Annotated in this window: 53 protein-coding genes (1 of these 53 running past the window's edge); 24 read left to right on the forward strand and 29 right to left on the reverse strand. The window is 71.2% G+C overall.

Annotated features, from left to right (window positions below; translation table 11 throughout):
- Nucleotides 1–220 precede the first annotated feature (220 nt).
- The gene (locus ABD331_RS47080) at nt 221–2,008 is read left to right on the forward strand and encodes a bifunctional metallophosphatase/5'-nucleotidase (RefSeq protein WP_344490856.1); all 1,788 of its coding nucleotides are present in this window, start codon (nt 221–223) and stop codon (nt 2,006–2,008) included.
- Here the strand turns inward: ABD331_RS47080 and ABD331_RS47085 are convergent.
- Nucleotides 2,005–2,352: a nucleoside triphosphate pyrophosphohydrolase family protein gene (locus tag ABD331_RS47085; RefSeq protein ID WP_344490859.1), complete on the reverse strand. Its 348-nt coding sequence runs from the start codon at nt 2,350–2,352 to the stop codon at nt 2,005–2,007. The genes ABD331_RS47080 and ABD331_RS47085 overlap by 4 nt on opposite strands.
- 23 nt (nt 2,353–2,375) lie before the next feature.
- Nucleotides 2,376–3,755: a sensor histidine kinase gene (locus ABD331_RS47090; RefSeq protein WP_344490862.1), complete on the reverse strand. Its 1,380-nt coding sequence runs from the start codon at nt 3,753–3,755 to the stop codon at nt 2,376–2,378.
- 162 nt (nt 3,756–3,917) lie between these two features.
- Between ABD331_RS47090 and ABD331_RS47095 the strand changes: the two genes are divergently transcribed.
- Nucleotides 3,918–4,898, forward strand: a complete 981-nt coding sequence (locus tag ABD331_RS47095) for an NAD-dependent epimerase/dehydratase family protein (RefSeq protein ID WP_344490865.1) — start codon at nt 3,918–3,920, stop codon at nt 4,896–4,898.
- Here ABD331_RS47095 and ABD331_RS47100 read toward each other — a convergent pair.
- Complete coding sequence (locus tag ABD331_RS47100) at nt 4,852–6,300, reverse strand: MFS transporter (protein ID WP_344491218.1); 1,449 nt, start codon at nt 6,298–6,300, stop codon at nt 4,852–4,854. The genes ABD331_RS47095 and ABD331_RS47100 overlap by 47 nt on opposite strands.
- 90 nt (nt 6,301–6,390) lie before the next feature.
- Between ABD331_RS47100 and ABD331_RS47105 the strand changes: the two genes are divergently transcribed.
- Both ABD331_RS47105 and ABD331_RS47110 read left to right on the forward strand, forming a co-directional pair.
- Entirely contained in the window at nt 6,391–7,845 is a 1,455-nt protein-coding gene (locus tag ABD331_RS47105) for a purine-cytosine permease family protein (protein WP_344490868.1), read from the forward strand.
- Nucleotides 7,838–8,296 carry a hypothetical protein gene (locus ABD331_RS47110; RefSeq protein ID WP_344490872.1) on the forward strand — a complete coding sequence of 153 codons (459 nt, stop codon included), beginning with the start codon at nt 7,838–7,840 and terminating at the stop codon, nt 8,294–8,296. The genes ABD331_RS47105 and ABD331_RS47110 overlap by 8 nt, the downstream gene beginning before the upstream one ends.
- A 4-nt stretch (nt 8,297–8,300) precedes the next feature.
- On the opposite strand, the gene ABD331_RS47115 is transcribed toward ABD331_RS47110, so the two are convergent.
- The gene (locus ABD331_RS47115) at nt 8,301–10,100 is read right to left on the reverse strand and encodes an alkyl/aryl-sulfatase (RefSeq protein WP_344490875.1); all 1,800 of its coding nucleotides are present in this window, start codon (nt 10,098–10,100) and stop codon (nt 8,301–8,303) included.
- A gap of 130 nt (nt 10,101–10,230) precedes the next feature.
- On the opposite strand from ABD331_RS47115, the gene ABD331_RS47120 reads away from it, so the two are divergent.
- Nucleotides 10,231–10,857, forward strand: coding sequence for an HAD family hydrolase (locus ABD331_RS47120; RefSeq protein WP_344490879.1), 627 nt, complete (start codon nt 10,231–10,233; stop codon nt 10,855–10,857).
- A gap of 104 nt (nt 10,858–10,961) precedes the next feature.
- Nucleotides 10,962–11,900, forward strand: a complete 939-nt coding sequence (locus ABD331_RS47125) for a ribose-phosphate diphosphokinase (protein ID WP_344490882.1) — start codon at nt 10,962–10,964, stop codon at nt 11,898–11,900.
- Here the strand turns inward: ABD331_RS47125 and ABD331_RS47130 are convergent.
- The gene (locus tag ABD331_RS47130) at nt 11,861–12,160 is read right to left on the reverse strand and encodes an SDR family NAD(P)-dependent oxidoreductase (protein ID WP_344490885.1); all 300 of its coding nucleotides are present in this window, start codon (nt 12,158–12,160) and stop codon (nt 11,861–11,863) included. The two genes, ABD331_RS47125 and ABD331_RS47130, sit on opposite strands and share 40 nt — an antisense overlap.
- 10 nt (nt 12,161–12,170) lie before the next feature.
- On the opposite strand from ABD331_RS47130, the gene ABD331_RS47135 reads away from it, so the two are divergent.
- Both ABD331_RS47135 and ABD331_RS47140 read left to right on the forward strand, forming a co-directional pair.
- The gene (locus tag ABD331_RS47135; protein ID WP_344490888.1) at nt 12,171–12,899 is read left to right on the forward strand and encodes a nucleotidyltransferase domain-containing protein; all 729 of its coding nucleotides are present in this window, start codon (nt 12,171–12,173) and stop codon (nt 12,897–12,899) included.
- A gap of 91 nt (nt 12,900–12,990) precedes the next feature.
- Nucleotides 12,991–13,629 (forward strand): maleylpyruvate isomerase N-terminal domain-containing protein, encoded by a 639-nt coding sequence (locus ABD331_RS47140; protein ID WP_425566227.1) that lies wholly within the window; start codon nt 12,991–12,993, stop codon nt 13,627–13,629.
- A 310-nt stretch (nt 13,630–13,939) separates the two neighbouring features.
- Here ABD331_RS47140 and ABD331_RS47145 read toward each other — a convergent pair whose 3' ends face one another.
- Nucleotides 13,940–14,509 carry a TetR/AcrR family transcriptional regulator gene (locus ABD331_RS47145; RefSeq protein WP_344490894.1) on the reverse strand — a complete coding sequence of 190 codons (570 nt, stop codon included), beginning with the start codon at nt 14,507–14,509 and terminating at the stop codon, nt 13,940–13,942.
- A gap of 60 nt (nt 14,510–14,569) precedes the next feature.
- On the opposite strand from ABD331_RS47145, the gene ABD331_RS47150 reads away from it, so the two are divergent.
- Nucleotides 14,570–15,745: an FAD-dependent monooxygenase gene (locus ABD331_RS47150; RefSeq protein ID WP_344490897.1), complete on the forward strand. Its 1,176-nt coding sequence runs from the start codon at nt 14,570–14,572 to the stop codon at nt 15,743–15,745.
- Here the strand turns inward: ABD331_RS47150 and ABD331_RS47155 are convergent.
- The gene (locus ABD331_RS47155; protein ID WP_344490901.1) at nt 15,726–16,700 is read right to left on the reverse strand and encodes an alpha/beta hydrolase family protein; all 975 of its coding nucleotides are present in this window, start codon (nt 16,698–16,700) and stop codon (nt 15,726–15,728) included. The genes ABD331_RS47150 and ABD331_RS47155 overlap by 20 nt on opposite strands.
- A gap of 257 nt (nt 16,701–16,957) precedes the next feature.
- On the opposite strand from ABD331_RS47155, the gene ABD331_RS47160 reads away from it, so the two are divergent.
- Nucleotides 16,958–18,301 carry a sensor histidine kinase gene (locus ABD331_RS47160; protein ID WP_344490907.1) on the forward strand — a complete coding sequence of 448 codons (1,344 nt, stop codon included), beginning with the start codon at nt 16,958–16,960 and terminating at the stop codon, nt 18,299–18,301.
- 331 nt (nt 18,302–18,632) lie between these two features.
- Nucleotides 18,633–19,313: a response regulator gene (locus ABD331_RS47165; protein WP_344490910.1), complete on the forward strand. Its 681-nt coding sequence runs from the start codon at nt 18,633–18,635 to the stop codon at nt 19,311–19,313.
- Nucleotides 19,314–19,559: 246 nt separating this feature from the next.
- Here the strand turns inward: ABD331_RS47165 and ABD331_RS47170 are convergent, their stop codons facing one another.
- From ABD331_RS47170 to ABD331_RS47195, 6 genes are all read right to left on the reverse strand, one after another.
- Nucleotides 19,560–21,188 (reverse strand): alpha/beta fold hydrolase, encoded by a 1,629-nt coding sequence (locus tag ABD331_RS47170; protein WP_344490913.1) that lies wholly within the window; start codon nt 21,186–21,188, stop codon nt 19,560–19,562.
- A gap of 441 nt (nt 21,189–21,629) precedes the next feature.
- Entirely contained in the window at nt 21,630–22,637 is a 1,008-nt protein-coding gene (locus tag ABD331_RS47175) for an ABC transporter ATP-binding protein (RefSeq protein ID WP_344490916.1), read from the reverse strand.
- Between the two features lie 73 nt (nt 22,638–22,710).
- On the reverse strand, nt 22,711–23,685 hold the full coding sequence (locus ABD331_RS47180) for an ABC transporter ATP-binding protein (RefSeq protein ID WP_344490919.1): 975 nt from the start codon (nt 23,683–23,685) through the stop codon (nt 22,711–22,713).
- Nucleotides 23,682–24,563, reverse strand: coding sequence for an ABC transporter permease (locus tag ABD331_RS47185; protein WP_344490922.1), 882 nt, complete (start codon nt 24,561–24,563; stop codon nt 23,682–23,684). Before ABD331_RS47185 ends, ABD331_RS47180 begins: the two co-directional genes overlap by 4 nt.
- A complete protein-coding gene (locus tag ABD331_RS47190; RefSeq protein WP_344490925.1) occupies nt 24,560–25,615 on the reverse strand; it encodes an ABC transporter permease in 1,056 nt (351 codons plus the stop codon). The genes ABD331_RS47185 and ABD331_RS47190 overlap by 4 nt, the downstream gene beginning before the upstream one ends.
- Nucleotides 25,612–27,426 (reverse strand): ABC transporter substrate-binding protein, encoded by a 1,815-nt coding sequence (locus ABD331_RS47195; RefSeq protein WP_344490929.1) that lies wholly within the window; start codon nt 27,424–27,426, stop codon nt 25,612–25,614. Before ABD331_RS47195 ends, ABD331_RS47190 begins: the two co-directional genes overlap by 4 nt.
- A gap of 148 nt (nt 27,427–27,574) precedes the next feature.
- On the opposite strand from ABD331_RS47195, the gene ABD331_RS47200 reads away from it, so the two are divergent.
- Entirely contained in the window at nt 27,575–27,922 is a 348-nt protein-coding gene (locus ABD331_RS47200; RefSeq protein WP_344490932.1) for a ribosomal maturation YjgA family protein, read from the forward strand.
- A 48-nt stretch (nt 27,923–27,970) separates the two neighbouring features.
- On the opposite strand, the gene ABD331_RS47205 is transcribed toward ABD331_RS47200, so the two are convergent.
- The gene (locus tag ABD331_RS47205; protein ID WP_344490935.1) at nt 27,971–28,237 is read right to left on the reverse strand and encodes a heavy-metal-associated domain-containing protein; all 267 of its coding nucleotides are present in this window, start codon (nt 28,235–28,237) and stop codon (nt 27,971–27,973) included.
- A 112-nt stretch (nt 28,238–28,349) separates the two neighbouring features.
- On the opposite strand from ABD331_RS47205, the gene ABD331_RS47210 reads away from it, so the two are divergent.
- Complete coding sequence (locus tag ABD331_RS47210; protein WP_344490938.1) at nt 28,350–28,886, forward strand: type 1 glutamine amidotransferase domain-containing protein; 537 nt, start codon at nt 28,350–28,352, stop codon at nt 28,884–28,886.
- A 154-nt stretch (nt 28,887–29,040) separates the two neighbouring features.
- A complete protein-coding gene (locus ABD331_RS47215; RefSeq protein WP_344490941.1) occupies nt 29,041–30,570 on the forward strand; it encodes an amino acid permease in 1,530 nt (509 codons plus the stop codon).
- A 42-nt stretch (nt 30,571–30,612) separates the two neighbouring features.
- Here ABD331_RS47215 and ABD331_RS47220 read toward each other — a convergent pair whose 3' ends face one another.
- The 3 genes from ABD331_RS47220 to ABD331_RS47230 form a co-directional block, all read right to left on the reverse strand.
- Nucleotides 30,613–32,094, reverse strand: coding sequence for an alpha/beta fold hydrolase (locus tag ABD331_RS47220; RefSeq protein ID WP_344490944.1), 1,482 nt, complete (start codon nt 32,092–32,094; stop codon nt 30,613–30,615).
- A gap of 165 nt (nt 32,095–32,259) precedes the next feature.
- Nucleotides 32,260–32,907 (reverse strand): lipoyl(octanoyl) transferase LipB, encoded by a 648-nt coding sequence (lipB, locus tag ABD331_RS47225; protein WP_344490947.1) that lies wholly within the window; start codon nt 32,905–32,907, stop codon nt 32,260–32,262.
- A gap of 44 nt (nt 32,908–32,951) precedes the next feature.
- Nucleotides 32,952–33,530, reverse strand: coding sequence for a DinB family protein (locus ABD331_RS47230; RefSeq protein ID WP_344490950.1), 579 nt, complete (start codon nt 33,528–33,530; stop codon nt 32,952–32,954).
- A gap of 87 nt (nt 33,531–33,617) precedes the next feature.
- On the opposite strand from ABD331_RS47230, the gene ABD331_RS47235 reads away from it, so the two are divergent.
- Nucleotides 33,618–34,523, forward strand: a complete 906-nt coding sequence (locus tag ABD331_RS47235) for a hypothetical protein (protein ID WP_344490953.1) — start codon at nt 33,618–33,620, stop codon at nt 34,521–34,523.
- On the opposite strand, the gene ABD331_RS47240 is transcribed toward ABD331_RS47235, so the two are convergent.
- The 3 genes from ABD331_RS47240 to ABD331_RS47250 form a co-directional block, all read right to left on the reverse strand.
- The gene (locus ABD331_RS47240; RefSeq protein ID WP_344490956.1) at nt 34,496–34,699 is read right to left on the reverse strand and encodes a PspC domain-containing protein; all 204 of its coding nucleotides are present in this window, start codon (nt 34,697–34,699) and stop codon (nt 34,496–34,498) included. The two genes, ABD331_RS47235 and ABD331_RS47240, sit on opposite strands and share 28 nt — an antisense overlap.
- 65 nt (nt 34,700–34,764) lie before the next feature.
- Nucleotides 34,765–35,283, reverse strand: a complete 519-nt coding sequence (locus ABD331_RS47245) for an HAD domain-containing protein (RefSeq protein ID WP_344490959.1) — start codon at nt 35,281–35,283, stop codon at nt 34,765–34,767.
- The gene (locus ABD331_RS47250) at nt 35,280–36,197 is read right to left on the reverse strand and encodes an AraC family transcriptional regulator (protein WP_344490962.1); all 918 of its coding nucleotides are present in this window, start codon (nt 36,195–36,197) and stop codon (nt 35,280–35,282) included. The genes ABD331_RS47245 and ABD331_RS47250 overlap by 4 nt, the downstream gene beginning before the upstream one ends.
- 75 nt (nt 36,198–36,272) lie before the next feature.
- On the opposite strand from ABD331_RS47250, the gene ABD331_RS47255 reads away from it, so the two are divergent.
- Entirely contained in the window at nt 36,273–37,082 is an 810-nt protein-coding gene (locus ABD331_RS47255; RefSeq protein ID WP_344490965.1) for an NmrA family NAD(P)-binding protein, read from the forward strand.
- A gap of 18 nt (nt 37,083–37,100) precedes the next feature.
- On the opposite strand, the gene ABD331_RS47260 is transcribed toward ABD331_RS47255, so the two are convergent.
- Complete coding sequence (locus ABD331_RS47260; RefSeq protein WP_344490968.1) at nt 37,101–38,234, reverse strand: C45 family autoproteolytic acyltransferase/hydrolase; 1,134 nt, start codon at nt 38,232–38,234, stop codon at nt 37,101–37,103.
- Nucleotides 38,235–38,440: 206 nt separating this feature from the next.
- On the opposite strand from ABD331_RS47260, the gene ABD331_RS47265 reads away from it, so the two are divergent.
- Nucleotides 38,441–39,271 (forward strand): undecaprenyl-diphosphate phosphatase, encoded by an 831-nt coding sequence (locus ABD331_RS47265; RefSeq protein WP_344490971.1) that lies wholly within the window; start codon nt 38,441–38,443, stop codon nt 39,269–39,271.
- On the opposite strand, the gene ABD331_RS47270 is transcribed toward ABD331_RS47265, so the two are convergent.
- The 3 genes from ABD331_RS47270 to ABD331_RS47280 form a co-directional block, all read right to left on the reverse strand.
- On the reverse strand, nt 39,240–39,923 hold the full coding sequence (locus ABD331_RS47270) for a hypothetical protein (RefSeq protein WP_344490974.1): 684 nt from the start codon (nt 39,921–39,923) through the stop codon (nt 39,240–39,242). The genes ABD331_RS47265 and ABD331_RS47270 overlap by 32 nt on opposite strands.
- Before the next feature lie 90 nt (nt 39,924–40,013).
- Nucleotides 40,014–40,427: a hypothetical protein gene (locus tag ABD331_RS47275; RefSeq protein WP_344490977.1), complete on the reverse strand. Its 414-nt coding sequence runs from the start codon at nt 40,425–40,427 to the stop codon at nt 40,014–40,016.
- A gap of 42 nt (nt 40,428–40,469) precedes the next feature.
- On the reverse strand, nt 40,470–41,609 hold the full coding sequence (locus tag ABD331_RS47280; RefSeq protein WP_344490980.1) for an MFS transporter: 1,140 nt from the start codon (nt 41,607–41,609) through the stop codon (nt 40,470–40,472).
- 86 nt (nt 41,610–41,695) lie between these two features.
- Here ABD331_RS47280 and ABD331_RS47285 point away from each other — a divergent pair, with 86 nt between their 5' ends.
- Genes ABD331_RS47285 through ABD331_RS47295 form a run of 3 tightly spaced genes read left to right on the forward strand, consistent with a single transcriptional unit; the run spans nt 41,696 to nt 45,094 of the window.
- Nucleotides 41,696–42,028, forward strand: a complete 333-nt coding sequence (locus tag ABD331_RS47285; protein ID WP_344490983.1) for an ArsR/SmtB family transcription factor — start codon at nt 41,696–41,698, stop codon at nt 42,026–42,028.
- Entirely contained in the window at nt 42,021–44,474 is a 2,454-nt protein-coding gene (hrpB, locus tag ABD331_RS47290; RefSeq protein WP_344490986.1) for an ATP-dependent helicase HrpB, read from the forward strand. Before ABD331_RS47285 ends, hrpB begins: the two co-directional genes overlap by 8 nt.
- Nucleotides 44,471–45,094, forward strand: coding sequence for a hypothetical protein (locus ABD331_RS47295; protein ID WP_344490989.1), 624 nt, complete (start codon nt 44,471–44,473; stop codon nt 45,092–45,094). Before hrpB ends, ABD331_RS47295 begins: the two co-directional genes overlap by 4 nt.
- Here ABD331_RS47295 and ABD331_RS47300 read toward each other — a convergent pair.
- Nucleotides 45,084–46,262 carry a threonine synthase gene (locus tag ABD331_RS47300; protein ID WP_344490992.1) on the reverse strand — a complete coding sequence of 393 codons (1,179 nt, stop codon included), beginning with the start codon at nt 46,260–46,262 and terminating at the stop codon, nt 45,084–45,086. The genes ABD331_RS47295 and ABD331_RS47300 overlap by 11 nt on opposite strands.
- 29 nt (nt 46,263–46,291) lie before the next feature.
- On the opposite strand from ABD331_RS47300, the gene ABD331_RS47305 reads away from it, so the two are divergent.
- Both ABD331_RS47305 and ABD331_RS47310 read left to right on the forward strand, forming a co-directional pair.
- On the forward strand, nt 46,292–47,755 hold the full coding sequence (locus ABD331_RS47305; protein WP_344490995.1) for an amidase: 1,464 nt from the start codon (nt 46,292–46,294) through the stop codon (nt 47,753–47,755).
- Nucleotides 47,756–47,782: 27 nt separating this feature from the next.
- The gene (locus ABD331_RS47310; protein ID WP_344490998.1) at nt 47,783–49,135 is read left to right on the forward strand and encodes a leucine-rich repeat domain-containing protein; all 1,353 of its coding nucleotides are present in this window, start codon (nt 47,783–47,785) and stop codon (nt 49,133–49,135) included.
- Nucleotides 49,136–49,151: 16 nt separating this feature from the next.
- On the opposite strand, the gene ABD331_RS47315 is transcribed toward ABD331_RS47310, so the two are convergent.
- Genes ABD331_RS47315 through deoC form a run of 4 tightly spaced genes read right to left on the reverse strand, consistent with a single transcriptional unit; the run spans nt 49,152 to nt 52,528 of the window.
- Complete coding sequence (locus ABD331_RS47315; protein WP_344491001.1) at nt 49,152–49,997, reverse strand: aldehyde dehydrogenase family protein; 846 nt, start codon at nt 49,995–49,997, stop codon at nt 49,152–49,154.
- Nucleotides 49,990–50,184, reverse strand: coding sequence for a hypothetical protein (locus ABD331_RS47320; RefSeq protein WP_148433332.1), 195 nt, complete (start codon nt 50,182–50,184; stop codon nt 49,990–49,992). Before ABD331_RS47320 ends, ABD331_RS47315 begins: the two co-directional genes overlap by 8 nt.
- A complete protein-coding gene (locus ABD331_RS47325) occupies nt 50,177–51,595 on the reverse strand; it encodes an aldehyde dehydrogenase family protein (protein ID WP_344491006.1) in 1,419 nt (472 codons plus the stop codon). Before ABD331_RS47325 ends, ABD331_RS47320 begins: the two co-directional genes overlap by 8 nt.
- Before the next feature lie 3 nt (nt 51,596–51,598).
- Nucleotides 51,599–52,528: a deoxyribose-phosphate aldolase gene (gene deoC / locus ABD331_RS47330; RefSeq protein ID WP_344491009.1), complete on the reverse strand. Its 930-nt coding sequence runs from the start codon at nt 52,526–52,528 to the stop codon at nt 51,599–51,601.
- A 199-nt stretch (nt 52,529–52,727) separates the two neighbouring features.
- Here deoC and ABD331_RS47335 point away from each other — a divergent pair, with 199 nt between their 5' ends.
- Nucleotides 52,728–52,874, forward strand: a complete 147-nt coding sequence (locus ABD331_RS47335; protein ID WP_344491012.1) for a hypothetical protein — start codon at nt 52,728–52,730, stop codon at nt 52,872–52,874.
- 101 nt (nt 52,875–52,975) lie between these two features.
- On the forward strand, nt 52,976–55,397 hold the 5' portion of the coding sequence (locus ABD331_RS47340; RefSeq protein WP_344491015.1) for an ATP-binding protein. The gene runs 431 nt beyond the window's last position; the window shows 2,422 of its 2,853 coding nt (coding positions 1–2,422); its start codon is at nt 52,976–52,978; the stop codon falls past the right edge of the window.

The raw sequence follows: 55,397 nt of genomic DNA on the forward strand, positions 1-55,397 counted from the left end.
GGCTGCATCGGAGTCTGGCCCACTGCCATCGCTTGATCTCTCCCCACGCCCGGTGACCAACACCGATCACCCTGGCACAAGAGGACAGACCAGCGCGAGAGAGATCAAAAAACACCAGTCACCTAGGCGTCCGACTGGCAAATAACGCCATGTGACAGCCCGGCATATCGTTACCTTTGCGACATTGGCTGCATGGATTACGGACGTAACGTCTTGGGCCATGACGTCTCGTTCCCTCCTCCGGCTGGCGCTGGCCGGAGCCGTCGCCTCGGGTGCGGTCCTGCTGGCCACGCTTCCGGCGGACGCGAGCAAGGCCCCCCGTACGGTCCCCGTACGCCTGCTCGCGCTCAATGACTTCCACGGCAACCTCGAACCCCCCACAGGCTCCTCCGGCCGCATGGTGGACGAGCACGGCAACACGGTCGACGCCGGCGGCGCCGCCTACGTGGCCACCCACATGAAGGCCCTGGCCGACAGGAACACCATCGCCGTCGCCCAGGGCGACCTCATCGGCGCGACCCCGCTGATCTCGGCCGCCTACCACGACGAACCCTCCGTCGAGTTCATGGACAAGCTGGGGCTCAAGGTCGCCGCGGTCGGCAACCACGAGTTCGACGAGGGCTACACCGAGCTGCGGCGCATCATGGACGGCGGCTGCCACCCGGTGGACGGCTGCTCGCCCGCGGGCGAGTGGAAGGGCGCCAAGTTCGACTACGTGGGCGCGAACGTCCTGTTTAAAAACCCGCACGAGAAGACCGACGCCCTCGCGGCGCTCGGCGGCTCGGACTCCGCTCAGGTCAAGCAGGTCCTGTCCGACTGGGGCGTGCCCGCGCTGCCGCCGGTCAGCATCAAGTGGATGAACGGCGTGCCGATCGGCTTCATCGGCCTCGTCACGCAGACGACGCCGAGCATCGTCACGAGCGAGGGGATCAAGGACCTCAAGTTCGTGGACGAGGTCAAGGCCGCGAACGTGGCCTCCAGGCTGCTCAAGCTGGTGGGCGTGAAGGCCCAGGTCGTGCTCGTGCACGAGGGCGACCAGGTCACCGCCGGCCAGTCGCCCGACGCCTGCGCCGCCGTCCCCGGGGCGGGCAACCGCATCGCGACCCAGGTGGACGCCGAGATCGACCTGATCCTGAGCGGCCACTCGCACCAGGCGTACCTGTGCAAGGTCAAGGACCCGGCGGGCAACGACCGCGTCTACTCGCAGGGCGGCTCGTTCGGGCGGGTCATCACGCAGGTCGACCTGAACGTCGACGTGCGGACCCGCGACGTCGACCGCGCCTCCGTCGTCGCCGACAACCACGTCGTGACGCGCACGGTCGCCGCCGACCCGGAGATCTCCGCGTTCGTCCAGACGTGGAAGGACCGCGTCGCGCCCGTCGCGAACAAGGCGGTCGGCACGATCAGCGCCGACATCACGAACACCGCCGCGCCGTCCGGCGAGTCGCCGCTCGGCGACCTCATCGCCGACGGCCACCTCGCCGCCACACAGGCGGGCGGCAACGCGCAGATCGCGCTGATGAACCCCGGCGGTGTACGGGCGTCGCTGTCGTACGCCACCTCGCCCGCGAACGAGGGCGACGGCGTCGTCACCTACGGCGAGGCGTTCACGGTGCAGCCGTTCAACAACCTGATGCAGGTCGTGACGCTGACCGGCGCCCAGCTCAAGACGGTGCTGGAGCAGCAGTTCACCGGCGGGCCGAACAACCAGGCGTTCACCAAGATCCTGCAGCCGTCGGCGAACTTCACCTACACCTACAGCCGGAGCGCCGCCTGGGGCTCCAAGGTGTCGGACATGAAGATCGACGGCGTTCCGGTGACGGACACGCAAACGATCAGGGTCGCGGCCAACAACTTCCTGGTGGGCGGCGGCGACGCGTTCCTCGCCTTCAGGGACGGCACGGACCTGTGGAGCGGGCCGCTGGACATCGACGCCTTCGTCGAGCACCTCGGCAGGAACAACCCGATCGCTCCCCCGGTCACCAACCGGATCACGGTCGTCGGCTAACCGGTGCGTTCGGGGCCCGCCTCCCCTGGGGGCGGGCCCTGGCGTTCCCAGACCAGCCACTTGCGGGCGATCTCGTCCTCCAGGTCCACGCCGTGGTGGCGGGCCATCAGCAGCACGTGGCAGACCACGTCGGCCAGCTCCGCCCTGAAGTCGGCGTCCAGCTCCGCGCCGGTGCGGCCCTTCGTCCTGGCCCGGCCGGTGAGCATGAGGAACGCCTGCGTCAGCTCGCCGACCTCCTCCTGGAGCTTGAGCAGGAACCAGGTGTCGTCGCGGTCGATACCGAGGTGATCGGCGTACCGCCGCGAGATGGACTCGATCTCCTCGGACAGCTCGCGCAGCTCCATGCCGCCGAGTGTAGGCCCCCCGTTCACGCGGGGTGCAGCGGCAGGACGGCGACGAACCGGGCGCCCGGCGTGTGCTCGGCGACCGTGAGGGTGCCGCCGTGCGCCGTGGCGATCTCCCTGGACAGCGGCAGCCCGAGCCCGCTGCCGCCCTTGTCCTTGGCCCTGGCGTCCTCCAGCCGGGTGAACCGCTCGAAGACCCGCTCCCTGTCCTCCGGCGCGATCCCGTCGCCGTCGTCGGTGACCGTCACGACGACCCGATCCCCCCGCACCGCCACCTCGACGTCGATCCTGGACGCGGTGTGCCGCGTGGCGTTGTCGAGCAGGTTCGTCAGCAGGCGGTCGAGCTGCACGGGCGAGCCGAGGACGGGCGCCGGCGCGCAGGCGTCCAGGAAGATCGGCACCCGGCCGCCCTCGCGGCGGCGGATCTGCTCCTCCGCCACCCGGCACAGGTCCACCACGCGGCGCGGCGTGAGCGCGCCCGCGTCGAGCTTGGCCAGCATCAGCAGCTCGTCGATGATGCCGGTGAGCCGGTCGGCGGCGGCCAGCGCCCGCGCGCCCGTGGCCGGCCAGTCCGTCTCGTCGGGGTAGTCGTGCGCCACCTCGAGCTGGGCGCGCAGCGCGGAGATGGGGCTGCGCAGCTCGTGCGAGGCGTCGGCGACGAAGCGGCGCTGCGTCTCGGCCGAGCGCTCCAGGCGGTCGAGCGTGTCGTTGGTGGTCTCGGCCAGGTCGGCGATCTCGTCGCCCGTGGGCGGCACGGACACGCGGCGGCTGAGGTCCTGGCCGGTGATCTCGGCCAGCTCGGCGCGCACCCGCCCGACGGGCCGCAGCGCGTGGCTGACCACGGCCCAGGTCAGGATGGCGATCAGGACGAGGACGAGCGGCGTGCCGAGGTAGACGATCAGGTGGATCCACATCAGGGCCCTGTCGATGTCGGCGAGCGAGGAGGCAGCCTGCACGGTGACGGGGCCGCGCGGCGAGCGCACGGTGATGGCCATGAGCAGGTGGTGGCTTCTGGGCTCCTCCGGGTGGAGCGCCAGGTCCAGCTCGGTGGTCTCGATGACCTCCTGCCTGACCGGCCTGAACGCGGTCACCCGGGGGTTCTGCGGGAAGTCCGTGCTGCTCGCGAGCACCTCGCCGGTCTGCGAGAGCACGCGCAGGAGCTGGACGCGCGCCGGTGTCCGCAGCTCCGCGGGCAGGGTTCCGGTGCGCGCCTGGCTCGCCACCCGCCGGATGGCCAGCTCCGCCCTGGTGTGGACGATCCCGTTCAGGTTGTCCGGGACGGTGGACAGCGTCAGGGCCGACGCGCCGGCGAAGACGGCCGCGGCCACCAGGGTCGCGGCCGTGGTCAGCCGCGCGCGGATGGAACGTGGCAGCAGCGAGCGTGAGAGGCGCCATCCCGTCAATCCCGTCTCCACCTTCCTGTCATCACTGTCTGTGACATTTACCCGCCCCTGACGCGCCCAACGTGATCGATGAATACTCTCCGCACATGTTTCGCTTCCGGCGATTCCGCTGACGGCGTGCACGCCTTCCGGCGGGAGGGCGCCGGGGCCAGGGTGGGTGCCATGAGGGTTCTGGTGCTGGGTGGCACGGGGTTCGTGGGCCGGGTGTTCGTCGACGAGGCGCTGGCGGCGGGCTGGGAGGTGACGACGTTCAACCGGGGCAGCCACGAGCCGCCCGCCGGGGTGACGGCGTTGCGCGGCGACCGCTCGGCGCCAGGCGGCCTGGCCGAGCTGGAGCGCGGCGAGTGGGACGTCGTGGTGGACACCTGGTCGCTGGCGCCCTCGGCCGTCAGGGACGCGGCGGCGCTGCTGGCGGGGCGGGCCGGCTCCTACGTGTACGTGTCCAGCAGGTCCGTCTACGCCGAGCCTGTGCCGTACGGGGCCGACGAGGGCGCGCCCGTGGTGGCGGCCTCGGCCGACGATGATGCGGCCGACTACGCGCGCAACAAGGCGGGCGGCGAGCTGGGGGCCGTGGCCGCGTTCGGCGAGCGGGCGCTGCTGGCCAGGGCCGGGCTGATCATCGGGCCGCACGAGAACGTGGGGCGGCTGCCGTGGTGGCTGAACAGGATCGCGCGCGGCGGCCCCGTGGCCGCGCCGGGTCCGGCGGATCGCGGCATCCAGTACATCGACGTCCGCGACTTGGCCGTGTGGTGCCTGGAGGCGGCGGCGCGGGGTGTCGGCGGGGCGTTCAACCTGGTGTCACCGCTGGGGGCCGTGACGATGCGCGACATGCTGGAGACGTGCGTCAAGGTGATCGGCTCCGACGCCGAGCTGCGCTGGATCGAGCCTGAGCGGCTGCTGGCGGCCGGGGTCGAGCCGTGGGTCGGGCTGCCGTTCTGGCTGGTGGGCGCCGACTACGACTTCCTGCACGGCGGGGACGTCGGCAAGGCGGTGGCGCAGGGGCTGCGGGTGCGGCCGGTGGCGGAGACGGTGGCCGACACGTGGGCCTGGCTGCGCGGGCTCGGCGGGCAGGCGCCGCAGCGGGCCGACCGGCCGCTCAAGGGCCTCGATCCGGAGCTGGAGGCGTGGATTCTCGAGTCGTGACCCTGTCCTGGTCGCGGTGGCTGCGTACCAGGTCGTACAGGGCCGCCGCGAGGGCGATGCACACCGACGACAGCACCACGACCAGGCCGTGCCGGAAGGCCGCAGCCCAGCCCTCGTCCAGCGACCCGAAGAACGTCGTCCCCGCCGCCGCGATGCCGATCGCCGACCCGAGCCGCTGCCCTGTCTGCAGCACCCCGGCGGCGCTCCCGCCGCCGGAGGGCGGCACCTCCGACAGCGTGATGGCCTGGTTGGGCGAGATGACCAGGCCGCTGCCCGTGCCCGCGACCAGCAGCGGCAGCGCGGTGGCCAGCCCGGTCGCCGCGCCCGGCACCAGCGCGGTGGCGGCCATGGTGGCCAGCAGGCCGACGATCACCATGCTCAGCCCGATGGCGACCAGCCGCCGCCCCATGCGCGACACGAGGTGCCCGCCGACCATGGCGGCCGAGGCGGAGCCGAGCGCGAACGGCGTGATGGCCAGGCCAGCCTGCAGCGGGCTGTAGCCGTGGCCGCTCTGCAGGTACAGCGTGAAGATGAAGAAGATGCCGGTGAACCCGGCGAAGTAGAACAGCGCGATCGCCGACCCGAGACTGTACGAGCGTTTGCGGAAGAGCTCCAGCTTCACCAGCGGCTCGCGCCGGTAGAACCGCTCCCACGTCACGAACCCGGCCAGCACCAGCAACGCGGCCGGCACGAGCAGCCACTTGGCCGCCCCCTCCCACTGGTGCCGCTGGATGAACGGCAGCAGCAGCCCGGCCACGCCGACGCCGAGCAGCAGCACGCCGACCGGGTCCATGCTCTCCGGCCGCGAGTGCACGTACTGGGGGCGTGGCAGCAGCCGGTAGGCCAGGGGCAGCAAGGCGAGCCCGATCGGCAGGTTCACCAGGAACACCCACCGCCAGCCGTGGTCGGCGCCGAACACGGTCACCAGCGCCCCGCCGATCAGCGGCCCGGCCGCCGTGGAGACGCCGATGGTGGCGCCGAGCGCGCCGAAGGCGCGGCCCCGTTCGTACCCGTGGAACATCTGCTGGATCAGCCCCGACACCTGCGGGTTGAGCATCCCGGCCGCCATGCCCTGCACGAGGCGGGCGGCGATCAGCACGTTCATGTTCCAGGCGAAGCCGCAGAACGCGCTGGAGAGCGTGAACAGGACCACGGCCCACAGGAAGATGGTCCGGCGGCTCCTGGCGTCGCCCAGCCGTCCGGCGGGGACGAGGAGCAGGCCGAACGTGAGGGCGTAGCCGGACAGCGTCCACTGCAGGCCGTCCTCGCTGGCGTGCAGCCCCGCCTTGATGGACGGCAGCGCCACGTTGACGATGCTCACGTCGAGACCCGTCATGAAGGCGGAGACCAGGCACACGGCGAGCGCGCGCCGTCGCGTGTCGGTGCCGCGCTCCTCCTTCATCACCCCGCCCATGCTTCCCGTGAGTGCCTGAAATATCGCCTTTAAGCCGTTTCTTTGCCCGTCACCGGAAAAGCTGGGTAACGTCCGATCATGAGCACGCTGACGGTCGAGCAGAACGGCATCAACGCCATCCCCGAAGGGGAGCGGCACGGCCGGCCGAGAGATCTCTTCTGGCCCTGGGCGGGCTCGAACCTGTCGCTGTTCGGGGTGGCGTTCGGCGTCTACGTCGTCGGGCTCGGGCTGGGCGTGATCCCGGCGATCATCGCCGGGGCGGTCGGGTACGGGCTGTCGTTCCTGCTGGTCGGCCTGGTCGCCGTCGGTGGCGCCAGGTCGGGGGTGCCGACGATGACGCTGGGGCGGGCGCCGTTCGGCTACCAGGGCAACAAGCTGCCCACGCTGTTCTCGTACATCTCGAACGTCGGCTGGGAGATCGTGCTCGTCACGCTCGCGGCGCAGAGCGGCGCGGAGATCATCAGGCGGCTCGGGCCGTCGGAGACGGCGCGGCTGGAGCCCGGCGTGCCGCCCACGGCGGCCACGGCGATCTGCTTCGCCGTCGCGGCGGTCGTGGTGATCGCGGTCGGCGTGTACGGCCACGCCATGATCATGGTGGTGCAGCGCTACCTGACGTACGCGTTCATCGCGCTCACGGTCGTCTACCTGATCCTCATGGTGCCCAGGCTCGGCGCGGGCTCGCTGGAGACCACGTCGGGCGCGGGCGGCTGGGTCGGCGGGATCATCTTCGCCATGACGCTGCTGGGCCTGGGCTGGGTCAACTGCGGCGCCGACTACTCCCGTTACCTGCCCGCGAGTTCCTCCCCTCGCGCGGTGGCCCTGTGGACGACGCTCGGGGGCGCGCTGCCGCCGCTGGTGCTGCTCGTGTTCGGGGTGCTGCTCGTCGGGGGCGATCCCACGCTGGCCGAGGCGGCGGGGGCCAACCCGGTGGCGGCGCTGGCGGGGGCGTTGCCGACCTGGTTCCTGGTGCCGTACCTGCTGACCGCCGTCGGCGGGTTCCTGGCCGGCGCGATCATGGACATCTACTCGTCCGGGCTGTCGATGCTCGCGCTCGGCGTGCCCGTCAGGCGGCACCTCGCGGTGCTGATCGACGGGCTGCTCATGGTGCTCGGCGGCTACTACCTGCTGTTCGTCTCCACCAGCTTCCTGGCCACGTTCCAGGCGTTCCTGGCGATCGCCGGCGTCGTGATGGCGGCCTGGGTCGCGATCTTCCTGGTGGACATGTGGCGGCTGCGGGCCGGCGGGCGGGCTTACGACGAGCGGCTGCTGCGGGCGGGCGCGCCCGCGCTCAACTGGCCGGGCCTGGTGTCGCTGGTCGTGGCGTCGATCGCCGGGCTCGGGCTGATCACCTCGGCCGACCCGAACATCGCCCGCGTCGTCGGCTTCCTGATGAGCGACGAGCTGAAGACGGGCACCTTCGGGTCGGCGAACATCGGCGTGGTGATCGCGCTCGTGCTGGCCGGGCTGCTGTACTTCGTGCTCACCGCTTTCGCGCGCCCCCGTCGTGCGGTTACTCTTGGTGATGATGACTGACGTTCCGTTGCGGCTGCTGAGGTGGGCGGTGCACGTCACGGTCTGCGGGCTGCTGGCGATCGCCGTGCTCGGCGTCCTGCACGAGGGCCGCCTCGGGCCGGCGGCGGGTGGGGTGCTGCTCGGCCTCCTGTACGCCGCCGGCCCCGCCCTCCAGCGCCGGCCCGTCACGGGGCAGGTGTGGCTGGGGCTGGTGACCGCCGGGTGGGTCGTGCTGGCCGTGGCGGCGCCGCCGTTCGTGTGGGTGGCCTTGCCGCTGCTGTTCGCGTACCTGCACGTGCTGCCGCTGTGGGGCGCGATGTTCTGCGTGGCGGTGCTGACGTCGGCGGCCGTCATCGCGGCGGCCTGGCACGCGGGCGAGCTGACCACGCCGCTGCTGGTCGGGCCGGGCGTCGCGGCGGTCGTGGTGACGCTGCTCGCGCTCGCCTGCAAGGCGCTGCGCGCCGAGGAGTGACCCGTCAGGCCGTCACGATCGCGAAGTCCGGCACCGGCCGGTCGAGCACGGCCACCAGCCGCTGCAGCACCGTCGTGTCGCCCTCGCGCCGCACCCCCTCCACCCCCTTGCCTGCTAGCAGGCCGATGAGCTGCGCCTTCGTCAGCCGCAACGTGAGGTCGGCGTCGTCGTCGGGCGGGGCGGGCTGCTGGATGAACGCGCCGTTCGACAACGTCGTGCGGTAACGCTCCTCCAGGTCCGTCAGGTGCCAGTCGATGGACAGCCGCTCGTGCCAGGCCCGCGGCCCGTCCACGCGGATGGCGATCGAGTCGAAGATCTGCTCCACGGTCAGCGCGGCGAAGAAGTCGGGCGAGGCGGTGTCGAGGGCGGCGGGCACGATGCCGTCGGCCAGCTCCAGCGCGCCCATCAGGTAGCAGTTGCGCCAGGTGGCGTTCTCGGCGCCGTGGCCGAGCCGGGTGTAGACCTCGGCCAGCAGGTCGCGGGCCGCCTTGTTGCCCTCGTCGGCGAAGACGGCGTGGTTGAGGAGCTGGGCGGCGAAGCGCAGGTCGTTCTCCTCGATGTAACGCCTGGCGAACGCGACCACGGCCGCCCCGCCGCCTAGGCACTCGACGTACCGGATCGCGCTCTCCCGCGGCGGGTGCTCCCACAGGTGCGCCGGGTTGCCGTCGAACCAGCCCAGGTAGCGCTGGTAGACGGCCTTGACGTTGTGGACCAGGGAGCCGGAGTAGCCGTGCGTGTGCCAGGCCTGCTCCAGGTCCGGCGGGAGCTGCACGGCCTCGGCGATCTCGGCGGCCGTCAGACCCTTGTTGAGCAGGCGCAGGGTCTGGTCGTGCAGGTAGGCGTACAGGTCGCGCTGCTGGCTGAGGAAGCGGTGCACGCGATCGGCGCCCCAGGTGGGCCAGTGGTGCGAGGCGAACGCGACGTCGGTGTGTCCGCCGAACAGGGTGATGGCCTCCGTCAGGTACCTGGCCCAGGCGCGTACGTCGCGGACCGCGGCGCCGCGCAGCGGCAGGAGGCTGTGCTGGTTGTGGGTGGCGTTCTCGGCCAGGCACAGCGCCCGGTGGCCGGGGAACGAGATGTTCATCTCGGCAGGGGACTCGGCGCCAGGGGTGAGCTGGAAGACCATCCTGACGCCGTCGATCGTCTTCTCCTGGCCCGTGCGGGCGATCTCCTCCGTGGGCGGGATGAGCGACATGGTGCCGGTCGAGGCGGTCATGCCCAGCCCTGCGCCGATCTGGCCCTGCGCGGAGCGGAGCAGGGAGCGGCCGTACATGTAGGCGGCGCGGCGGGTCATGGCGGGGCCGGCGTAGAAGTTCTCGGCCACCGCGTGGCGCATGAATCCGGCGGGGGCCAGGATGGGCACCCCGCCGGGGGTGACGCCGCGTACGCCGCCGAAGTGGTCGGCGTGGGCGTGGGTGTAGATCACGCCGGTGACGGGGCGGTCGCCTCGGTGGACGCGGTACAGCTTGAGCGCGACGGTGGCGCACTCGGTGGAGATGAGCGGGTCGATGACGATGACGCCGCGTTCGCCCTCGACCAGCGTCATGTTCGACAGGTCCAGGCCGCGGACCTGGTAGATGCCGTCCGTGACCTCGTACAGGCCCTGTTTGGCGCAGAGCTGGCCCTGTCTCCAGAGGCCGGGGTGGGCGGTGTCCGGGCAGTCCTCCCTGAGGAAGTCGTAGGAGTCGTTGTCCCACACGACCCTGCCGTCAAGGGTTTTGATCACTGCTGGGCTGAGCTTCGCGATGAAACCACGGTCCGCGTCCTCGAAGTCGCCCCTGTCGTGGAAGGGAAGGTCTGCCATGTTCAGCCGCATGCCCCCCTTTTCGGGCAAATAGCTCAATAGATGCCCTAAATAGGATGAATCTCCGACAAGTCGATGTGGTTGGCTTGGCTGTGAGCTGATCGACTCAGGGGGATGCATGGACGCGTGCGTGTTCGACCTCGATGGCGTGCTGGTGGACAGCGAGCCGGTCTGGGAGGAGGTGCGGCGGGCGTACGTCGCCGAGCACGGCGGCACCTGGCAGCCCGACACGCAGTCCAGACTCATGGGCATGAGCACCGGCGAATGGGCCGCGTACCTGCACGAACTCGGCGTCTCCCTGCCCCCGGACGAGATCGCCCGCGGAGTCGTCGAACAGATGGCCGACCGCTACCGTGACGGGGTGCCGCTGATGCCCGGCGCCGTCGAGGTCGTGCGGCGGCTGTCAGGACGTCTCACGCTCGGGCTGGCCAGCTCGTCGCCGCGCCGCCTCATCGACGTGGTGCTGGACGCCGCCGGGCTGACCGAGTGCTTCGCGGCCACCGTCTCCACCGAGGAGGTCGCGCGCGGCAAGCCCGCCCCCGACGGCTACCTGGAGGCCGCCCGGCGGATCGGCGTTGACCCTCACGGGTGCGTGGCGGTCGAGGACTCCAGCAACGGGCTGCGATCGGCGCACGCGGCCGGGATGCGGGTGATCGCCGTACCGCACCCGCGCTACCCGCCCGCGCCGGACGCGCTGGAGCTGGCCTGGCGCGTCCTGCCCGACCTCGACGCGCTCGACTCGGAACTGATCACCTGACCGGCCCGGACGCGCTGCCTTCGCAACCGTCTGACCGGCCCGGACGCGCTGACCGGGACCGGGTCTCGTGGAACGTCAGTGCCTCTGGCTACCATGTGGGAATCGTGCGAGACATCACGGTTTTCAGCGGCAGCGCCCACCCCGAACTGGCCGAGGAGATCTGCGCCCACCTGGGCACACCTCTGCACCCCGTTCAACTCAACCGCTTCGCCAATGACGTGCTCGAAGTGCAGCTCCAGGCCAACTGCCGCGAGCGCGACGTGTACCTCATCCAGCCGCTCGTGCCACCCGTGCAGGAGCACCTCGTCGAGCTGCTGCTCATGCTCGACGCCGCCCGCGGCGCCTCCGCCGCCAGGACCACCGTGGTCCTGCCTCACTATGCCTATGCCAGAAGTGACAAGAAGGACGCCCCGCGCATCTCGATCGGCGCGCGGCTGGTGGCCGACCTGATGGTGGCGGCGGGCGCCAGCCGGGTGCTGGCGATGACGCTGCACTCGCCGCAGGTGCACGGCTTCTTCAGCGTCCCTGTCGACCACCTGCACGCGCTGCGCGAGCTGGCCGCGCACTTCCGGCAGTACGACCTGTCCAACACGGTCGTCGTCTCCCCCGACCTCGGCAACGCCAAGGAGGCCGCGCACTTCGCCCGCCTGCTCGGCACCGGCGTCGCCATGGGCGCCAAGCAGCGCTTCAGCGACGACCGCGTGGTGATCAGCTCGGTGATCGGCGACGTGAGCGGCAAGGACGTGATCATTCTCGACGACGAGATCGCCAAGGGCAGCACGGTCATCGAGCTGCTCGACCGCCTGCGCGAGCGGGACGTGCGGTCGGTGCGGGTGGCGTGCACGCACGGCCTGTTCTCCGGTGACGCCATCGAGCGGCTCAGCGCGCTGCCCGAGGTGCTGGAGATCGTCTGCACCAACACCGTCCCGTCGCCCAAGCCCCGCGACAAGCTGACCGTGCTGTCGATCGCGTCCGCCCTGGCAGAGGCCATGCGCCGCATCCACTACGGCGAGTCGGTCAGCGCCCTGTTCAGCACATCCTGAGGTCCTGTACGCCACGAGGGCCAGGACGTTCCGGACACCGGCACGTCCTGGAGACCAGCCCGCCCTGGACACCGGCACGTCGTGACCCGCATCCGGTCGTAGGTCTCCGGATAGGCCGGTTCGTTCAGGGGCTCCAGCCGCTTGTACGTCAGGAACACGGCGACGCCCTCGGCCGCCAGCGCGATCGCGGTGGCCGCGCCTATGCCGTGATTGGCACCTGTGATCAGCGCAACCTTTCCTGTCAGCCGTGTATCGATCATAGTTGCCATCATGCACGCAGCCACCGAACGACTGCTAAGGCATTTCCTCGAGAGCATCGAGCCCGCCGTCCCCCTGGTCGCGCTCTGGGCGCACGGCTCGCTCGCGTTAGGCGACTACCAGGAGGGACGCAGCGACCTCGACCTGATCGCGGTGCTCGACTCGCCGGCCACGATGGGCGACTGGCGGCGGATCAAGGCGGTGCACCGCAGGATCCGCCTGCCGCTGGCGGAGCGGCTGCACTGCTCGTACATGTCCCGGCAGGAGCTGGACAACCTCGGCGCCGAGCACATCACGTGGGCGCACAGCAGCATCTTCCGGCGGCCCGTCAGCGCGGTCACCCGGCGCGAGCTGCTCGACGGGGCCAGGGTGCTGCACGGCCCGCCGCCCGCCGGGCTGCTGCCGCCGGTGTCGGACGAGGAGCTGACCCGGTTCGTCCGTACGGACCTGCGCGACTACTGGCTGGTCAAGGCGCAGGAGCGGCGGCGCTGGCTGCAGGACGTCTGGGTGGACCTCGGCACGGTCACGGTCGCCAGGGCCACCGTCACCCTGCGGGAGGGGCGGCTGATCAGCAAGCTGGAGGCGCTGGACGTGCTGGCCGAGCTGGGAGCGCCGGAACTGGTGGTCGCGGACGTCCGCGCCCGCCGCTACGGCACGCCGGCGCCGGTGCTCAGCCGGTTCAGACGGGGACGGCTGGCGCGGGCCTTCGTCAAGTCGGCGATCAGGCGGGCACTCGCTTGAGTCCCACCAGGAAGAACGGCGGCATGCCGGTGGTTGGTTACGTGCGTAGTGTCAACGCCAATCACCACCTGGAACCTGGGAAGGGCGGCACATGGGGGAGAGCAGGCAGTCCTATCTCTTGGCCGCGGCTTCGGCGGTGTCGCTTCTGCGCGACCCGGCCGTGGCGGCATCGTGGGACAAGCCGAGCGCGCTGATGGAGTTCAGCGTCGCGGGGCTGGCCGGGCACGTCGCCCACCAGCTCGTCAGGGTCGGCGACGTGCTGGTGCCCGACGGGCAGGCCGGGGAGCCCGTCACGCTCATCGAGCACTACTCGCGTTCGCCGTGGGTGCAGGCGGGCCTCGACCACGAGAGCAACCTCAGCGTCCGGCGCGGCGGCGAGGCGGCCGCGGCGGCCGGCCCCGCGGTGCTGGTCGAACGGGCGCAGGCGCTGTACGAGATGCAGAGCGCCGCACTGGCCGCCGAACCGGCCGACCGGGTCGTGTTCCTGCCGTGGGCCGGCTGGTCGCTGCGGCTGGACGACTTCCTGCTCACCCGGCTCGTGGAGCTGGTCGTGCACTCCGACGACCTGGCGGCCAGCGTGGGGGTGAAGACGCCCGACCTGCCGGGCTCGGTGATCGATCCGGTGGTGGAGCTGCTGGCCCGGCTGGCCGTGCACCGTCACGGGCCCACGGCGGTCATCCGTACGCTGAGCAGGGCCGAGCGCGCCCCTGCCACGATCAGCGCCTTCTGACCACCTGCCCGGACGCGCACCACCGGCCACCCGCCTGACGCGCCCCGGCTCTTGCACGCGCCGGCCACCCACCCAGCGCGCCTCGGCCCTGCACGCACCCGCCCGGCCTGCACTTCCTGACCTGACGAGCACACACCGCCCGCCAGCACCCTCTGGCCAGGCACGTTCCAGTCATGCGCACCTCACGGCACGTACCAGCCACCACCCGCACCTCGCAGGCACCCGCACCTCGCAAGCACCCGCACCTCGCAGGCACGAACCGGCCGTCCGCCCACGCCCTGACCCGGCGTGCGGTTGCCCGGCCGCTGTCTCATTGCACGATCATGCGCAGGGCCGCGACCACCTCGCGGCCCGACAGCGCACTCGCCGGGTCGAGCAGCCACTGCGACAGAAACCCGGTCAGCATCGCCTGATAGACCGTTCCCGTGAGCCGCTCACGTTCAGGATCGGTCCCCAGCGTGATCCCCTCGAACAACTCGGCCAGCCCCAGCCGCGCCTCCCCGATGGCCCGCGCGAGCTGCTCCCGCACCTCAGGCGCGGCATGGTCGATCTGCCCGAGCAGGTCGAACTGCGTCACCCACAACGGCCGCAGCTTCTCGAACGACTCCACCACCCGGTCCCACGCCGCCTCGAACCGTTCCAGAGGTGTGGCGTCCGGCCGCACGTCGGCCGACAGGGTCGCCCCCAGCTCCTCGCCCCAGTCCTTCATCACCTCGAACAGCGCCTCGTTCATCAGCGCTTCCTTCGACCTGAAGTGGTAACCGATGCCCGCCAGGCTCACGCCGGACGCGGTCGCGATGTCGCGCGCGGTCGTGCGCGAGTAGCCCTTCTCGGCCAGGCACCGCTTCGCTCCCGCCAGCAGATCTTCCCTGTTTCCCATGCCCAGAGGCTAACACACTTGTACTAGACAAGCGTCTGAGACGCATGTACCGTCTCGCCTATGACGAACATTCTCATCTCTGGCGCGAGCATCGCGGGCACGGCTACGGCGTACTGGCTGCGGCGGCACGGGCACACCGTGACCGTCGTCGAGCGAGCCCCCGCCATCCGCACAGGCGGGTACAAGGTGGACGTGCGCGGCGCCGCGCTACAGGTCGTCGAGCGCATGGGCTTACTGGACGCGGTCCGTGCCAGAGGCACGGACATGCGCGTCGCCACCTACTACGACCCCGCCGGCCGCCCGCTGGCCGCCGTGGACGCCGCCCTGTTCGGCGGCCGTACGGACGACGACGCCGAGATCATGCGCGGCGACCTCAACGAGCTGCTGTACGACCTGACCCGCGACGACGCCGAGTACATCTTCGACGACTCCATCACCGGCATCGCCGAGGACGGCACCGTGACGTTCGAGCGTTCCGCGCCGCGCACGTTCGACCTGATCGTGGGAGCCGACGGCGCCCACTCCAACGTGCGGCGGCTCGCGTTCGGCGACGAGCGGGCCTTCACCCGCGACCTCGGCCACTACATCTCGATCTCCACCGTGCCGAACACGCTCGGCCTGGACCGCGAGGAGGCCGTGCACGCCGCCGTCGGCCGGACCGCGAACGTCTACAGCACCCGCCAGGACAGCAACGCCAAGGCCCTGTTCATGTGGTCGTCGCCGCCGGTCGACTACGACCACCGCGACGTCGCCGGGCAGAAGAAGCTGGTCACGCAGGCCATGAGCGGGGTCGGCTGGCAGGTGCCCGCGCTGCTGGAGGCGATGCGCGACGCCGACGACTTCTACTTCGACTCCGTCGCCCAGATCCACCTGGAGCACTGGTCGAAGGGGCGGGTCGTGCTGGTCGGCGACGCGGGCTACTGCGCCTCCCCCGCCTCCGGGCAGGGCACCAGCCTGGCGCTGGTGGGCGCGTACGTGCTGGCCGGCGAGCTGTCCACGGGCGGCGGGACGGAGGCGTACGAGCGGGAGCTGCGCCCCTTCGTGGACGCCAACCAGGCGCTGGGGCCCGCCAACATCAAGGGCATGGTCATCGGATCGCGCGCCGCGCTGTGGTTCCAGCTCAAGATGATGCGGCTGCTCCCCCGCCTGCCCGGACGGAACCGCATGATCGAACGCATCACCGGCCCCATCCACCGCGCCGCCAACGCCGTCACGCTCAAGGACTATGCACGGTGACCTCGGGATAGTCCTTGACAGGAGTGCGCCTGCCCAGCAGGTGCCGGTCGAGGAAACCCGCCAGGTGCGCGCGGGTGATCTCCAGCGCCCGCCCGCCGTCCAACGCCTGCCCGGGCAGCCCGACCTGCGGTCTGAGCACCGCGTAATCCACGAACGCCGAGTGGTCGGTGCCGTCCACCGTGATCCAGCGTTTCCAGCCGGCCAGATTCCGCCACGCCTGCTTCCACGACTCGTCGGTGCCGCCGGGCGCGTGCGACTTCGGCGCCCCGATCAGCATGAACGGCCGCTTGAGCGGCTCGTTCACCCGGAACGTGCCGTCCAGATTGACCCCGGCCCTGATCCGGCCGTCGGCGAGCATCGCCTGAGCAGCCGCGTAACCGCCGACCGAATGCCCCACCATGGCGATCCGCGACCGGTCGATCCGCCGGCCCCAGCCGCCCCCGATCAGCTCGTCCAGCACGAACCGCACGTCCTTCACCCTGCTCGCGGCGACCTTCGCGTGGTCCTGGCCGTCCACGCAGGCCAGGCAGGTGGTGGTGCGGCCGTCGGGGAAGGTGGTGGCGACCGACTCGTACGTGTGCTCCACGGCGGCGACCAGGTAGCCCCTGCTGGCGAAGTCCTCGGCCAGCGAGGTCAGGGTGGCGCGCGGGAAACTGAAACCGGGCGACATGATCACCAGAGGACGCCTGCCTGCGGCTGCGGGGGCCTTCAGGCGGGCGTGCGTGGTGACCTTGGTGAGCGTTTCGGGAGCGACCGGGAAGCCCTTGAGCACCGCCGCCGACTCCTGCGCGGTCATGTACGGCGCCCGTCGGCCCGCGGCCTTCTTGGCCGGGTACCAGAGCGAGACCAGCAGCTCGCGGTGGAGCGCTTCGGGGTTCCAGGGGTCGGGGCGGCTCTTGTCGGTGAGGTGCAGGGTGGTCGTCCCGACGGGCTTCGACCCGGTCGGCTCAGGCAACGCCGGCCCGGCCGACTCCGCGCCCCCCGACCCGGCGCGCCCCAACCCTGCGGCCTGCGCTTGAGCAGGCCCAGCCGCCTGCGCTTGCCAGGGAATGCCACAGAGGACGATCGACGAGAGAGCTGCTACAGCAGCGGTGCTTCGCATGCCGACCACGCTGCCGTAACCCCACCACGAACCGTCCTCCCCGATCGTCGATCAGCACCCCCTACTTTCGTCGTAACCCCCTTTCCCACCCCGCCCCCTACGCTGTGACCATGCGCTTCGTACTGCTCGGCGCGGGAGTCTTCGCGGCATCCCTGGTCGTGATGAGCGGGCAAGCGGGGGTGCCATCCGGCCTCCCGCTCCCCGTCCAGGTCGCGATCGCCGCAGCGGCGGGCGCGGCAGCCTGGCACGCCCGGCGCTCCTGGTGGCCGCTGGCCGCCGTGGGCGCCGTCACCTACGCCTGGCTGGTGGTGTGGCCGCCCCTGCTGGTCGCCTCCTACTACGCGGGCCGCACGTTGCACAGAAACCGAGGCATCGCCGCCTACATCGCCGCCTCCCTCATCGTGTGCGGCATCTCGGCGGTGGTCGGCAAGGCACGCGACGGGCTGCAGGAGGTGCTGACCGCCGGCCTGGGCAACGCCCTGTTCATGGCCCTGGGCATGATCGGCCTGCCACTGGCCGTGGGGCTGTGGACCCGCGCCAGAAGCGAGGTCCTGGCGGCGGCCGAGGAGCGGGCGCGGCGGCTCGAACGCGAACAGGTCATGCGAGCCGACCAGGCCAGGGCGCAGGAGCGCGCCAGAATCGCCAGGGAGATGCACGACATCGTGGCGCACCGGGTCTCGCTGATGGTGCTGCACGCGGGAGCGCTGGAAGTACGCACACCCGACGAGGAAGCGGCCAGGACCGCCGCCATGATCGGCGGGATCGGCCGCGAGGCCCTGACCAACCTGCGCGACGTACTCGGCGTACTCCGCACACCCCACCACCAGCCACCCGGCCCCGAGGCCGACCACCAGCCAACCAGCTCTGCCCCCGACTACCGGCTTACCGGCTCTGAGGCCGTGGCCCGGCGTGCAGGCCTGGTCGGCGACCACCGGCCTGCCGACTTCGACGCCACCTACCGACCGCAACCCACGCTCGGCGACCTCGACCGATTGCTCGACCAGTCCCGCGCTCTGGGCATCGCGGTGACCAGGCACGACGAGGGCCATCCCCGGCCGGTCGAGGAGACGGTGGAACGCACCGCGTACCGCGTGATCCAGGAGGCCCTCACCAACGTGCACAAGCACGCGGGCGACGCCCGAACGGACGTGCTGCTGCGATTCGGGGACCAAGAGCTCCAGGTGGAGGTACGCAACCAGGCCCCGCACGCGCAGCGACAGGCGCTTTCGAGCCAAGCGCAGCGGCAGGCGCTTCCGGGCCAAGCGCAGCGGGAGGGGTTGCCCGGCCAGGCCCCACGGGAGGTGCTGGCCGGCCAGGCTCAGCGGGGGGTGTTGCCGGGCGCGGGCTGGGGCTTGGTGGGGTTGCGGGAACGCGTGGAGCTTCTCGGCGGCACGCTGCGCACCAGCGCCGAGGAGAGCGGCGGATTCCTCGTCAGCGCCAGGATCCCGGCATGAGCGAGCCGCCCGCAAGCGTCACCACCACAGCCCACGACACCCACGGAAGCGAGCCACCCACAAGCGTCACCGCAGCCCGCAAGATTCACGGGAGCGAGCCGCCCGCAAGCGGTGTCGCCACAGCCCGCACGACCATCGAAGCCGAGCCGTCTGGGAGCGGCACCGCAGGAGGCGGCGGGCTCTGGACGAGCGGGGTCGTGCGCACGCAATCGCCCCGTAGGAGGCGGGTAGGCATGAGCGGGTCATGCGCAGGCGGTCGCCCCGTAGGAGACGAGGTCGGCATGAGCGGGCCTTGCTCGGGTGGTCGCGCCGTAGGTGGCGGGATCTGCGCATGATCCGGGTGCTCGTGGTGGACGACGAGGCGCTCGTACGGTCCGGGCTGCGGTTGATCCTGGAGGCGGCGGGCGACATCTCGGTGATCGGCGAGGCGCGTGACGGCGCCGAGGCGGTGTCGGCGGTGCGGCGGCTGCGGCCCGAGGTGGTGCTGATGGACGTGCGGATGCCCGTCATGGACGGACTCAGCGCCGCCGCGCGCGTCCTCGGGGATCCGGAGCCGCCCAAGGTGGTCATGCTGACCACGTTCGACGTGGACGAGTACGTACACGAGGCGCTGCGGGTGGGCGCCGTGGGCTTCCTGCTCAAGGACACGCCGCCACGAGAGCTGGCCGCCGCCGTGCGCACGGTCGCCGACGGTCAGGCCATGCTGTCCCCGTCCGTGACGAAGCGGGTCATCGCGCAGTACGCCGACCGCGCCCCCTCGCGGGCCGAGGCCGCCCGCAGGCAGTTGGACGGGCTCACCGGCCGGGAGGGGGACGTGATCAAGGCGCTGGCTCGCGGCCTGTCCAACGCCGAGATCGGTCGGGAGCTGCGGCTGACGGAGGCCACGGTCAAGGCGCACGTCAGCCGGGTGCTGGCCAAGCTGGGGCTGGCCAACCGTGTTCAGGCCGCGATCCTGGTGCACGACGCCGACCTCGACCGGCCCGGCCACGACACCGACTTCGTTGCCTGGTGACGGCCCTGGGCCTCGCTGGGCCGCACCTGGCTGGTGACAGGCTCTGAGCCGCACTTGATGCGGGTGCTAGCTCTGGGCCGCCGGGCTGGTGTTGGCTCTGAGCCGCCGGGCTGGTCCCCGCGCTCTGAGTTTCGCCTGGCTGGTGGTGGCTCTGAGCCGCCGGGATGGTGGCGGGCTCTGAGTTTCGCCTGGCTGGTGGTGGTTGCGGGTCGGCTGTGGCACGTCGCCTGTGCTCAGGGTCGGGGGTCAGCTTGGCAGGGGTGTGCCCTTGCAGCCGGTGTCGATCCGGCCCGTCTCGAAGTAGCGGGCCACGTCGGCGGCGCACTCCGGCACCCGTGTGCTGGACACGTGCACGTCGTCGGCGACCGTGTAGACGGTGCCTCCGACGGCGCGGTGCGTTTGCAGCGTCCAGTCGTAGGCGGACATGAACTCGTGCAGGTGGCCCGCCAGCACCAGCGAGCCGTTGCTCCGGCGCAGTGTGGCCTGCTGTACCGGTAGTGGCCAGCCCTGGCACATGGCGCCGCCCAGTCCCCAGCCTCGGCCGGTCGCCGGGAAGCGCTTGACGAGTTGCTGGTAGGTGCGCCAGGCGGTGTCGAAGGTGGGGCGGCTGTCGTCCTCGTTGCAGGCGACCGCCCAGTTCATGGTCAGGTTCAGCATTTCCGGCGCGCCGGGTACGGGGGTGCCCATCATGCCGGTGCCGAGCAGTTCCTTGACGGTGGGCGGGGCGGTGGTGCCAGTGCCGGTGCTGGTTCCGGGTGAAGGGCTGGCGGAAGTGCCGGTGCCGGAGGAAGCGTCAGTACCGGTGGAGGTGGAGGTGCCGGAGGAAGTGCCAGTGCCGGTGGAGGTGTTGGCTGAGGTTCCGGTGCTGGCAGAGGCGTTGGCTGAGGTGCCGGTTCCGGTGCTGGTGCCGGTGGAGGGGGCGATGGCGGTGCGTAGCTCTGCTAGGGCCTTGCCGGCGCGTGCCCACTCCGTCGAGTTGCGCTTGGCCAGGTCGGCGATGGCCGAGCCGTCGATGGGGCGTGGCAGGTCGCTGTAGGTTCTGGGGCTCCGGTCGTACGCATGGACCAGCTTGGCCACCTCCGCCCGCACTTCACGGGTGGTGGCGCCGAGGCCGTAGAGGGCGTTGCGGCGGGCCAGCCAGGCGGCCATGCGGCCGAAGTTGGCCTCGGCCGCCTGGGCGGCGCCTTCGGTGTGTTTGACGAGGTTGGTCCATGGCGGTGCCACGCTGTCCAGGAAGGCCCGTCCGGTGCGTTGCGGGTACAGGCTGCGGTAGACCATGCCCAGGTAGGTGCCCCAGGAGAAGCCGAGAAGGTTGAGTTCGGGTTCGCCGAGTGCGGTCCGGATCAGGTCGAGGTCCTTGGCGACGTTCTCGGTGGTGAGTTGTCCGAGGAAGGCGGGGTCGGAGCGTCCGCACTGCTGGTTGGCGGCGGTCTGGGCGTCGTAGATCTGCCTGGCCGACTGTTTGGTGAGCGGGCCCGGCTGTTGTGGCCCTACCTGGGAGGTGGGGCAGGCGGCCTTGGTGCTGTAGCCCACGCCGCGTGGGTCGAAGCCGATGATGTCGTAGTGCTCGTTGAGCGCTGCCATCTGGTCGTTTCTGAGGGCGGCTCGCAGGATGGGGTCCAGGTAGCCGCTGTTGCCGGGGCCGCCTGGGAGGACGGTGATGGCGCCGAGGCGGTGGGTTCGGTCTGTGGCGGCCAGGCGGGTCACGGCGATGTCGATCTCGCGTCCGGCTGGGTCGTGGTGGTTGAGGGGGACGGTGACCGTTCCGCATTCCAGGCGTTTCATCAGGCTGTGGAAGGACGCGATCTTGTCCTGTGCGACGCCCAGGCCGCGGGCCACCTCGTCGGTGTAGGACGGGCAGGGCTTCCAAGTCACGGAGGACGACGACACGCCAGGGCTCGGCACGGCCGCAGCCGCCTGCGAGGCGAGCACCGCCGAAGGCGACCCGAAGGCCTCGGAAGGCGAAGTGCGAGCGGCCGCCGGTGCCATGGAAGGCGACGCGGGAACGGCCTCCGGTGCCGTGAAGACCGACGAAGACGACGCGCGGACCGCCGCCGGCGCCGCAGAGTCCTCGGAAGGCGACGCGTGGACGGCCGCCGGTGCCGCGATGACCGCCGTAGGCGACGCGAGGGCGGAAGACGACGCGAGAGCGGAAGGCAACGCGAGGGCGGAAGGTGACGCGAGGGCCGCTGATGGTGTTGCGGAGGAAGCCGCCAGCGCCGTCACGGCCGTCAGGGCGGTCAGTGATGTTCTCATGGGGACCAGCAGTAACGCCGCGGCGGTTTCCGCGGCGTTTCCACCGGCCCGATCACGCCGTCACTGGCCGACCGTCTCCGCGTAGTAGCAGGCCGCCTGCGCCTCCGCAGTGGCGGGCAGGATGTCCAGCAGTTGGGTACGGCACCGCCCGTCCACCCCCGCCTCGGCGGCCTTGCCGGAGGCGAGGACCTGGCAGCGGGCGTGGAAGCGGCAGCCGCCGGGGATCCGGGTCGGGTCCGGCGGCTCGCCGGTCAGTACGACGCGTTCCGGCGACTCGGGCAGCACCGACATCAGGGCCTGCGTGTACGGGTGCCGCGGCGCGGTCAGCACCTGCTCGACGGGCCCGGATTCGACGATCCTGCCCAGGTACATGACGGCGACGCGGTCGGCGATGTTCCAGGCCAGGCCCAGGTCGTGGGTGACGACGAGCGCCGACAGGCCGAGTTCGGCGCGCAGCCGGAGCAGCAGGGCCAGGATCTCGCCGCGGACGGAGGCGTCCAGGGAGGCGACCGGCTCGTCGGCGATGAGCACCTTGGGGTCGAGGGCGAGGGCGCCGGCGATGACGACGCGCTGCCGCTGCCCGCCCGACAGCTCGTGCGGGTAGCGCAGGAAGAACCGGTCGGGTGGCCGCAGGCCGGCGTGGGACAGGGCGGTGGACACGACGTCCTGCTCGTCGCGCAGGCCGTGGATGCGGGGGCCTTCCGCGACGGCCTCGTACACGGTGTGCCTGGGGTTGAGCGAGCCGGTCGGGTCCTGGAGGACGAGCTGCACCTGCCTGCGGTACGCCTTGAGCGCCTTGGAGGTGTAGCTGAGCGGGTCGCCGTCGTAGCGGACCTCGCCGGAGGTGGGGCGTTCGAGGCCGAGCAGGGTGCGGGCGAGCGTGGTCTTGCCGCAGCCCGACTCGCCGACCAGGGCGACGATCTCGCCTTGGCCGATGGCCAGGTTGACGCCGTCCACGGCGCGGGCGCGGCGGCCTCGGGAGGAGAACTCGACGTGCAGGTCGCGGGCCTCCAGCAGGGCCGGCCGGGTGGTCGCGACCGCCTCCGCGGCCGTCTGCGTCTCGGTCATGAGACCTCCGCGTCGATCTGGGGTGAGGTCATGGGTCCTGTGCGATGGCGATGGCCAGGCATCTGGGGTGGGGTCATGAGGCGTCCTCCGTCTCCCTGACGCGCACACAAGCCGCCCTCCGCCCGTCCCCGGCCGGCCAGAGCTCCACATCGATCGACGAACACTCGTCCAGCACGACAGGGCAGCGCGGATGGAACGAGCACCCGCCCGGCAGGTGCATCGGGTCGGGCGGGTCGCCGCCGAGCCCCTTGGGCGCCATCCGCGAGACGGGGTCGCCCACGGTGGGGAAGGCGGCGGCCAGCGCCCGGCTGTAGGGGTGCCGGGCTTCGTGGAACACCTCGCCGGACGGCCCGTGCTCGACGACGCGTCCCGCGTACATGACGGCGAGCTGGTCGCAGACGTCGGCGAGCACGGACAGGTCGTGCGAGATCATAATGAGTGAGATGCCCTGCTCGGCGACCAGCTCCTTGATCAGGCTGAGCACCTGGGCCTGCACCATCACGTCGAGCGCGGTGGTCGGCTCGTCGGCGATGATCAGCCGGGGCGAGCAGGCGAGCGCCATCGCGATCATGACGCGCTGCCGCTGCCCGCCGGACAGCTCGTGCGGGTAGCTGCGGGCCCGCCAGGCGGGCAGGCCGACCTGTTCGAGCAGTTCGGCGACGCGCTTGCGGGCGGCGTCGGGCTTGGCCAGGTCGTGCACGAGCAGCGGTTCTGCGATCTGGTCGCCGATCCGGCGCACGGGGTTGAGGCCGTGCTGGGCGCCCTGGAAGACGATGGACGCCTCGGCCCACCGTACGGCGCGCAGGCGGCCCCACTTCATGGCGAGCACGTCGTCGCCATCGAGCAGGATCCGGCCGCCGACGCGCGCGTCGCGGGGCAGGAGCCGCAGCAGCGCCATGGCCACCGTCGACTTGCCGGATCCTGACTCGCCGGCGATGCCGAGCGCCGCTCCGGCGTCCAGGCTCAGCGAGACCCCGCGGACGGCGGGTACTTCGCCGGAGGCGATGCGGTAGGTCACCGACACGTCGTCGAGTTCGAGCAGACTCATGCGGCCCTCCTCAGCCGGGGGTTGAGCACGGCCTCCAGCGCCCGCCCGACGAGGGTGAACGCCATGACGACGACGAGGATGGCCAGGCCGGGGATGAGGATGTACCACCAGGCGCCCTGGGTGGCGGCGCCGAAGTCGTAGGAGGCGCGCAGCATGGTGCCCCACGAGGTCTTGTTGGAGCTGGCGCCGAGGAAGGCCAGCGTGGATTCGGTGACGATGGCGCTGGCGACCTCCAGCGTGGTGCTGGCGAGCAGCAGCGGCGCCACGTTCGGCAGCACGTGCCGGGTGGTGATGTGCCAGTGCCCCGCGCCGAGCGCCTTGGAGCGCTCGATGTACGGCCTGGCCTCGACGGCGAGCGTCTGCGCCCTGATCAGGCGGGCGGTGGACGGCCAGGTGGTGATGCCGATGGCCATGATGATGGTGAACGTGCTCCCGCCCAGGATGGCGGCCAGCACCAGGGCCGTGACGAGCGAGGGCAGCACCAGGAACCAGTCGGTGATCCGCATCAGGGCGGCGCCCAGCCAGCCGCGGAAGTGCCCGGCGGCCACGCCGAAGACGAGGCCGATGACGATGCTGAGCAGCGCGGCGAGGAAGCCGATGAGCAGCGACGTGCGCGAGCCCCACCAGACCATCAGCAGGATGGAGCGGCCGGACTCGTCGGTGCCGAACGGCTCGCTCAGGCTGGGCGCGGCCCACTTCTCGCCGACGCCTTCGACGACGCTGGTCACGTCCTCGCTGATGAACAGCGGCGCGACCAGCGCGAGCAGCACGGCGGCGACGAGCACGATCAGGCCGATCATGCCGCCGCGGTGCTGGCGGTACTCGGCCCAGAACCGGCTCAGTGCGAGCCGCCTGCGGGCCGCGGAGACACTGGTCACGCCGACCTCACCCTCGGGTCGAGTAGGTGGTAGACCACGTCGGCCAGCGTGTTCATGACGATCACGGCCACCGTGATCAGCAGGAAGGTGCCCTGCATGAGCGTGAAGTCGGGCACGCTGATCGCCTCGTAGAACAACTGCCCGAGCCCGGGCCAGGTGTAGATCGTCTCGACGGTGACCGCGCCGCCGACCACGAAGCCGACGCGCATGAAGACCAGCGTCACGGTGGGCAGCAGGGCGTTGGGCACCGCGTGGCGGCGCCGTACCTCGTCGTCGCGCAGGCCCTTGGCCTTGGCGACGGTGACGTAGTCCTGGCTGACCTCCTCCATCAGCGATGAGCGCATGACGAGCAGGTACTGCGCGTAGACCACGGCCACCAGCGTCAGGCAGGGCAGCACCATGTGGGAGGCCACGTCGAGCACGTACGCGAACCCGTCGGGCGCGTCGACGCTCTCGATGCCGCGGAACGGGAAGATGCCGGGGATCGGCCCGATGCCGACGCCGAACACCATCATGAGCAGCAGCCCGAGCCAGAACGTCGGCACCGACCACAGCAGCAGGGACGCGCCGGTGGACAGGCGGTCGAACCTGGTGCCGTGCCGCCAGCCGGCCCGCGTGCCCTGCCAGATGCCGAGGCTGACCGCGATCACGAGGCCGGTGCCGGCGAGCAGCAGGGTGGGGCCGATCCGCTCGCCGATGAGGTCGAGGACGGGCCGCTTGTACTCGTAGGAGGTGCCCAGGTCGAGCCGGAGCGTGTCGCCGACGAAGTCGATGAACTGGTCGAGCAGCGGCTTGTCGAGCCCGAGCCGACGGCGTTCGAGGTCGAGCTGGGCAGGGGTCATGTTGCGGCCCTGCGCCAGGTTGCGCACGGGGTCGCCGGGCAGCAGCCGGAACACGAAGAACGTGCCGACCAGCACCATGGCGATGCTGAACAGCGCCCCACCGCCCTTGGACAGCGCGTACCGCAGCGTGCCGCGGCTGGTGGGGCGCTCGTCACCAGGGCCCGCCGCCTGGACGGCGGCGGGCTCTGCTGCTTCGAGCGGTGTCGTCATTCGCGCTCGTCTGCGGTGCTCTTGCGCCGCCTGGTCAGGAGGAAGGCGCCGACGCCGATGACCACCACGGCGCCCACGATGCCGGCGATGATGCCGGTGTTGGAGCCGCCGCCGGTGCTGCCGCTCGCCGCCGCCGTGGCCTTGACGTCCACGGTGTAGAACGGCCAGTAGCCGCTGCCGCCGTACAGCAGACCCTTGTCCTCAGGGATGGGGGTGATGCTGGTGACCCTGTCCTTGCGGTAGCCCTCCAGGTCGTTGGTGTAGTAGATCGCGATGATCGGGGCCTGGGTGTAGAGCCGCTCCTGCATCTGCTTGAGCAGGTCGATGCGCTTGGGGCGGTCGAGCTCCTTGAGCTGGTCCTGGTAGAGCTTCTCGAAGGTGTCGTCGCAGAAGAACGACTCGGTGCCGCCGCCCTCGCCGCCCGGTGCCGGCCTGCGGCTGCACAGGTGGGTGGCCATGACCTCTTCGGGGTCGGGGTTGACCGACCAGCCGCTGATCGCGATGTCGAAGTTGCCGGTGACGCCGGTCTCCTCGGTGAACTTGCTGGACTCCAGCTTCACCGTGGTCAGCGTGATGCCGACCTCCTTGAAGAAGGCGGTGAGGTACTCGGCGAGCTTGTCCTCGATCGGCGTTTCCGTGTGGATGGTGAAGCGGAACTCCAGCTTGCGGTCGCCGTCGGGCATCGTGCGGATGCCGTCGGCGCCCTTCTTGTAGCCGGCGTCATCGAGGATCTGGTTGGCCTTGGCGGGGTCGTAGGAGACCTTCTCCTCGCCGGTGGCCTCCCAGAAGAAGTCCTTGTACATCGGCGGCACGATGGAGCCGTCGGCGGGCTTGGCCAGGCCGTTCTGCACCTCGTCGACGAGCTTCTGCTTGTCGATGGCGTAGTGCAGCGCCTGCCGCACCTTGACGTCCTTGAGCGCGGGGTGCCCGTCGCCGACCGCCTTGTCGTCGGTGGTGGTGGCGCCGTGGTTGACCTGGAGGTAGGCCGCGCGGCGGCCCTGGGTGTTCCACGCCTCGATGTTCGGGTCGTTCTGGATGGCCTCGAACTCCTGCGGGGTCATCCGGCCGAGCAGGTCGATGTCACCCTTCTTCAGGCCGGCGATCGCGGCCTGCGGGTTGTCGTAGAAGATGACCTGCAGCTCGTCGATCTTCGGCTTGCCCCGCCAGTAGTTGGGGTTGGCCTGCAGCTTGACGTACTGGTCCTTCTTGTGCTCGACCGCGATGTACGGGCCGCTGCTCACGGTCGGGTACTTCTCGGCGTCGTAGTTCGCCATGTCGGTGACCGACTCCCAAGCGTGCTTGGGCATGATCGGGACCGGGTTCTCCAGCATGGACGCCTGCGGCGCCTTCAGCTTGATGGTCAGGTCCTGACCGCTGGCGGTGACGCTCTCGAAGTTCTCCACCGCGGGGCCGTTGGCGGTCTTGGCGGCCTCGTCGGTCATCATCTTGTTGAACGTCCAGGCCGCGTCCTCGGCGGTGACCGGCTGGCCGTCGGACCACTTCGCGGTGCGGATCTTGAACGTCCACGTGAGCCCGTCCTCGGACGTGGTCCACGATTCGGCCAGGTCGGGGCTGGGCTGGAGGGTCTTGGAGTCGGGCACCGTCAGGTAGCCGTACATCCAGCGGTGGATCGACGTCGAGACCAGGCGGACCGCGAGGAAGGGGTTCATCGAGTCCATGGCCTGCGTCGCGCCGACGCGAAAGACTTTCTTCCCCGCCGCCGGATCTTGGGCAAGGGCGGCCGTGGTGCCCGTACCGGCCACTAATAGCGCGACGCCCAGCGCGGCCAGGCGTGCGAACCATCTCCTCATGAGTGCCTCACCTTCAGGCAGGGGGGTTCCTGTGTAGAGAAAGGCACACCATACGGAGTCCGCATGTCAACGAGGTGCGGAAAATTGTTTCACCTTCGTTTCCTTTGGCGGTGTAAATTTTCAGCGCACTTGGCACTACGTTGAGCTGGTGCCCCGCCTGCCGACCGCCCTAACCTGCGTGGTGATCGTCGCGTGCGGGCTCGGCGTCCGGGCGCTCTGGGACGGCGCCTTCCCGAAGTACGCGGGCGACGCGCTCTACACCGCGCTGATCTACGCGCTCCTCGTGCTCGCCCTGCCCAGGATCCGGCCGTTGGTGGCGGCGGCGGTGTCGGCCGGGCTGAGCTGGGCGATCGAGTTCGCCCAGCTCTGGGAGATCCCCGAGCCGCTGCGGCCGGTGCTGGGCAGCACGTTCAACCCGCCCGACCTGCTCTGGTACGCCGTCGGGGCCGCCGCCTGCTGGCTGGTCCACCATCGCCTGCGCGCCCAGCAGGGCTAGCCGCTCAGTGTCCGGGCTGCCGGGCTCATGACGCGGCGCCCTGGCGAGCTAGTGGCAGCCGCCGGAACCGCAGCACGACGACCCGCTCACCTGCGGCAGCAGCTCCACCTTGCCGCCCAGCTCGTAACCGGCCTCGACCACCGCGGCGTCGATCAGCGCCACGTCGATCGGCGCCGCGCTGGTCACGGTCACCGCCCCGTTCGCCAGATCGACCTCGACCCCGCTCACGCCGGTCACCTTGCCGACCTCCTGGGTCACGGCGCTCACGCAGTGGCCGCAGGTCATGCCGTCCACCTGGTACGTCGCGACAGTCATGGTCACACTCCTCACTCTCGGCTCTCGTGTCACCCAATATACCCCCTAGGGGTAAAGACGCATACATCCGGCGGTCACGGAAAGGGGGGTGGAAACAAGGGAGGGCAGTCACATGCTGGACGGCAAGACCATCGCTTTCCTGGTCGCCCCCGAGGGAGTCGAGCAGGTGGAGCTCACGGAGCCGTGGAAGGCGGTCAAGCAGGCCGGCGGCACGCCCCGGCTCGTCTCGACCTCTCCCGGCCAGGTCCAGGGGTTCAACCACCTGGACAAGGCAGACACCTTCGCCGTGGACGAAACAGTGGACGAGGCCTCGTCCTACGACGGCCTCGTGCTGCCGGGCGGCGTCGCGAACCCGGACTTCCTGCGGACGGTGCCGGAGGCCGTACGGTTCGTCCGGTCGTTCTTCGACGCGGGCAAGCCGGTGGCCGCCATCTGCCACGCGCCGTGGACGCTGATCGAGGCGGACGTCGTACGCGGCCGGACCCTGACGTCCTGGCCCAGCCTGCAGACGGACCTGCGCAACGCCGGGGCGACCTGGGTGGACAAGGAGGTCATGGTCTGCACGAACGGGCCGAACACCCTGGTCACCAGCCGCAAGCCGGACGACCTCAAGGCGTTCTGCCAGGCCGCCATGGACGCCATGTCCTGACACCCCCGCGCGGTGGTCTCCCCGCACGTGCCGGGGAGGCCACCTCGGGGCCTGACGAGATCGAAACCCCGCTGTAACGCCTTGTCCCCTGGGCAGAAATGGTCTAGACGTAGACCAAAAGGAGCGTCCTCCGCGCCCCCCAGGGAGACCTCACATGACCACTGAAGAGGATTCCAGGCGACTGGCCGAGCTCGGCTACAAGCAGGAGCTGGCCCGCACCTGGAGCGGTTTCTCGAACTTCGCCATCTCCTTCTCGATCATCTCCATCCTCGCCGGCTGCTTCACGACCTTCGGTCAGGCGTGGAACAACGGCGGCCCCATCGCCATCTCGTGGGGCTGGCCGCTGATCTCACTGTTCATCCTGATCATCGGTTTCTGCATGTCGGAGCTGGTGTCGGCATACCCGACGGCGGGCGGCATCTACTGGTGGGCCGCCAAGCTGGGCAAGCCGATCCACGGCTGGTTCACCGGCTGGCTGAACCTCATCGGCCTCATCGCCGTCACCGCGTCGGTCGACTACGGCTGCGCGACCTTCCTCAACATCACCCTGAACCGCCTGACCGGCGGCGCCTGGGAGGCCACCCTCCCCCAGGCGTTCCTCCTCTTCGTGATCATTCTGGCGCTGCACGCGCTGATCAACATCTACAGCCACAAGCTGATCTCACTGCTGCAGAACGTGAGCGTCTGGTGGCACGTGGCCGGCGCCGCGATCATCGTGGCCATCCTGATCTTCGCCCCGGAGAACCACCAGTCGGCCTCCTTCGTCTTCTTCGGCACCAACAACAACTCGGGCTTCGGCGACGGCTCCGACGGGCTGCCCTTCTGGCTGTACGTGCTGCCGCTCGGCTTCCTGCTCACCCAGTACACGATCACCGGCTTCGACGCCTGCGCGCACGTGTCGGAGGAGACCCAGGGCGCGGCCACGAGCGCGGCCAGGGGCCTGTGGCAGTCGATCTTCTACTCCGCCATCGGCGGCTGGATCCTGCTGCTGTCGTTCCTGTTCGCCGCCACGCATGTGGACGAGATCAACAAGAACGCGGGGTTCGTCGGCGCCATCTTCGACACCGCGCTGTCGTCCCCGCTCGCCACGGCCGTCTTCGCGATCTCCACGATCGGCCAGTTCTTCTGCGGGATGAGCTGCGTGACCTCGATGTCCAGGATGACGTACGCGTTCTCGCGCGACGGCGCCGTGCCCGGCTGGCGCCTGTGGTCGAAGGTGGACCGCAACCGCACCCCCGTCAACGCGATCATCGCGGGCTGCGTCGCCGCCGCCCTGATCACCCTGCCCGCCCTCTACGCCCCCGCAGGACTGACCACGCCGGTCGCCTTCTACGCCGTCGTCTCGATCGCCGTCATCGGGCTCTACCTGGCCTTCCTCATCCCGATCTGGCTGCGGCTGCGCATGGGCGACGCCTTCCAGCCGGGGCCGTGGACACTCGGCAGGAAGTACAAGGCGCTGTGCTGGATCGCCTGCGTCGAGATCGTGATCGTCTCGATCTACTTCATCATGCCGTTCTCACCGGCCGGCGTGCCGGGCAACCCCGACTTCACCTGGACGTCGGTCAACTACGCGCCGATCGCCGTCGGGGTGGTGCTGATCGGGATCGCGCTGTGGTGGGCCCTGTCGGCCCGCCACTGGTTCACGGGACCCCGCCGGACGGTCGACGAGGTCCCCACCACGTGAGTCGACGATGGGTACGGCCCGGACGCCGTACCCATCGCCTCGCTACCAGGAGAGCCGGTCAGTCGGCCAGGCCGGCTTCGCGCTCTTGAGCCTGAGCGTCTCCTCAGGCGTGCCCACGGCGCAGCGCGTGCCCTGCGCGGGCACCTTCAGCGAGATCAGGTACTCGTCGAAGATGTCCGTCTGGCACTTGTCCTTGCCGTAGATGCGGTGACCCCAGCCCTCGTACGTGAGCAGCACCGCCTTGGAGCCGAGCTGGCGGGCGGCGTTGGCCGACCAGATCCACGGCGTGGCCGGGTCGTGCAGCGAGTTGCCGAGCAGCAGCGGGGCGTCGCCCGTGTACTCCAGCTCGTGCGGCGGGTTGGTGGTCCCGTAGTTCATGCAGATCGGCAGGTCGTCGGTCGGGTACGGGTGGTACCGCGTGTCCGGCGCCAGCTTGTTCGACACCTTCATCAGCGCGGCGTACTCGGTGTAGTTGCGCACCCGGAGGTTGTAGTCCTGGCAGAGGATCGCGGTCGGCAGGTACGCCACGTCCCCCTCGACGGGCCCGCGGCCCGGCAGCGGAGGCACCCAGTCCGGCTCGGCGCCGCCGTTCAGCCAGTTGATCGTCTGGCTCAGCGTCACCCAGTCGGGCCCCTCGTTGCCCAGCGCGGCGTTGTAGATGACCTGCAGCTCCGTCATCTTCGTGCCGGTGCTGGGGTAGACGAGCTCGCCCCGGCGCGCCTTGTCCAGCAGGCCCTTCCAGATCGCCCGGATGTCCTGGCCGTGCAGCACACAGCTCGGCTCCTGGTCGCACCAGCCGACGAACTGGTCGAAGGCGTCCTCGACGGCGATCGCCTCGGTGGACAGGAAGCCCGCGACGCCCAGGCTGTGGTCCATGTTGCTGTCGAGCCCGAGCGCCCGGACGCGGTCCGGGAACAGCTCGGCGTACATCTGGCCGATCAGCGTGCCGTAGGAGATGCCGTAGTAGGTCAGCTTCTCCTCGCCGAGGGCGGCGCGCAGCGCGTCCATGTCACGGGCCACGTCCTGGGAGTCGACGTGGTCGTACAGCGGGCCGGTGCGCTCGCGGCAGTCGGCGTGCAGCTTCTTGGTGAACGTGTTCCAGGCGTCGAAGTCGGCCTGGCTCTTCATGACGGTGTGCGGCATCTGGTTGTAGACCGACGCCGAGCAGATCACCGGATGGCTGCGCCCCACACCCCGGGGGTCGAAGCCGACGATGTCGAACCGCTTCTGCAGCTCGTCGGTGAACCAGGTGGCGCCGTACGCGGCCTCCACACCGGAACCGCCAGGACCCCCCGGGTTGATCACCAGCGAACCGATCCTGGCGGACGGGTCGGTGGCCTTGCGCCGGGCGACCGCGATGTCGACGGTCGGCCCGTCCGGCTTGGACCAGTCGATCGGGACGGTCAGCTTGCCGCATTCGGCGCTGGGCTCCTCCTCGCAGGGCGCCCAGGTGATCGTACGTGCCGTCTCAGCCGTCCCGGCCGTGTCCGCGTTGGCGGGCGCGACGGACGAGAGTGTCGCCATCGCCATTAAGGCGGCGGCGAGCAGGGAAAACCTCTTTCGCACAGTGCTCCAATCTTCAGCCGATCCCCCCGTCGGGGCGTGCGACCAAGATTGGATCATTGCCTATTTGCAGGGACGAACGGGGAGGAATAACAAGATTCCCTCCCTGAGAATGACCTCGGCCTGTCAGGAAGCCTCGAACGCCTCGGCCACCGCCGCGCGTACGGCGGGCATCACGGCGGGCATCGCGGCGTCGTCCAGCTCGCGCTTGAGCGAGGTCATGTCCACGTCGGGCATCCCGCAGGCCACGGCCCAGCTCCACGGCGTCAGGTCGCCGTCGACGTTGAGCGCGAACCCGTGGCTCGTGACACCCCTGCTCTGCCGCATCCCGATCGAGATGATCTTACGACCGGTCTCGGCCGTCCACACCCCGGTCAGCAGCTCCGACCCCGGCGGCGTGTCGCGCCGCTCGGCCGGCAGCCCCAGCTTGCCCAGCGCCTCGACCAGCCGCAGCTCCACCTCGCGCACGTAGTCGACGATCCCCTCGCCCTCGTCCAGCTTGACGATGAGGTAACCGACGAGCTGGCCTGGCCCGTGGTAGGTGAGCTGGCCGCCGCGCCCGGTCTCGACGACGGGGATGCCGCGCGTGGGGTCGGGCAGGTGGGCCATCGGGGTGCGGCGGCCGACCGTGTAGACGGACGGGTGGCTCAGCAGCCAGAGCGTGTCCGGCCGCTCGTCCCGTTGGCGCTGCCCGACGAGGTCGGTCATGCGCTCCATCGCCTGGTCGTAATCGACGAGCTCATCCTGGATGAGCGTCAGCGGCCTTGCCCTCATACTCCGAGGATATGCCGCCGCGCGGACGCCCGGGCACGTACCTCCTACTGGCCGATGCGCCCGTCGATCCGCTCGCGCAGCAGGTCCACGTGCCCCATGTGACGGGCGTACTCCTCGATCATCCCGAGCACCACCTCGCGCACCGACATCGCCCCGCCCCCGCTGCCGTGCAGGTTCTGCGGGTCGTCGGCGGTCGCCTCCAGGCTGGGCGCCCCGGCCAGGAACCGCGTGGAGAACTCCACCTCCGCCCGCCACGTCCGCCACGCCTCGGCGACCACCTCGGGATCCGCGACCGCGCCGTCGAAGTCACCGTCACGGTCGGTGTCGGAGCAGTACAGCTTGGGCACGTCCTCCCCCGCCAGCAGCCTGCGGAACGTCGCCCGCTCCACCTCGGCCAGATGCCGCACCAGCCCCAGCAGCGACATCGTCGAGGGCTCCACCGCCCGCCGCGCCATCTGCTCCGCGTCGAGCCCCGCGCACTTCAGCTCCAGCGTGAGACGCAGGCAGCGCAGCGATTCCGCCAGCGTGGCGCGCTCGTCGCCGAGCCTGGGCCCGTGCTCGCGCGGGTCGTCGTCGGATGGTCTGCCGTCCTCGGTGAACATGTCCGCACGTCGAGTCGTCATGGCGGCCATCCTGAGCGACGCTCCGCACGGCTCACAAGCGAATAAATGGCCTCGAACCACTCGGAAGCATCAGCCGTCTCAACCGGTGTGAGATCACTCCACTGGCTCGCCGCCGGGCTCCTCGCGGTCTCGGGGTGCGCCGTCGCGCAGGGGTCCCCACCGGCGCCGCCCTTCTGCCCGCAGCAGTGGGACAGCGAGAAGATCGGCGACTGGGTCCCGGACGCCGCCGACCTGGACGGCGCCTCGGACCGGCTGGTGCCCGGCGCGCCGGACCTCGCGCTGATCTGCGCCTACCCCGGCCGGAACACCGACCCGGGCGGCGAGAAGCTGGACGGATGGCGCACGCTGAACCACCAGACCACCGAGGCGATGGCCCGCGACCTGGCCTACCTGCCGATCGACACTCAGAACGCCGAACGTGCCTGCACGCTGATGGGCGGCCGGATGACGAACTACCTGGTCCGTTTCACCTACCCCGACGGTGACACGCTGTGGCTGGGCGGCGCGGAAGAGGTCAACTCGTGCGCCACGATCACCAACGGCACGGCCACCAGCGACGTCTACCTGGGCGACAGCCTCACCGCCGCCTACCGTACGGGTGACTGGCGTCTCCCCCAGCCCGACGACCCCTGCGACGGATCGCTCGGCCGGCGCGGGCAGGACGAGCAGATGGTGCCGGAAGGGGTCGTCGGCGTGCTGGTCTGCAGGCTCAAGCCGGGCGAGAAGCCGGGCTCGCGGTCCGAGCGCGGCGCGCGGGAGGCCGCCGAACTCGCCGCGGCGCTGAACGCGCCCGGGACCAGGCCGAGCACGAACGGCTGCCAGCAGGCGGGGCCTGTGAGCGACTCGTTCCGGCTGGTCTTCCGCTACGGGGAAGGACCGGCGGCCTCCGTGCACGTCATGCCGGACTGCCGGCCCGGCGTGAACAACGGGCTCTTGCAGACGGAGCTGGACGCCCCGACCCGGGATCAGGTGGCGCGGCTCGGCCCGGCGTAGCCCTTCGGCGCTTCCGGGATCAGGATCCACATCACGACGTAGACCACCCAGAGCGGCCCCGGAATGAGCGACAGCAGCAGCCAGAGAATCCGTACGAGGGTGGGCGGCAGGCCCATCTTGTCGGCGAGCCCGCCGCAGACGCCTGCGATGATCCGGTGCTCACGAGAGCGGTACATGCTGTTCCTCCGTGTGGTTTTCGCGACCTATCTGGAAAACGGACAGCGTGGCCGCAAGACTCCCGTCAGGAACCCTGAGAAAACCCTGTAAGGGTCAGCCATTCATGTGCCATGCCCAGATGTCGGCTGGTCAGTCCCTGTCGCGGATCCACGTGGATGAGCAGGAAATCGGCCAGACCCTGATGGACCCTGAGGTACTCCTCGTCCTCCGCCCACACCTGGTCGTCGAACCAGACGAACGGCCGCTGCCCCGCGTACGCCGCCACGTGCGGCGTCTTGAACATCTCGCCGTGCTCGCTCGGCGGCACGCCCGCGGAGGAGGCGCCCATGGTGATGACGGGCAGCGAGGGCAGGCCGATGCGGGGAGCGATCCAGTCGTTGGCGTGGTGTTCCCAGGTGGTGGCCCAGACCAGCTCGGAGCCGGTGGCCAGGGCCAGTTCGAGCAGGCGGCGGCCGTGGCGGGGGTTGAGATGCACGGTGTAGACGTCGGTGCCGATCGTGCAGCGGTAGCGGCGGAAGTCGGGCGTGGGGCGGCCCATCGGGTTGAGCACGCCGTCCACGTCGAGCAGGAGCAGGGGTTTCACTTAGCCGCCGCCCGGTGTTCCTGCGGGCTGACGCCGCGCACCCGTTTGAAGGCGGCGCTGAGCGCGAACGGGCTGCCGTACCCGACCTTCCTGGCGACGGAGCCGATCGTGGCGTCGGGCTCGCGCAGCAGGTCGGCGGCCAGGGCCAGGCGCCAGTCGGTGAGGAAGGACATCGGCGGCTCGCCGACCAGCTCGGTGAAACGCCTGGCCAGCGCGGCCCTGGAGACGCCCACCTCGGCGGCCAGGGCGGCGACCGTCCACGGGTGGGCGGGGTTGTTGTGCAGCATGCGCATGGCCTTGCCGACGACCGGGTCGCTCATCGCGCGGTACCAGGCGGGCGCCTCGTGCGTGGCGAAGTGGGCCCGCAGGACGGCGATGAGCAGCAGGTCGAGCAGCCGGTCCAGGACGGCTTCCTGGCCGGGCTCGTCCTTGACGATCTCCGCGCCGAGCAGCCCGATGATCGGCCCGCCCGGCTCCACGATGAGCTGGGGCAGCGCTTCGAGCAGCCGCCTGCTGACCTCGCCCTCCAGGTTGTAGGTGCCGGTCAGCAGCACGGTGTCGCCGTCGGTGCTGTTGCCCCACGTGCGGATGCCCAGGTCGAGGGAGGCGTAGAGGACCTCGCCGTCGAGGGTGGTGCAGTGCTGGCCGGGGTGGATGACGACCTGCGGCCTGGTGCCCGGCTCGTCGGCCACGGTGTACGGCTCCGGCCCGCGCGCGATGGCCACCTGCCCTGGCGCGAGGCGTACGGGCTCGGCGTCGTCGAACATGATCCACGAATCGCCCCGCACCTGCGCGATCACCGACAGCGGCGCCTCGTCCTGGATGCGCAGCGACCACGGCGGATGCAGGATCGAGCGGAGGAGGAAGGCGCCGCGGGCTCTCGGGCCGTCGAGAAGCGCCGCGAGCTGGTCCATGGGGTAGACGATCGCATATGGGATTGCGCTTCTCAACCATGGAGAGTCTTATCGGTATCCTGACTTACTAGTTACATGATGATTTTGGTGCTCGGCGGCACCGGCAAGACCGGCCGCCGCGTCGTTGACCGGCTCACCGCGCTCGACCTGCCCGTACGGGTCGGCTCCCGCTCCGCCGCCCCGGCCTTCGACTGGCAGGACCGCGGCACCTGGCAGGCGGCACTCGACGGCGTCACGGCCGTCTACCTCTCCTACTACCCTGACCTGGCCTTTCCCGGCGCGTACGACGACGTCAAGGCGTTCACCGAGCTGGCCGTCCGCAGCGGCGTGCGCAAGCTCGTGCTGCTGTCCGGCCGCGGCGAGCCGGCGGCGCAGGCCGCGGAGAACGCCGTGCGCGAGTCGGGCGCCGAGTGGACGGTGCTGCGCTGCGGCTGGTTCATGCAGAACTTCACCGAGGACTTCCTGCTCGGCGCGGTGCTCGACGGCGTCATCGCGCTGCCCGCCGCCGACGTGCCCGAGCCGTTCCTGGACGCCGAGGACATCGCGGACGTGGCCGTGGCCGCGCTCACCGGGGAGGGGCACGCGGGCAGGCTGTACGAGCTGACGGGGCCGAGGGCGCTGACGTTCGCGGACGTGGCCGGGGAGCTGACGGAGATCACCGGCAGGCGGATCACGTTCGTCCGGGTCACGCCGGAGGAGTACGTGGCCGCGGCGGTGCGGCACGGGGTGCCGCGCGAGGCCGCGGAGGGCCTGGGGCACCTGTTCACCGACATCCTGGACGGCCGCAACGCGAGCCCGACGGACGGCGTGCGGGAGGCGCTCGGCCGCCCGGCCCGCGACTTCTCGGACTTCGCCCGCGCGAACGCGCCCGCCTGGAAGCGCTAGACCGCACGTCGGGAAGCGCTAGATCCTGGAGTCCCCCTCGGGCCCGTCGTAGAGGTTCCAGGGCACGCGCTCGTACTCGTGGTCGCACGGCGTCCCGGCCGCGATCAGGTAATCCCCCGTGGTGAGATCGACGCAGCTCGACAGCAGGGTCGCCCACCGCTCGACGGCGGGACGGGCCGGGTCGGGGTGGGTGCAGAGGGACTCGGGATGGCCGAGGTGGTCGGACATGGCGGCCCTGATGCGCTTGCGGGCCTCGTCGCTGCCGGACGCCTCCCGCACCGTACGCAGCCCGCCCTCAGCCCTGGGCACCCGGACCAGCGAGTCGGCGGCGCCCGGCCGGTAGTGGGCGGCGAGCTGCGGCGGCACGAACGCCTGGTAGTGGTTGCCGTGCACGAGCAGCCCGTCGGCCGGGTACATCCAGCCGACCGCCCCCGGCGTGGTCTCCAGGTCGATCGCGAAGCCCGCCCGGTGCGTGACCAGCGCGTTGCTGGCGATGTGGGCCTTGGTCTCGGTCAGCGTCTCCAGCGCGGCGCTGAGGTTGCCGCTGTCGAGCACCCTGCGCCTGATCAGCGTCTGCGGGACGCCCACCGAGTCGTCGAAGCGCCCGCCGAGCCCGTTGGCGTTGAGCGCGATGCCCGCCGAGTTCGCGCCCTGCCGCCCGACCTGCCCCGCCTCGACGTGCATGATGACGGTCGGGCGACCAGGCTGGACCACTCTGAGCACCATCAGCGTGCCGGAGACGCCCTCGCGCCAGTCCCAGTTCTGCCCTGCGTAGACGTGGCCGTCGCCCGTCGCCTCGCCCATCAGCGCGAACGAGGTGCAGCCGTCGGCCTCCATGGCGCTGAACGTGGTGTCGTAGATGATCTCGCCGCGGGCGTTGAGCGCGAGCACGTCGAGGAAGCCGACGCCGGCGCCCTCGGCGATGCCCGCCATCTCCTCGGCCAGCTCCGGCGCGAACGCCTTGCTCGGCCCCGCCCAGCGGGCCGCGCGCCGCAGGACCTGCTCCCACGACAGGCCGCTGGAGTGCCCGAACGCCTCCGCGTAGTAGGTGAGCGAGCGCTGGATCCGCTCGCGTGCCTGCTCGCCGTACTGGCGCCCGCGTTCGCGCGGCGTGCCGGAGATCTCCACGAGGGGCAGGGATGTGCGGCTCAATGGTGCTCCTTGGACCGGCCGGATGCCTCTCCAGCAACCTACACACAGCCCGCCGGGCAGCCCCGGACGAACATCGCGCGAATTCCCGGTGAACTGCGCGGATCGTCCACCGGCCGATCAGCTCAACGCCTTACGACAGCGATTGCCCGGCCCGCGATTCCGCTAACCTCACCCTCATCACTCCGGCGTGCTCGAAAGGTGTAGTCGTGATCGGCTGGCTAGAAGCGGTGATCTTGGGGTTGGTCCAGGGCCTCACGGAGTTCCTGCCGATCTCCTCCAGCGCCCACATCCGGGTGGTCTCCGCCTTCGCCGGCTGGCCCGACCCGGGAGCGGCGTTCACGGCGGTCATCCAGATCGGCACCGAGCTGGCCGTCGTGATCTACTTCCGCAAGGAGCTGTGGGAGATCATCTCGACGTGGACGCGCTCGCTGTTCGTCAAGGAGCTGCGCCCCCACTGGGCGGCCCGCATGGGCTGGTACATCATCATCGGCACCCTGCCCATCGGCGTGCTCGGCCTGGTGCTGAAGGACCAGATCGAGACGGTCTTCCGCGACCTGCGCCTGGTGGGCACCACGCTGATCGTCTTCGCGCTGATCCTGTGGTTCGCCGACCGCACCGCCCGCAACAAGCTCACGCTGGAGAAGCACCTCAGCATCACCCACGCCCTCATCTACGGCTTCGCCCAGGCGCTCGCCCTCTTCCCCGGCGTGTCCCGCTCCGGCGGCACGACGACGGCCGGCCTGCTGCTCGACTACCGCCGCGAGGACGCGGCCAAGTACTCGTTCCTGCTGGCCATGCCCGCCGTCTTCGCCTCGGGCCTGCTGGAGCTGTTCGAGATCGGCGAGGCCGGTACGCCCGCCTGGGGGCCGACCATCGTGGCCACGATCGTCTCGTTCGTCGTGGGGTACGCGGCGGTGGCGTGGTTCCTGCGCTACATCAGCACCCACCGCTTCACGCCCTTCGTGATCTACCGGATCATCCTCGGCTTCTTCATCATCCTGGCGGTCACCGCAGGCTGGATTCCGGCACTCGGCTGACCTCGTAGTAGCCGGCCCACGCCGCGTCGCCCATGCGCAGGATCCGCACGCCGGTCCAGCCCAGGGCGACGACAGGCGCGGTCCAGAACGGCACGGTCAGCGGCCCGTACGGCACCAGGAAGCCGCCCAGGTATCCGGCGGCCACCAGCAGCGGCACCCACCACCCCACGAACCCGGCCCGCCACACCGCCACGGTCAGCAGCGGCAGCCCGATGAAGCCGAAGAACATCCACGGCAGCTGGAAGCCGAAGGTCACGCCGGGCAGGTTCAGCATCTCGTCGAGGATGCGCTGGGCCTCCTCAGGAGAGTTGCGCTGCCCCAGATACCACTCGACGGGGTCGATCAGCAGCAGCCCGGAGAGCTGGAGGTAGCCGATCACCGCCAGCACGCCCGACACGTGGCCGAGCCGCGTGGCCCTGCGCCTGGTGAGGTGCATCAGGCCGATGACGGCGACGGCCATCAGCATCCAGCTCCAGTGGTAGAGCACGGACTGCGTCTGGGCCAGCGCGGGGTTGTCGCCGAAGCTGACGGCCTCCCGGTCGTCGCCCCAGGTGCCGGGGTCGACGACGACGGCCACGGCCTGGAGGAGGGGGGCGACGACGAGCAGCGTGCCCGCCGTGACGCGGCGGAACTTCACCTGATCGTTGAACATGCGGCCGACCGTAGGCGCGCGGGCCGCCGCGAGTCGTCCCCCTGCGGGCCGACCGGCCGTCCCCTCCGAGGCGGAGATCCGGCGCGCGGATCAGGCTAACGTGCGGGGGTAGCGGCTGGCCCAGGCGAAGACGGCCGCGAACAGGGCCCAGGCGGTGACGTACGCGACCGGATGCGCCCACCCGTCCCCCACGATGTCGGCCAGCGCCGCACGGCCCTCGAAGTAGGCGGCGAGCCCCAGTACCGCGCCCGGGATCGCCCCCCACCACCGCTTCCACCACACCTCGTGCACGGCGATCTCGAACACCACCAGCGCGATCGGCCCGAACAGCAGGAACTTCACGTTCAGGGCCGAGGGCGCCAGCGCGCCGAGCACCATGACGCCCGCCGCCGCGGCGACCGTCAGCAGGACGACGGCGGCGAAGGGCGCGGGCTCGTCGCGCGGGTCGTCGTCCGGCTGCGCGGCCGGCGAGCCGGCGTCGCCGGGCAAAGGGTCGTGGGACACATCCATCATTCTGGCGAACGCCCCGCCCGCACGACCCCCTACTTAGGTAGCGGGCACGCGAACCCTCGGCTTCCCCCGGTAGGTGACCAGCGTGAACAGCAGCGCCACCAGCCCGAACCCGGTGGCGACCACCACGACCCCCACCCGGCCGTACGCATCCAGCGCCGCGCCGCCGGCCAGCCCCGCCACGAAGAGCCCGAAGTACTGGGCCGACGACAGCAGCCCCAGCCCGATCGGCACGCTGCCGGGCACCGCCGTGACGGTCCTGAACTGCTGGGCGGGCGCCACCAGCCATCCGGTCGCGCCCCACAGGAAGCCCCAGACCAGGGCGACGGGCATGGCCAGGTTCGCGACGGGCGCCAGGGCCAGGAACACCACGGACGCGGCCAGCCCGGCGAGGATCATCACGCGCGGCCCGTAGGCGTCGGTGAGCCGCCCGCCGAGCGCGTTCCCGACGATGCCGCCGAGCCCCCACGCCCACAGCAGCGCGGGCAGCGGCAGGTCGAACAGCGACCCGATGTAGGTGTAGGCGGTGAAGCCGGCCGCGAACATCAGCAGCTGCGTCACCATGACCGCCAGCACCCGCCGGTCCCGCAGCGGCTCGAACCGCTCCCGCAACCGCCCGGACGCCGGGATCCGCACCTCGGGCACCAGCGCGGCGACCCCGATCAGGCCGATCAGCCCGAGCCCCGCGACCATCCACAGGGTGGCCCGCCATCCGGCCGCCTCGCCCAGCCAGGTGCCGAGCGGCACGCCGATGGCGGACGACACGCTCAGCCCGCCCATCACCAGCGCCAGCGCCCGGCCGCGCCGCTCGGGCTCGGTCAGCGCGTTCGCCACGGCGGACGAGGTGGGCGTGAACATGGCCGCGCCCGCCGCCGCGATCACGCGGGTCAGCATGACCAGCGTGTACGTTGGCGCCAGCACGGTCAGCACGTTGCCGGCCACGAACACTCCCATCGCCACCAGCAGCAGCGTTCTGCGTGACATGCGGGCGGTCAGCGCGGCGAGCAGGGGCGACAGCACGGCGTACGCCAGCGCGAACACGGTCATGAGCTGCCCGGCGGCGGATCGCGAGACGCCCAGGTTCTCGGAGATGGGCGGCAACAGCCCGGCCGTCACGAACATCCCCGTACCGATCGCGAAATTTCCGGCGGCCATCGGGTAGAGCCGCGAACTCATGGAGCCTCCAGCAATAGTTGGACGCCCATCAAACTGACCTATAGTTGGATTGTTGTCAAACAATAAAACGGAGGTAGGGTTTCCCCATGCGCCTGCTGCCTCATCCGTCCACGGAGAACATCCAGCTCACGGAGGTTCTGCGGGCCCTCAGCGACCCCGTACGCCTCGAGATCGTGAGCCGTCTCGCCGCGGCCGGAGAGATGACGTGCACCGTCGCGGGCGACGACCTCGGTGTGCACAAGTCGACCGCCTCGCACCACTACCGCACGCTGCGCGAGGCCGGCGTGGTCCTCACCAAGCAGGAGGGCAGGCTCAAGTACATGAGCCTGCGCCGCGACGACCTGGAGAGCCGCTTCCCCGGCCTGCTCGACGCGGTCCTCACCGCGGCCCTCCCCGTCCCCGCCGCCATCCATGCCTGATGCGGTGCTGCCCATCCGGCACGTCCTGCCCGAACTGCTCGCGGCGCTCGACCGGCACGGCTGCGCCGTCCTGACGGCCCCGCCCGGCACCGGCAAGACCACCGTGGTCCCGCTGGCGTTGGCCGAGGCGGGCCTGCGGGTGGTGGTCGCCGAGCCGCGCAGGCTGGCCGTCCGCGCGGCGGCCCGCCGCATGGGCGTCAGCTACACCATCAGGGGCGAGCGCCACGTCGGCGCCAACCCCATGGTCGAGGTCGTCACCACCGGCGTGCTGCTCCAGCGCCTCCAGCGCGACCAGGAGCTGCCCGGGGTGGACGCGGTCGTCCTCGACGAGTGCCACGAGCGGCACCTCGACGCGGACACGACGCTGGCGTTCCTCCTCGACGTACGCCAGACACTCCGCCCCGACCTGCGCCTGCTCGCCACCTCGGCCACCGCCGACGCCCAGCCGTGGGCCGACCTGCTCGGCGGCCCCGTCGTCGCCGCCACCGGTTCCGCCCACCCGGTGGAGACCGTCTGGGCGTCGCCGCCGCGCCCGGTCGCCCCGCCCCACGGCCTGCGCGTCGATCCCGCGCTGCTGTCCCACGTGGCCGCCGTCGTGCGCAGGGCGCTGGCCGAGCGGGACGGCGACGTGCTGTGCTTCCTGCCCGGCGTCGGCGAGATCGCCAAGGTGGCGGGGATGCTGGCGGGCGACGTCGAGCACCTCCTGCAAGTCCACGGCCAGGCGCCCGCCCACGTCCAGGACGCCGTGCTGAACCCGGGGACGGCGCGCCGGGTGGTGCTGGCCACGTCGGTCGCCGAGTCGAGCCTGACCGTTCCCGGCGTGCGCGTGGTGGTGGACTCGGGGCTGGCCCGCGAGCCCCGTACGGACCACGCCAGGGGGCTGGGCTCGCTCACCACCGTCCGCGTCTCCAAGGCGTCGGCCACCCAGCGCGCCGGCCGCGCGGGCCGCGAGGCGCCGGGCGCAGTGTATCGCTGCTGGTCGGCGGCTGAACACGAGCGGCTGGCCGACCACGCGCGGCCGGAGATCGCGCTCGCCGACCTGACGGGCTTCACGCTCCAAGCGGCCTGCTGGGGCGCGCCGGACGCGTCCGGCCTGGCCCTCCTCGACCCGCCACCGCCCGCCGCCCTGTCCGCCGCCCTCCGCACCCTGGAACTCCTCGACGCCCTCACCGAGGGGTCGCCGGAGCGTGCGCGCGTAACAGAGCGGGGGCGGCGGATGGCGCTCGCCGGCGTGCACCCGCGCCTGGCCAGGGCCCTGCTCGACCTCGGCCCCGACGCCGCCGAGGTGGTGGCCCTGCTGTCGGAACAACTCCCCAGGGACGTCTCCGACGACCTGGCCGAGGTCTGGCGCACGGCCCGCCGCGGCGGCACCGGCTTCGCGGCCCGCTGGCGCCAGGAAGCAGCCCGCCTGCGCCGAACCACCGCGGAAGCCCGCACCGCCGCGAACGCCAGCGCCGCCACAGAACGCCGCACCACCGCAGGGCTCCGCACCAGCCCCACAACAGACGCGCTGGCCGGGACGGCGGTGGCCCTGGCCTTCCCCGAACGGGTCGCGCGCCGCCGAGGCGCCGGCTACCTCATGGCGTCCGGCACCCAGGCCCAACTCCCGGACAACTCCAAACTCCAGACCGCCGAATGGCTGGCCATCGCCATAGCCGACCGCCCCACCGGCTCCGCCTCGGCCCGCATCCGCCAGGCCGTAGTCATCGACGAAGCCACCGCACGAGCAACGGCCGGCACCACCACCCAGGACGAGATCACCTGGCACGTCCCCCCGGGCGAACGCCGCGGCGACGTCTCGGCCCGCCGCGTCGAACGCCTCGGCGCGATCGAACTGACCGCCACCCCGCTCAGGAACGCCGACGTCCGCGAAGCCATCCTGCACGGCCTGCGCACCGAAGGCCTCCTCACCTGGACGAAACAGGCCAAGGACCTGCGCGACCGCCTCGCGTTCTGTCACCGCGCGCGAGGCGCCCCCTGGCCCCCGATGGACGACCTGATCGCCCTCGCCGACCAGTGGCTGGAGCCGGAGCTGAGCAGGGCCCGCCGCCGCGCGGACGTGGAGCGCATCGACGTCGCCGCCGCGCTGCGACGCCTGATCCCGTGGAGCGAACGCCTCGACGTGACGGCCCCCGAGCGCATCGAGGTGCCCACGGGCTCCAGCGTCCGCCTGGACTACTCGGGCGACCAGCCGGTGCTGGCGGTCAAGCTGCAGGAGCTGTTCGGCTGGCAGGAGACCCCGCGCATCGCCGGCGTCCCCGTCCTGGTGCACCTGCTCTCCCCGGCGGGCCGCCCGCTCGCCGTCACGGCGGACCTGGCCTCGTTCTGGCGTGAGGGCTACCGCCACGTACGCGCGGAGATGCGCGGCCGCTACCCTAAGCACCCCTGGCCTGAGGACCCCCTCACCGCCCAGCCCACCCGCCGCACCAAGAGGAACGCCCCATGACCGACTGGCAGGCCGAGGCGGCCCTGGACAACGCGCGCTGGTGCGACCTGATGTGCCGCGCGCACGGCGTCCCCGGCACGTTCACGCCACTGGCCTGGACCAACCCGTCCAGGACCCCGCCGTACTACCCCGACGCGGTCACCCTCTCCCGGGAGGCGACGGCCGCCGACCTGCTCCCCCACCTCGACGCGGGCCCGGGCGCCTCGATCAAGGACAGCTTCGCCACCCTCGACCTGCCGGGCTTCGACGTGCTGTTCGAGGCCCAGTGGATCCACCGCGAGGCCCCCGCCGGAACAGGCGCCCCGTGGCAGGTCGTCCAGGACGAGGAGGGCCTCGCCGCGTGGGAGCGGGCGTGCGGCCTGAGCGGCCTGTTCCTGCCCGCGCTCCTCGACGAGGCCACCGTCGTGCACGCCCCCGGCCTCGGCTCCGGCGCCGTCCTGACGGCGACGGGCCCGGCCGTTGGCGTGTCGAACGTGTTCGGCGACTGGGACGGCGTCCTGGCGGCGGCGGCCGAGCTGTTCCCCGGCCGCCCCCTGGTCGGCTACGAGAGCGACCCGGCCCCCGCGCTACGGCACGGCTTCACCGCCATCGGCCCGCTGCGCGTCTGGCTCAGAACCTGAGGTCGTCCAGGGTCGGGTTCTCCAGGACGGGGTAGCGCTCGCCGCCCACCCCCAGGTCCTTGAACCCGCTCGACGTGGCGACGCACACCACGGGCCCGTCGAAGTCCCTGCGCAGCCTGCGGTGCCCGGCCAGCCCCGCCGTGCCCGACAGCTCCTGCCACAGCCCGGCCCGCGCCAGCTCGCGCTGCGCCCGCCGCATCTCCTCGTCGGTCACGAGCACGGCCTCGCCGCCGCTGTCGCGCACGGCGACGACCCCGCGGTGCCCGCCGACGGACCCGGCGACGCCGTACGCGTCGGTGGGCCCCAGCTCGACGACGGCGGCGGGCGCGCCGGTGGCCAGCGCCTTGGCGTGCGGCCCGCCGGCGGCCGTCTCGCAGGAGAACATCCGCGGCGCCTTCTCCGTCACCCCGAGCAGCAGCAGCTCGCAGAACCCCTTCCACATCCCGTAGAGCAGCTCGGCGTAGCCGGTGGGCGTGAACACGGCCGCGGGCACCTCGCCGAGCTGCAGGAACAGCTCGTACGCGATCGTCTTGTACCCCTCGGGCCCGAAGGGGTGCCCGGTGTGCGTCACGGTCTGGTTGCTGACCGGGTGGTACCCGAGCCGGTCGACGACCTCCCGCAGCAGCGGCCACCGCTTCTCGCCCGGCACGGACACGACCTTCGCCCCGTACGCCCGGACGAACGACTGCACGGCGGGCGGCGAGTCCGCGGAGGCCAGCACGATGGCGCGGAGCCCGGCGCGGGCGGCGTAGGCGGCGGCCGAGGCGCCGTGGTTGCCGGAGGAGGCGACGACCACGCCCGGCGCGCCCGCGGCGACGGCGGCGCTGACGGCGACCCGGTTGAGCCGGTCCTTGTGCGACCAGGTCGGGTTGCGCGACTCGTCCTTGATGTAGACGTCGCCGAGTCGCACGAGCGGCGTGCCGCCCTCGCCGAGCGTGGGCGCGTCCAGCGGCGGCAGCAGCGGCGACCAGCGCGCCAGGTCGGGCCCTGGCGCCTGCTCGAACAGGCCGCGGTCGACCTTCGCGTAGTCGTAGACGACGTCCAGCGGGTAGGCGATCTCGTCGGTGCTGGTCTTGGGGCAGCCTCTCGTCAGTGGCGGGAACAGCGGGAACTCGGCCGATGGGTCACCCAGGGAACGCTGGCGGAGGGCAAGCGAAGGTCCGTTCACGTGAATCGACCCTATCGACCCTCGCAACGATGAGTGAAAACCTGCACACTCTTCTCATGTTGTGGGCAGGCAGGTCCGCCATCGAGATCGCGACGGCCGTCCGGCATGGTGAGGTCAGTGCCACGACCGTCGTCGAGGAGCATCTCCACGTCATCTCGGAGCGGGACCAGAAGATAGGGGCGTTCCGGCGGGTCAGGGAGCAGGCCGTGCACGAGGCGCGGCTGCTGCAGAAGCGGCGCGACCTGGCCGACCTGCCGCTGGCGGGCGTGCCGGTGGCGGTCAAGGACAACCTGGAGGTGGCGGGCGAGGCCACGCGGGGCGGGTCGGCCGCCACGCCGGGCACGCCCGCGCCGGAGGACCACGTGACGGTGGCGCGGCTGAGGGCGGCGGGGGCGGTGATCGTGGGCGTCACCAACCTGCCGGAGCTGGGGCTGGTGGCGCTGGGCGACAGCGCGTACGGCATCGTCCGCAACCCTTGGAACACCGCGCGCACGGCGGGCGGCTCGTCGTCGGGGAGCGCGGCGGCGGTGGCGGCGGGCATGGTGCCGATCGCGCTCGGCAACGACGGCATGGGCTCGCTGCGCATCCCGGCGGCGTGCTGCGGCGTGCTGGCCGTCAAGCCGGGCACCGGCCTGGTGCCGCCGCCGGCGGACGACTGGGAGCGGCTCACCGAGAACGGCCCGCTGGCCACGACCGCCCCGGATCTGGCGCTGGCGCTGTCGGTGCTGGCCGCCGATCCGGCGCTGGCGGAGGCGTGGCGGGGCGGGCGGCGGGTGGAGCCGCCGCCGCGCATGCTGCGCTCGGTCTGGGCGGACGACGACGAGGTGTGGGAGGCGCAGCCGCCGCCCGCCAGCCCGGAGCCGTTCGACCTGCGGGTGGCGTACGCGCCGCAGCCGCTGCCGCCCGGCATGCGGATGGACAAGGAGTTCGCCTCGGCGGTGCGCGGCGCGGCGGAGACGCTGCGCGTGGCCGGGCACACGGTCGTCGAGCACGAGCGGAGGCTGCCCGTGTGGCTGGGCCCGGCCACGATCGCGACCTGGCTGGTCAGGGCGGCCGAGTCCGCCGAGGGCCTGGACGGGCTGGAGCGCCGCACGAGGGCGCTGGCCCGCGCGGGCCGGCTGCTGCGGGCGCTCAGGCTGGACGGGGTGCGCGGCCGGGAGCGCTGGAGCGGCTACGGCGCCGACCAGTGGTTCGGCGAGGCGGACGCGCTGATCACGCCTGCCCTGGCCGCCGTACCGCCGAAGGCCGAGCGCTGGGGCGAGCACGGTTTCGTGCGCAACGCGTGGACGAACGTCACCTACGCGCCCACCGCCAGCCCGTGGAACATGTGCGGCTGGCCCGCGATCAGCGTCCCGGTGGCGACGCACTCCAGCGCGATGCCCATCGGCGTGCAGATCGTCGCGCCGCCCGGCGGCGAGCCGCATCTCCTGGGCCTGGCGGCCCAGCTCCAGGCGGCCCATCCGCCGCTCAGGCCGCCGGGATTCTCTTTCTGACGGTGCGGCCCCGTAGGGTCTCCTGGCATGATCCAGTCCGCAGATCTGATCACCTTACGCACGAAGCTGGCGACCGCGTCCCCCGCGAACGCCTGGAAGGCCGTCCGGCGCCTCGCGCTGGACGGCCGTGGCCGCGAGGCGCTCACCCTGGCCGACGACTACGCGCAGATCGCGAAGCCGTCCACGGACAAGCTGCTCAAGCTCTGGCCCCAGGCGCTCGACCCCGACGGGTTCGCGGAGCACGTGCTGGCCCCGGCCTTCGACGCCGAGGGGCGTGCCGAGCTGAAGCTGAGCAGGACCGGCTCGCTCACTGGGCTGCGTCACCTGACGATGCTGGAGAGCCTGACCCTCGACCAGTGCAAGTCGCTGACGGACCTGTCCGAGCTGGCGGCGCTGTCCGGGCTGCGCACGCTGGAGCTGGACGGCTGCGCGGCCGTCAGCGATCTACGGCCGCTGTCCGGGCTGGCCGGGCTGGAGAGCCTGCTGCTCCGCAACTGCCGCCAGGTGGCGAACCTGACCCCGCTGTTCGCCCTGCGCGGCCTGCGCCGGCTCGACCTGCGCGGCACGTCGGTGGCGAGCGTCGCGGGGGTCGGCGACGCCTTCCCCCACCTCGAAGTGCTCGACCTGAGCGGCTGCCGGCACCTCGAGGACGTGCGCGGCCTGTCGGGGCTGCGCGACCTCAGGGAGCTGGACCTGAGCCGCACCAAGATCACCACCCTGGAGGGGCTGCGCGACCTCGGCTCCGTCACCGAGCTGCACCTGCACAGCACCCGCCTGACCGGCCTCGACGGCATCGGCGTCATGACGGAGCTGGAGACGCTCTTCCTGGGCGGCAGCACGAAGCTGAAGAGCCTCGACGGCTTCGGCCACCACCCCCGGCTCACCACCCTGGGCCTGCCGCCCGCCGCGCTGCCCGACCTGCGCCCGCTGTCGCGGCTGCCCGCGCTGCGACGGCTCAGCATCGACCGGGACCAGCGGCTCACCTCGCTCGACGGGCTCGAAGGGCACCCGTCGCTGGAGGAGCTGCACCTGGCCTACGCGGAGGACCTGACCGATTTCTCGGCGCTCGCCCGCATGCCCGCCCTGCGCGTGCTGACCCTCCAGGGGCTGGAGCAGCTCGCCGACCTCACCCCGTTCTCTGGGCTGCCGCACCTGGAGCAACTGCACGTCTGCTTCACCGACGACCTGCGCACCTTCGGCGACGTCGATCGGCTGCCCGCGCTGCGCACGCTCGACCTCTACAACTGCCCCAAGCTGAGCGACCTCGGCGCGGTCACCGGCCTCCCGTCGCTCAAGGAGGTCCGCGTCGCCGACTGCCGCGCGCTGCCCGCCGACCTCGTCGCGGATCTGAAGGCCCGGGGCCTGTACCAGAAGTACTGAGGCCCCGGGCGCACGCTCAGCCGCCGATCGGATGCCAGACGGTCTTGGTCTCCAGGAAGCGCGTCATGCGGCCGGTCCCCGGATCGGCCGCCCAGTCCTCCCGGACCGGCCGCAGCACCCGCTTGAGGTTCTCCGCCGCCGCCTGCTCGCAGCTCAGCGCCAGGTCGGCGTCCTCGGCCCCGGTAAGGTCGAGCCCGTTGACGTCCATGTGCGCCGCCAGCCAGGGCGCCAGCTCGGCCTGCCGCCCGGTGAGGACGTTGACCACCCCGCCCGGCAGGTCGGACGTGGCCAGCACCTCGGCCAGGGTGATCGCGGCGAGCGGCGCGGGCTCGGAGGCGACCACGACGCAGGTGTTGCCGGTCACGATCACCGGCGCGACCACGGACACCAGCCCGAGCAGCGGATCGGCGGGCGCCACCACGGCCACCACGCCGGTCGGCTCCGGCGTGGACAGGTTGAAGTAGGGCCCGGCCACCGGGTTCGCCGCCCCGCGCACCGAGGCGATCTTGTCGGACCAGCCCGCGTACCAGACGAGCCGGTCGATGGCCGCGTCCACCTGCTCCAGCGCGGCGCGCTTGGCGCCGCCGACCTCCTCGGCGAACTGCGCGCGCCGCCCCTCCAGCATCTCGGCGACGCGGTAGAGGATCTGCCCCCTGTTGTACGGCGTCGCACCCGACCAGCCGGGGAACGCCTTGCGCGCGGCCACCACGGCGTCGCGGGCGTCCTTGCGCGAGGCCCGCGAGGCGTTGGCGAGGAACTCGCCCTTGGCCGAGGTCACGGGGTAGGACCTTCCACTCTCGGAGCGCGGGAACGCCCCGCCGATGTACAGCTTGTAGGTCTTCTTGACGGACAACCTACTCATCGCCCCGCCCCCTCCACGTGGACTCCTGCGACATCTGGACCGGGACGAAGACCTGCCCGCACCGGCTCACGCCGCAGCGGTGGGCGTACCAGCCGGTGCGCACGGGCCGGCCGGCCCTGGCGAAGGCGTGCCCCCTGGTGGCCTCGGCCCGCCGCTGACGGCGGCGGGCCCGGCGGTGCTCACACATCAAGGTAGGCCTCCAGCCCGGCGAGCCCGCCCTCACGCCCGTACCCCGACTCCTTGTAGCCGCCGAACGGCGAGGTCGGGTCGAACTTGTTGAACGTGTTGGCCCAGACCACGCCGGCCCTGAGCTTGTCGGCCATCCACAGGATGCGCGAGCCCTTCTCGGTCCACACCCCGGCCGACAGCCCGTACGGCGTGTTGTTGGCCTTCTCGACGGCCTCGGCGGGCGTGCGGAAGGTCAGCACCGACAGGACGGGGCCGAAGATCTCCTCCCTGGCGATGCTGTGCGACTGCGCGACGCCGGTGAACAGCGTCGGCGGGAACCAGAACCCCTTGCCGGGCAGCTCGCACGCGGGCGACCAGCGCTCGGCCCCCTCCGACTCGCCCAGGTCGCTCAGCCGCCGGATCTTGGCGAGCTGCTCGGCCGAGTTGACGGCACCGATGTCGGTGTTCTTGTCCAGCGGGTCGCCCAGCCGCAGCGTGCCCAGCCGACGCTTGAGCGCGGCCAGCAGCTCCTCCTGGATCGACTCCTGGACGAGCAGCCGGGACCCCGCGCAGCACACGTGGCCCTGGTTGAAGAAGATCCCGTTGACGATCCCCTCCACGGCCTGGTCGATCGCCGCGTCGTCGAAGACGATGTTCGCGGCCTTGCCGCCCAGCTCCAGGGTGAGCTTCTTGCTCGTGCCCGCGACCGACCTGGCGATGACCCGGCCGACCTCGGTGGAGCCGGTGAAGGCCACCTTGTTCACGTCGGGGTGCGCCACCACGGCGGCGCCGGTCTCGCCCGCGCCGGTGACGATGTTCACCACGCCGGGCGGCAGGTCGGCCTGCCGGCAGATGTCGGCGAACAGCAGCGCGGTCAGCGGCGTCGTCTCGGCCGGCTTGAGCACCACGGTGTTGCCGCAGGCCAGCGCGGGGGCGATCTTCCAGGCCAGCATGAGCAGCGGGAAGTTCCACGGGATGACCTGCCCGGCGACGCCGAGCGGCTTGGTGCCGAACCCCGCATAGGCCAGTTTGTCGGCCCACCCGGCGTAGTAGAAGAAGTGCGCCGCGACCAGCGGCACGTCCACGTCACGCGACTCACGGATCGGCTTGCCGTTGTCGAGCGACTCCAGCACGGCCAGCTCCCTGGCCCGCTCCTGGACGAGCCGCGCGATGCGGAACAGGTACTTGGCCCGCTCGGCGCCGGGCAGCGCGCTCCAGACGCCGAACGCCTTGCGCGCAGCCTGGACGGCGCGGTCGACGTCGTCGGAGGTGGCGGTGGCCACCTCGGCCAGCGTCTCCTCGGTGGCGGGGTTGACGGTCTTGAAGGTGGGGCCGGAGCCGTCGGCGAACTCACCGTTGATGAACAGCCCGTAGGAGGACTTCAGGTCAACGACGTCGCGCGACTCGGGGGCCGGTGCATACTCGAACATCGTCTAGTCCAGGGTGAAGTAGTCGGGACCCGCGTACCGGCCGGTGGCCAGCTTCTGGCGCTGCATCAGCAGGTCGTTGAGCAGCGAGGAGGCGCCGAGCCTGAACCAGTCGGGGGTCAGCCAGTCGTCGCCGGCCGTCTCGTTGACCAGCACCAGGTTCTTGATGGCGTCCTTGGTGGTGCGGATGCCGCCCGCCGGCTTGACGCCGATCTGGCGGCCCGTCGCGTCGCGGAAGTCGCGCACGGCCTCCAGCATGATCAGGGTGACCGGCGGCGTGGCGGCCGGTGACACCTTGCCGGTGGAGGTCTTGATGAAGTCGGCGCCGGCCAGCATCGCCAGCCAGGACGCGCGCCGCACGTTGTCGTAGGTGGACAGCTCGCCGGTCTCCAGGATCACCTTCAGGTGGGCCTGCCCGCAGGCCGCCTTCACCGCGACGATCTCCTCGTACACCTTCATGTACCGCCCGGACAGGAACGCGCCCCGGTCGATCACCATGTCGATCTCGCCGGCCCCGGCCGACACCGCCAGCGCGGTGTCGCTCACCTTGACCTCCAGCGAGGTGCGGCCGCTGGGGAACGCGGTGGCCACCGAGGCCACCTTGACGCCGGTGCCCTTGAGCGCCTCGACCGCGACGGGGACGAGGTCGGGGTAGACGCAGACGGCCGCCACGGAGGGCGCGTCGCCGCCGGGCCGCACGGCCTTGGCGCACATCGCGCGCACCTTGCCGGCCGTGTCGGCCCCTTCCAGCGTGGTCAGGTCGACCATCGAGATGGCCAGGTCAATGGCCTGCGCCTTGGCCGTGGTCTTGATCGAACGGGTGCCCAGCATCGCCGCCCGCTGGTCCGCGCCGACCCGGTCGACCCCGGGCAGGCCCTGCAGGAATGCTCGCAACGCCGCGTCGGACGAGGCGACGTCCGCGAGCGAGGTAGTCACAGTTGACACCTAGACAGCATCGCCGACCAGGGCCACTACCTCCAAACCGGACCACCTTAGGGCACCCGGTGCCCAGGTCCTAGGTATGCCGGGGGCGTTCTCGCGCCGGAGATAAGGCATCCACCCGATGTGGCGGGGTGGGCCTTAGGCCGAAGCTGAAGATGTCGAAAAAACGACACCGACAAACAGGAGAAACACCATGCATCCCGAGATGGAATACGAGCTCATGAAGAGTCAGGCGAACGAGCTGCGCAAGGCGGCCGCCCACCACCGCCGCGTACGCGAGGCCGAGCAGCGTAACAAGAGCGAGCGCCGCTCGTTCTTCGGCAAGCGCCGTACGTCATGACCGTCCCACGAGAACCCGGCCGCGAGCGTGCCCGCGGCCGGGTCTCGATACCGCCATAAAACCGTCGAAAGCACCGGAAGTTGCATGACATGCTGGACGACATGCGGGGACGTTCTGTCAGTCCCGTCTTCGTAGGGCGGGAAGAGGAGCTGGCGGCGCTGGCGGAAAGCTTCGCCGAGGCGCGCTCGGGCACCGCGACGGCCGTCCTGCTGGGGGGCGAGGCCGGGGTCGGCAAGACCAGGCTCGTCCAGCGCTTCGCCGAGCAGTGCGCCGCCGGCGGCGCCCACGTGCTCTTCGGGGGCTGCGTGGAGCTGTCCACCGAAGGTCTGGCGTACGCGCCCTTCACCGCCGCGCTCCGCCAGCTCGTCCGTGAGCAGGGGCCGGCCGCCGTGGCGGCGCTGCTGCCCGACGGCGCCGAGCGCGACCTGGCCAGGCTGCTGCCCGAGTTCGGGGAGCCCAACGGCGACGGCGAGACCGACACGGGCCGCGCCCGCCTGTTCGAGCAGTTCCTCACCCTCCTCGAACGCCTGGCCGACAGCCGCCCCACCATCCTCGTCATCGAGGACATCCACTGGGCCGACCGCTCCAGCCGCGACCTCATCGCCTTCCTCAGCCGCAACCTGCACGCGCCGCAGGTGCTGATGGTCATGACGTACCGGTCCGACGACCTGCACCGCCAGCACCCGCTCAGGCCGGTCCTGGCCGAGCTGGGCCGCGTCCACGGCGTGCACCGGCTCGACCTGCCCCGCCTGTCGCGCGACGAGGTCGCCCAGCAGATGACCGCGATCCTCGGCACGACCTCCGAGTACGGCGCGGTCGAGAAGGTCTACGAGCGCAGCGAGGGCATCCCGCTGTTCGTCGAGGCGCTGCTGGAGTGCGGCGTCGACTGCACCTTCCCCGACTCCATGCAGGACCTCATCCTCGGCTCCGTCGAGCGGCTGCCCGAGGAGACCCAGCGCGTGCTGCGCGTGGCCGCCGCCGGCGGCATCCGCGTCGGCCATCCGCTGCTGGCGGCCGTGAGCGGCCTGTCCGACGTCGAGCTGGAGAGCGCGCTGCGCCCCGCCATCGCCGGCAACGTGCTGCAGATCGCCGACAACCGCGCCTACGTCTTCCGGCACTCCCTCATCCGCGAGGCCGTCCACGACGAGCTGCTGCCGGGCGAGCACCAGCGCCTGCACGCCAGGTTCGCCGAGGCGATCTCCAAGGACCGCAGGCTCGTGCCGCCCGGCCGCGCCGCCGTCGAGCTGGCACACCACTGGTACGGCGCCCGCGACGACCGCTGGGCCCTCATCTCGGCCTGGGAGGCGGCGCAGAAGTCGTTCAAGGCCTACGCCTACACCGAGGCCGTCCCGCTGCTGGAGCGCGTGCTCATGCTGTGGGACCGGGTGCCGGACGCCGCCGAGCTGATCGGCGCCGACCACACCGCCGTGCTGGAGCGCGCCTCCGAGGCCGCCAACGCCGGCGGCGAGGTCGACAAGGTCGTCAGGTTCGTCAAGGCCGCGCTGTCGCAGCTCGACGAGACGCGGGAGCCCGAGCGGGTGGCCCAGCTCATCGTGCGCCGGTCCGCGTGCAAGAACTCCAAGGGCCAGCCGGGCGTCATCGACGACCTCAGGCAGGCGCTCGACCTGGTCCCCGGCGACAGCCTCGACCGGGCCCACGTCGTCATGACGCTGAGCCGCCACCTGATGCTGCGCGGCCGGATCGAGGAGGCCCGCGGCCTCCTCGACGAGGGCCTGCGCCTGGCCAGGAAGTACGGCGACCGCTGCCTCGAAGGCGACCTGCTGATGAATCAGGCGCTCGGCCACTCCTTCAACGGCGACACCGAGAACACGGTCGCGCTCAACGAGCAGGCGCTGCGGATCGGCAGGGACGAGGACTCCGCCCGCCTGATCACCCGCGCGCTCGCCAACAACATCGACGCGCTGCTCGACATGGGCCGCGAGGACGAGGCGCTGCGCCTGGCCGAGGACGGCTGGCGGACCTCCAAGAAGTACGGCCGGCTGCGCGCCAGCGGCCTGTTCATCGCCAACAACTGGGCCGAGGCGCTGGAGGTGCTGGGCCGCTGGGACGAGGCCATCGAGATCGTCCAGAACGCGCTCAGCCACGGCCCCGTCCTGCGCCACAGGTACGCCCTGCTGCGCGTGCGCGCCGACATCGCCATGGCCAGGGGCGAGCTGCCGTTCGTCGAGGCGCTGCTGGCGGAGATCGGCGTGTTCAAGGACCACCACGAGGAGTTCGTCCAGGACATCGTCAACAACGCCCGGCTGCGCATCGGCTGGCGCCTGACCAACGGCGACCCCGGGGGCGCGCTGAACGAGGCCGAGGAGGTGCTCGCGCGGCTCAAGCAGCCGAGCAAGGCCATGCTCGGCTGGCGGCTGCTGTCCACGCTCCGCGTCGTCTGCGACGCCGCCCAGGACATCGAGCCGGAACGCACCGCGTCGGTACGCCGGCTCGCCGCCGAGGTGGCCGCCGAGCTGACCGCCAAGGGGCCGGTCGTGGAGGCTTACCGGCTGTCGTACTCCG

Source organism: Nonomuraea monospora (genome assembly GCF_039531895.1).
Lineage (GTDB): Bacteria > Actinomycetota > Actinomycetes > Streptosporangiales > Streptosporangiaceae > Nonomuraea > Nonomuraea monospora.

Excerpts from the sequence above, each read along its gene's own strand:
- ABD331_RS47080 (WP_344490856.1), top strand. The coding sequence starts at position 221 with ATGACGTCTCGTTCCCTCCTCCGGCTGGCGCTGGCCGGAGCCGTCGCC.
- ABD331_RS47085 (WP_344490859.1), bottom strand. The coding sequence starts at position 2,352 with ATGGAGCTGCGCGAGCTGTCCGAGGAGATCGAGTCCATCTCGCGGCGG.
- ABD331_RS47095 (WP_344490865.1), top strand. The coding sequence starts at position 3,918 with ATGAGGGTTCTGGTGCTGGGTGGCACGGGGTTCGTGGGCCGGGTGTTC.
- ABD331_RS47100 (WP_344491218.1), bottom strand. The coding sequence starts at position 6,300 with ATGAAGGAGGAGCGCGGCACCGACACGCGACGGCGCGCGCTCGCCGTG.
- ABD331_RS47105 (WP_344490868.1), top strand. The coding sequence starts at position 6,391 with ATGAGCACGCTGACGGTCGAGCAGAACGGCATCAACGCCATCCCCGAA.
- ABD331_RS47110 (WP_344490872.1), top strand. The coding sequence starts at position 7,838 with ATGACTGACGTTCCGTTGCGGCTGCTGAGGTGGGCGGTGCACGTCACG.
- ABD331_RS47115 (WP_344490875.1), bottom strand. The coding sequence starts at position 10,100 with ATGGCAGACCTTCCCTTCCACGACAGGGGCGACTTCGAGGACGCGGAC.
- ABD331_RS47130 (WP_344490885.1), bottom strand. The coding sequence starts at position 12,160 with ATGATCGATACACGGCTGACAGGAAAGGTTGCGCTGATCACAGGTGCC.
- ABD331_RS47135 (WP_344490888.1), top strand. The coding sequence starts at position 12,171 with ATGCACGCAGCCACCGAACGACTGCTAAGGCATTTCCTCGAGAGCATC.
- ABD331_RS47140 (WP_425566227.1), top strand. The coding sequence starts at position 12,991 with ATGGGGGAGAGCAGGCAGTCCTATCTCTTGGCCGCGGCTTCGGCGGTG.
- ABD331_RS47145 (WP_344490894.1), bottom strand. The coding sequence starts at position 14,509 with ATGGGAAACAGGGAAGATCTGCTGGCGGGAGCGAAGCGGTGCCTGGCC.
- ABD331_RS47150 (WP_344490897.1), top strand. The coding sequence starts at position 14,570 with ATGACGAACATTCTCATCTCTGGCGCGAGCATCGCGGGCACGGCTACG.
- ABD331_RS47160 (WP_344490907.1), top strand. The coding sequence starts at position 16,958 with ATGCGCTTCGTACTGCTCGGCGCGGGAGTCTTCGCGGCATCCCTGGTC.
- ABD331_RS47165 (WP_344490910.1), top strand. The coding sequence starts at position 18,633 with ATGATCCGGGTGCTCGTGGTGGACGACGAGGCGCTCGTACGGTCCGGG.
- ABD331_RS47175 (WP_344490916.1), bottom strand. The coding sequence starts at position 22,637 with ATGACCGAGACGCAGACGGCCGCGGAGGCGGTCGCGACCACCCGGCCG.
- ABD331_RS47180 (WP_344490919.1), bottom strand. The coding sequence starts at position 23,685 with ATGAGTCTGCTCGAACTCGACGACGTGTCGGTGACCTACCGCATCGCC.
- ABD331_RS47190 (WP_344490925.1), bottom strand. The coding sequence starts at position 25,615 with ATGACGACACCGCTCGAAGCAGCAGAGCCCGCCGCCGTCCAGGCGGCG.
- ABD331_RS47195 (WP_344490929.1), bottom strand. The coding sequence starts at position 27,426 with ATGAGGAGATGGTTCGCACGCCTGGCCGCGCTGGGCGTCGCGCTATTA.
- ABD331_RS47205 (WP_344490935.1), bottom strand. The coding sequence starts at position 28,237 with ATGACTGTCGCGACGTACCAGGTGGACGGCATGACCTGCGGCCACTGC.
- ABD331_RS47210 (WP_344490938.1), top strand. The coding sequence starts at position 28,350 with ATGCTGGACGGCAAGACCATCGCTTTCCTGGTCGCCCCCGAGGGAGTC.
- ABD331_RS47215 (WP_344490941.1), top strand. The coding sequence starts at position 29,041 with ATGACCACTGAAGAGGATTCCAGGCGACTGGCCGAGCTCGGCTACAAG.
- ABD331_RS47220 (WP_344490944.1), bottom strand. The coding sequence starts at position 32,094 with ATGGCGACACTCTCGTCCGTCGCGCCCGCCAACGCGGACACGGCCGGG.
- lipB (WP_344490947.1), bottom strand. The coding sequence starts at position 32,907 with ATGAGGGCAAGGCCGCTGACGCTCATCCAGGATGAGCTCGTCGATTAC.
- ABD331_RS47230 (WP_344490950.1), bottom strand. The coding sequence starts at position 33,530 with ATGACGACTCGACGTGCGGACATGTTCACCGAGGACGGCAGACCATCC.
- ABD331_RS47240 (WP_344490956.1), bottom strand. The coding sequence starts at position 34,699 with ATGTACCGCTCTCGTGAGCACCGGATCATCGCAGGCGTCTGCGGCGGG.
- ABD331_RS47250 (WP_344490962.1), bottom strand. The coding sequence starts at position 36,197 with ATGGACCAGCTCGCGGCGCTTCTCGACGGCCCGAGAGCCCGCGGCGCC.
- ABD331_RS47255 (WP_344490965.1), top strand. The coding sequence starts at position 36,273 with ATGATGATTTTGGTGCTCGGCGGCACCGGCAAGACCGGCCGCCGCGTC.
- ABD331_RS47270 (WP_344490974.1), bottom strand. The coding sequence starts at position 39,923 with ATGTTCAACGATCAGGTGAAGTTCCGCCGCGTCACGGCGGGCACGCTG.
- ABD331_RS47280 (WP_344490980.1), bottom strand. The coding sequence starts at position 41,609 with ATGAGTTCGCGGCTCTACCCGATGGCCGCCGGAAATTTCGCGATCGGT.
- ABD331_RS47285 (WP_344490983.1), top strand. The coding sequence starts at position 41,696 with ATGCGCCTGCTGCCTCATCCGTCCACGGAGAACATCCAGCTCACGGAG.
- hrpB (WP_344490986.1), top strand. The coding sequence starts at position 42,021 with ATGCCTGATGCGGTGCTGCCCATCCGGCACGTCCTGCCCGAACTGCTC.
- ABD331_RS47295 (WP_344490989.1), top strand. The coding sequence starts at position 44,471 with ATGACCGACTGGCAGGCCGAGGCGGCCCTGGACAACGCGCGCTGGTGC.
- ABD331_RS47305 (WP_344490995.1), top strand. The coding sequence starts at position 46,292 with ATGAGTGAAAACCTGCACACTCTTCTCATGTTGTGGGCAGGCAGGTCC.
- ABD331_RS47310 (WP_344490998.1), top strand. The coding sequence starts at position 47,783 with ATGATCCAGTCCGCAGATCTGATCACCTTACGCACGAAGCTGGCGACC.
- ABD331_RS47315 (WP_344491001.1), bottom strand. The coding sequence starts at position 49,997 with ATGAGTAGGTTGTCCGTCAAGAAGACCTACAAGCTGTACATCGGCGGG.
- ABD331_RS47320 (WP_148433332.1), bottom strand. The coding sequence starts at position 50,184 with ATGTGTGAGCACCGCCGGGCCCGCCGCCGTCAGCGGCGGGCCGAGGCC.
- ABD331_RS47325 (WP_344491006.1), bottom strand. The coding sequence starts at position 51,595 with ATGTTCGAGTATGCACCGGCCCCCGAGTCGCGCGACGTCGTTGACCTG.
- ABD331_RS47335 (WP_344491012.1), top strand. The coding sequence starts at position 52,728 with ATGCATCCCGAGATGGAATACGAGCTCATGAAGAGTCAGGCGAACGAG.